51 protein-coding genes, 2 pseudogenes and 1 riboswitch (2 of these 54 only partly in view) are annotated in these 57671 nt (G+C 71.6%); of the genes and pseudogenes, 39 read left to right on the top strand and 14 right to left on the bottom strand.

From position 1 onward, the window contains the following. Both ACWC1K_RS05460 and galE read right to left on the bottom strand, forming a co-directional pair. On the bottom strand, positions 1-203 hold the start of the coding sequence (locus ACWC1K_RS05460; RefSeq protein WP_450828930.1) for a cation diffusion facilitator family transporter. The gene continues 739 nt to the left of window position 1, outside the view; 203 of the gene's 942 nt are visible here — the first part of the coding sequence; its start codon is at positions 201-203; its stop codon lies beyond the left edge, outside the window. Between the two features lie 149 nt (positions 204-352). Then, a complete protein-coding gene (gene galE, locus ACWC1K_RS05455; protein ID WP_450828929.1) occupies positions 353-1318 on the bottom strand; it encodes a UDP-glucose 4-epimerase GalE in 966 nt (321 codons plus the stop codon). Between the two features lie 276 nt (positions 1319-1594). Here galE and ACWC1K_RS05450 point away from each other — a divergent pair, with 276 nt between their 5' ends. The 21 genes from ACWC1K_RS05450 to ACWC1K_RS05350 all read left to right on the top strand — a co-directional run bounded on the left by ACWC1K_RS05450 (position 1595) and on the right by ACWC1K_RS05350 (position 26182). Next, entirely contained in the window at positions 1595-3382 is a 1788-nt protein-coding gene (locus ACWC1K_RS05450) for a DUF5941 domain-containing protein (RefSeq protein WP_450828928.1), read from the top strand. Continuing rightward, a complete protein-coding gene (locus tag ACWC1K_RS05445; protein ID WP_450828927.1) occupies positions 3379-4131 on the top strand; it encodes a phosphocholine cytidylyltransferase family protein in 753 nt (250 codons plus the stop codon). Before ACWC1K_RS05450 ends, ACWC1K_RS05445 begins: the two co-directional genes overlap by 4 nt. Further along, entirely contained in the window at positions 4119-5180 is a 1062-nt protein-coding gene (locus ACWC1K_RS05440; RefSeq protein ID WP_450828926.1) for an iron-containing alcohol dehydrogenase family protein, read from the top strand. The genes ACWC1K_RS05445 and ACWC1K_RS05440 overlap by 13 nt, the downstream gene beginning before the upstream one ends. Further along, a complete protein-coding gene (locus ACWC1K_RS05435) occupies positions 5158-5937 on the top strand; it encodes a CDP-alcohol phosphatidyltransferase family protein (RefSeq protein WP_450828925.1) in 780 nt (259 codons plus the stop codon). The genes ACWC1K_RS05440 and ACWC1K_RS05435 overlap by 23 nt, the downstream gene beginning before the upstream one ends. A 5-nt stretch (positions 5938-5942) precedes the next feature. Next, complete coding sequence (locus tag ACWC1K_RS05430; RefSeq protein WP_450829042.1) at positions 5943-6815, top strand: glycosyltransferase family 2 protein; 873 nt, start codon at positions 5943-5945, stop codon at positions 6813-6815. A gap of 96 nt (positions 6816-6911) precedes the next feature. Further along, positions 6912-7841: an ABC transporter permease gene (locus tag ACWC1K_RS05425; RefSeq protein ID WP_450828924.1), complete on the top strand. Its 930-nt coding sequence runs from the start codon at positions 6912-6914 to the stop codon at positions 7839-7841. Continuing rightward, entirely contained in the window at positions 7834-8622 is a 789-nt protein-coding gene (locus ACWC1K_RS05420) for an ABC transporter ATP-binding protein (protein WP_450828923.1), read from the top strand. The genes ACWC1K_RS05425 and ACWC1K_RS05420 overlap by 8 nt, the downstream gene beginning before the upstream one ends. Positions 8623-9023: 401 nt before the next feature. After that, complete coding sequence (gene hpnC / locus ACWC1K_RS05415) at positions 9024-9911, top strand: squalene synthase HpnC (RefSeq protein WP_450828922.1); 888 nt, start codon at positions 9024-9026, stop codon at positions 9909-9911. Further along, positions 9908-10858 carry a presqualene diphosphate synthase HpnD gene (hpnD, locus tag ACWC1K_RS05410; protein WP_450828921.1) on the top strand — a complete coding sequence of 317 codons (951 nt, stop codon included), beginning with the start codon at positions 9908-9910 and terminating at the stop codon, positions 10856-10858. Before hpnC ends, hpnD begins: the two co-directional genes overlap by 4 nt. Continuing rightward, positions 10858-10995, top strand: coding sequence for a DUF6380 family protein (locus ACWC1K_RS05405; RefSeq protein ID WP_450828920.1), 138 nt, complete (start codon positions 10858-10860; stop codon positions 10993-10995). The genes hpnD and ACWC1K_RS05405 overlap by 1 nt, the downstream gene beginning before the upstream one ends. Further along, on the top strand, positions 10992-12422 hold the full coding sequence (gene hpnE / locus ACWC1K_RS05400) for a hydroxysqualene dehydroxylase HpnE (protein WP_450828919.1): 1431 nt from the start codon (positions 10992-10994) through the stop codon (positions 12420-12422). Before ACWC1K_RS05405 ends, hpnE begins: the two co-directional genes overlap by 4 nt. Positions 12423-12490: 68 nt before the next feature. After that, positions 12491-13555 (top strand): polyprenyl synthetase family protein, encoded by a 1065-nt coding sequence (locus ACWC1K_RS05395; protein WP_450829041.1) that lies wholly within the window; start codon positions 12491-12493, stop codon positions 13553-13555. A gap of 116 nt (positions 13556-13671) precedes the next feature. Beyond that, complete coding sequence (gene shc / locus ACWC1K_RS05390) at positions 13672-15678, top strand: squalene--hopene cyclase (protein WP_450828918.1); 2007 nt, start codon at positions 13672-13674, stop codon at positions 15676-15678. Beyond that, positions 15678-16319 (top strand): phosphorylase family protein, encoded by a 642-nt coding sequence (locus ACWC1K_RS05385; protein ID WP_450828917.1) that lies wholly within the window; start codon positions 15678-15680, stop codon positions 16317-16319. Before shc ends, ACWC1K_RS05385 begins: the two co-directional genes overlap by 1 nt. A gap of 5 nt (positions 16320-16324) precedes the next feature. Beyond that, positions 16325-17347, top strand: a complete 1023-nt coding sequence (gene hpnH / locus ACWC1K_RS05380; protein WP_030936191.1) for an adenosyl-hopene transferase HpnH — start codon at positions 16325-16327, stop codon at positions 17345-17347. A 4-nt stretch (positions 17348-17351) separates the two neighbouring features. Further along, positions 17352-18506, top strand: a complete 1155-nt coding sequence (gene ispG / locus ACWC1K_RS05375) for a flavodoxin-dependent (E)-4-hydroxy-3-methylbut-2-enyl-diphosphate synthase (RefSeq protein ID WP_450828916.1) — start codon at positions 17352-17354, stop codon at positions 18504-18506. Between the two features lie 27 nt (positions 18507-18533). Then, positions 18534-20468: a 1-deoxy-D-xylulose-5-phosphate synthase gene (gene dxs / locus ACWC1K_RS05370; RefSeq protein ID WP_450828915.1), complete on the top strand. Its 1935-nt coding sequence runs from the start codon at positions 18534-18536 to the stop codon at positions 20466-20468. Beyond that, positions 20465-21850 carry an aspartate aminotransferase family protein gene (locus tag ACWC1K_RS05365; protein WP_450828914.1) on the top strand — a complete coding sequence of 462 codons (1386 nt, stop codon included), beginning with the start codon at positions 20465-20467 and terminating at the stop codon, positions 21848-21850. The genes dxs and ACWC1K_RS05365 overlap by 4 nt, the downstream gene beginning before the upstream one ends. Before the next feature lie 87 nt (positions 21851-21937). Further along, complete coding sequence (locus tag ACWC1K_RS05360) at positions 21938-25321, top strand: hypothetical protein (protein WP_450828913.1); 3384 nt, start codon at positions 21938-21940, stop codon at positions 25319-25321. Between the two features lie 97 nt (positions 25322-25418). Beyond that, the gene (locus ACWC1K_RS05355; RefSeq protein WP_450828912.1) at positions 25419-26060 is read left to right on the top strand and encodes a helix-turn-helix domain-containing protein; all 642 of its coding nucleotides are present in this window, start codon (positions 25419-25421) and stop codon (positions 26058-26060) included. Further along, the gene (locus tag ACWC1K_RS05350) at positions 26057-26182 is read left to right on the top strand and encodes a DUF6126 family protein (protein ID WP_356348905.1); all 126 of its coding nucleotides are present in this window, start codon (positions 26057-26059) and stop codon (positions 26180-26182) included. The genes ACWC1K_RS05355 and ACWC1K_RS05350 overlap by 4 nt, the downstream gene beginning before the upstream one ends. A gap of 33 nt (positions 26183-26215) precedes the next feature. On the opposite strand, the gene ACWC1K_RS05345 is transcribed toward ACWC1K_RS05350, so the two are convergent. After that, positions 26216-27013 (bottom strand): tyrosine-protein phosphatase, encoded by a 798-nt coding sequence (locus ACWC1K_RS05345; RefSeq protein WP_450828911.1) that lies wholly within the window; start codon positions 27011-27013, stop codon positions 26216-26218. 170 nt (positions 27014-27183) lie between these two features. Here ACWC1K_RS05345 and ACWC1K_RS05340 point away from each other — a divergent pair, with 170 nt between their 5' ends. From ACWC1K_RS05340 to ACWC1K_RS05330, 3 genes are all read left to right on the top strand, one after another. Further along, positions 27184-29253 (top strand): alpha-galactosidase, encoded by a 2070-nt coding sequence (locus tag ACWC1K_RS05340; protein ID WP_450828910.1) that lies wholly within the window; start codon positions 27184-27186, stop codon positions 29251-29253. A 316-nt stretch (positions 29254-29569) separates the two neighbouring features. Next, positions 29570-29728, top strand: a riboswitch (cyclic di-AMP (ydaO/yuaA leader). A gap of 4 nt (positions 29729-29732) precedes the next feature. Then, entirely contained in the window at positions 29733-30626 is an 894-nt protein-coding gene (locus ACWC1K_RS05335) for a M23 family metallopeptidase (RefSeq protein WP_450828909.1), read from the top strand. 253 nt (positions 30627-30879) lie between these two features. Further along, a complete protein-coding gene (locus ACWC1K_RS05330) occupies positions 30880-31665 on the top strand; it encodes an SGNH/GDSL hydrolase family protein (protein WP_450829040.1) in 786 nt (261 codons plus the stop codon). 122 nt (positions 31666-31787) lie between these two features. Here ACWC1K_RS05330 and ACWC1K_RS05325 read toward each other — a convergent pair whose 3' ends face one another. Both ACWC1K_RS05325 and ACWC1K_RS05320 read right to left on the bottom strand, forming a co-directional pair. Next, a complete protein-coding gene (locus ACWC1K_RS05325) occupies positions 31788-32408 on the bottom strand; it encodes a TetR/AcrR family transcriptional regulator (RefSeq protein ID WP_450828908.1) in 621 nt (206 codons plus the stop codon). Positions 32409-32515: 107 nt separating this feature from the next. Beyond that, positions 32516-33694: a Glu/Leu/Phe/Val dehydrogenase dimerization domain-containing protein gene (locus ACWC1K_RS05320; protein ID WP_450828907.1), complete on the bottom strand. Its 1179-nt coding sequence runs from the start codon at positions 33692-33694 to the stop codon at positions 32516-32518. A 287-nt stretch (positions 33695-33981) separates the two neighbouring features. Here ACWC1K_RS05320 and ACWC1K_RS05315 point away from each other — a divergent pair, with 287 nt between their 5' ends. Together ACWC1K_RS05315 and ACWC1K_RS05310 are read left to right on the top strand one after the other, a co-directional pair. Continuing rightward, positions 33982-35235, top strand: a complete 1254-nt coding sequence (locus ACWC1K_RS05315) for an MBL fold metallo-hydrolase (RefSeq protein WP_450828906.1) — start codon at positions 33982-33984, stop codon at positions 35233-35235. A 49-nt stretch (positions 35236-35284) separates the two neighbouring features. Further along, positions 35285-36073: a DUF429 domain-containing protein gene (locus ACWC1K_RS05310; protein ID WP_450828905.1), complete on the top strand. Its 789-nt coding sequence runs from the start codon at positions 35285-35287 to the stop codon at positions 36071-36073. Between the two features lie 35 nt (positions 36074-36108). Here the strand turns inward: ACWC1K_RS05310 and ACWC1K_RS05305 are convergent, their stop codons facing one another. Next, complete coding sequence (locus tag ACWC1K_RS05305) at positions 36109-36495, bottom strand: cupin domain-containing protein (protein ID WP_450828904.1); 387 nt, start codon at positions 36493-36495, stop codon at positions 36109-36111. Positions 36496-36590: 95 nt separating this feature from the next. Between ACWC1K_RS05305 and ACWC1K_RS05300 the strand changes: the two genes are divergently transcribed. From ACWC1K_RS05300 to ACWC1K_RS05290, 3 genes and pseudogenes are all read left to right on the top strand, one after another. Continuing rightward, the gene (locus ACWC1K_RS05300) at positions 36591-36983 is read left to right on the top strand and encodes a helix-turn-helix domain-containing protein (RefSeq protein ID WP_450828903.1); all 393 of its coding nucleotides are present in this window, start codon (positions 36591-36593) and stop codon (positions 36981-36983) included. 105 nt (positions 36984-37088) lie between these two features. Beyond that, the gene (locus ACWC1K_RS05295) at positions 37089-37499 is read left to right on the top strand and encodes a VOC family protein (RefSeq protein ID WP_450828902.1); all 411 of its coding nucleotides are present in this window, start codon (positions 37089-37091) and stop codon (positions 37497-37499) included. A 122-nt stretch (positions 37500-37621) separates the two neighbouring features. After that, positions 37622-39160 (top strand): annotated as a pseudogene (locus ACWC1K_RS05290) (diguanylate cyclase domain-containing protein); the annotation flags it as partial. Positions 39161-39725: 565 nt separating this feature from the next. Here ACWC1K_RS05290 and ACWC1K_RS05285 read toward each other — a convergent pair. From ACWC1K_RS05285 to ACWC1K_RS05270, 4 genes are read right to left on the bottom strand one after another with little or no spacing between them, the layout of a single operon-like run. Further along, positions 39726-40982: a toll/interleukin-1 receptor domain-containing protein gene (locus ACWC1K_RS05285; protein ID WP_450828901.1), complete on the bottom strand. Its 1257-nt coding sequence runs from the start codon at positions 40980-40982 to the stop codon at positions 39726-39728. A gap of 38 nt (positions 40983-41020) precedes the next feature. Continuing rightward, positions 41021-43522, bottom strand: a complete 2502-nt coding sequence (locus tag ACWC1K_RS05280; protein WP_450828900.1) for a DUF3459 domain-containing protein — start codon at positions 43520-43522, stop codon at positions 41021-41023. 26 nt (positions 43523-43548) lie between these two features. Beyond that, complete coding sequence (locus tag ACWC1K_RS05275) at positions 43549-44664, bottom strand: hypothetical protein (protein WP_450828899.1); 1116 nt, start codon at positions 44662-44664, stop codon at positions 43549-43551. Further along, complete coding sequence (locus ACWC1K_RS05270) at positions 44661-45566, bottom strand: AAA family ATPase (RefSeq protein ID WP_450828898.1); 906 nt, start codon at positions 45564-45566, stop codon at positions 44661-44663. Before ACWC1K_RS05270 ends, ACWC1K_RS05275 begins: the two co-directional genes overlap by 4 nt. A 538-nt stretch (positions 45567-46104) precedes the next feature. Here ACWC1K_RS05270 and ACWC1K_RS05265 point away from each other — a divergent pair. From ACWC1K_RS05265 to ACWC1K_RS05245, 5 genes are all read left to right on the top strand, one after another. Further along, on the top strand, positions 46105-48291 hold the full coding sequence (locus ACWC1K_RS05265) for a sensor histidine kinase (RefSeq protein ID WP_450828897.1): 2187 nt from the start codon (positions 46105-46107) through the stop codon (positions 48289-48291). 62 nt (positions 48292-48353) lie between these two features. Continuing rightward, positions 48354-48788, top strand: a complete 435-nt coding sequence (locus ACWC1K_RS05260; protein WP_030936144.1) for a roadblock/LC7 domain-containing protein — start codon at positions 48354-48356, stop codon at positions 48786-48788. Between the two features lie 2 nt (positions 48789-48790). Further along, entirely contained in the window at positions 48791-49162 is a 372-nt protein-coding gene (locus ACWC1K_RS05255) for a DUF742 domain-containing protein (RefSeq protein WP_351469148.1), read from the top strand. Continuing rightward, positions 49140-49739 (top strand): GTP-binding protein, encoded by a 600-nt coding sequence (locus ACWC1K_RS05250; RefSeq protein ID WP_099932743.1) that lies wholly within the window; start codon positions 49140-49142, stop codon positions 49737-49739. The genes ACWC1K_RS05255 and ACWC1K_RS05250 overlap by 23 nt, the downstream gene beginning before the upstream one ends. Positions 49740-49799: 60 nt before the next feature. Continuing rightward, positions 49800-50381 carry a GAF domain-containing protein gene (locus ACWC1K_RS05245; RefSeq protein ID WP_115910465.1) on the top strand — a complete coding sequence of 194 codons (582 nt, stop codon included), beginning with the start codon at positions 49800-49802 and terminating at the stop codon, positions 50379-50381. A gap of 156 nt (positions 50382-50537) precedes the next feature. Here the strand turns inward: ACWC1K_RS05245 and ACWC1K_RS05240 are convergent, their stop codons facing one another. The 4 genes from ACWC1K_RS05240 to ACWC1K_RS05225 form a co-directional block, all read right to left on the bottom strand. Next, entirely contained in the window at positions 50538-51140 is a 603-nt protein-coding gene (locus ACWC1K_RS05240) for a GOLPH3/VPS74 family protein (RefSeq protein ID WP_450828896.1), read from the bottom strand. A 112-nt stretch (positions 51141-51252) separates the two neighbouring features. Continuing rightward, positions 51253-51762 carry a YbfB/YjiJ family MFS transporter gene (locus tag ACWC1K_RS05235; protein ID WP_450828895.1) on the bottom strand — a complete coding sequence of 170 codons (510 nt, stop codon included), beginning with the start codon at positions 51760-51762 and terminating at the stop codon, positions 51253-51255. Between the two features lie 197 nt (positions 51763-51959). After that, positions 51960-52394 (bottom strand): YbfB/YjiJ family MFS transporter, encoded by a 435-nt coding sequence (locus ACWC1K_RS05230; protein WP_450828894.1) that lies wholly within the window; start codon positions 52392-52394, stop codon positions 51960-51962. Continuing rightward, on the bottom strand, positions 52391-52693 hold the full coding sequence (locus ACWC1K_RS05225; protein ID WP_450828893.1) for a muconolactone Delta-isomerase family protein: 303 nt from the start codon (positions 52691-52693) through the stop codon (positions 52391-52393). Before ACWC1K_RS05225 ends, ACWC1K_RS05230 begins: the two co-directional genes overlap by 4 nt. Before the next feature lie 108 nt (positions 52694-52801). Here ACWC1K_RS05225 and ACWC1K_RS05220 point away from each other — a divergent pair. From ACWC1K_RS05220 to ACWC1K_RS05200, 5 genes and pseudogenes are all read left to right on the top strand, one after another. Further along, positions 52802-53802: pseudogene (locus tag ACWC1K_RS05220) on the top strand (LysR family transcriptional regulator). Beyond that, complete coding sequence (locus ACWC1K_RS05215) at positions 53799-54704, top strand: hypothetical protein (protein ID WP_450828892.1); 906 nt, start codon at positions 53799-53801, stop codon at positions 54702-54704. Before ACWC1K_RS05220 ends, ACWC1K_RS05215 begins: the two are co-directional and overlap by 4 nt. Positions 54705-54915: 211 nt before the next feature. Then, positions 54916-55944 (top strand): L-threonine 3-dehydrogenase, encoded by a 1029-nt coding sequence (gene tdh / locus ACWC1K_RS05210; RefSeq protein ID WP_450828891.1) that lies wholly within the window; start codon positions 54916-54918, stop codon positions 55942-55944. Positions 55945-55981: 37 nt separating this feature from the next. Continuing rightward, positions 55982-57175 carry a glycine C-acetyltransferase gene (locus tag ACWC1K_RS05205; protein ID WP_450828890.1) on the top strand — a complete coding sequence of 398 codons (1194 nt, stop codon included), beginning with the start codon at positions 55982-55984 and terminating at the stop codon, positions 57173-57175. A gap of 36 nt (positions 57176-57211) precedes the next feature. Further along, positions 57212-57671: the 5' portion of a LysR family transcriptional regulator gene (locus ACWC1K_RS05200; protein ID WP_450828889.1), read on the top strand. 443 nt of this gene lie beyond the right edge of the window; only the first 460 of its 903 coding nucleotides appear in the window; its start codon is at positions 57212-57214; the stop codon falls past the right edge of the window.

Genomic DNA, 57671 nt, shown 5'->3' with positions numbered 1-57671 from the left:
AGCCCGAGGGCGTCGGTCGCCATGTGGGTGGCGTCCGCGATCAGCGCGAGCGAGTCCGCGAGCAGACCGCCGACGATCTCGACCACCATGACGGTGAGCGTGATCGACAGCGCGACGCGCAGCCGTCCGCGGTACGCCGCCGCGGCCGTACCGGTGGGCGGGGCATGCGAGTGCCCGTGTCCGTGATCGTGCCCAGCCCCCATGGCAGCCGCCTTCCTGTGTTGCGCCCGGGATGACAGTCAACTACGGGCGGGGGGTATCGGGCAACGCGGCACTGAACACCGTTGTCATGTGCCCTGACCTGCGGAAACGATATGCAGGTCAGGGCAGCCTCAGTTCCCCTGCCGTGGTGTCAGCCGCCGTGGTGCAGCAGCCAGCCCTGCCAGGCCGACTGGACCATCTCGGGCACCCCGCGCCGTGCGGTCCAGCCCAGCTCCGCTGCGGCACGGGCGGCGGAGGCGACCGCGCGCGGCGCGTCCCCGGGGCGGCGGCCCTCGACCAGGGCCGGGCGGTGGTCGCCGGTCACCTCGCCGATGACGGTGATCAGTTCGCGGACGGAGACGCCCTCGCCGCGGCCGATGTTCACCGTGAGGTCACCGCTGCGGTCGGCGAGCCGCCGTGCCGCGGCCAGATGTGCCTCGGCCAGGTCGGCGACGTGGATGTAGTCGCGGATGCAGGTGCCGTCCGGCGTCGGATAGTCGTCGCCGAAGATCCGCGGGGCCTCGTCGCGGGTGAGCCGGTCGAAGACCATGGGGACGATGTTGAAGACGCCCGTGTCCGCCAGCTCGGGTGCGGCGGCGCCCGCCACGTTGAAATACCGCAGGCAGACCGTGGAGATGTCGTGTGCCCGGCCCGCCGCCCGCACCAGCCACTCGCCGGTGAGCTTGGTCTCGCCGTACGGGTTCACCGGCGCGCACGCGGTGTCCTCGGTGATGAGGTCCACATCGGGGTTTCCGTAGACGGCCGCGGACGAGGAGAACAGGAACTTCCCGACCCCGGCCTCGGCGACCGCCTCCAGCAGCGTCGCGAGACCGCCGACGTTCTCCCGGTAGTAGCGGGTGGGCTGTGCCACGGACTCGGCGACCTGCTTGCGCGCGGCGAGGTGGACGACACCGGTCACCCGGTGCTCGGCGAACACCCTCTTCAGCAGGTCGCCGTCGAGCGTCGAGCCCTCGACGAGCGGTACGTCCGCCGGCAGCCGCTCGGGGAACCCGGCCGAGAGGTCGTCCAGTGCGACGACACGCTCCCCGGCGCCGGTCATGGCCCGCACCACATGGGCCCCGATGTATCCCGCTCCGCCTGTGATCAGCCATGTCATGGTCGCCCACCCTATGCCGAGACCACCCGGCGCTCCCCAATGTCCCGGATGCCTGATCTGGGCACCGCGGTTTGTCGGCGGGACCCCGGATCACCGATGATGATCGCGGCAAAGGCCGGTGGAGACGGCGTTGATCGGCCCGTGAACGGGCGGTGAACTCCGCTCTCCCGGCATCCGATAGCCTCTGCCGACATGCCGCCCGCCTGGTGCAGCCAAGGGGCGCCCACCCAGCACATGACCGGCGCCGGCGCGTCGGCACCCAGGGAGTGAGTTCGGTTGTCGACCGCCATCCTCACCGGTCAGCCGGTCCCCGGATCGTCGATCGAGGGCGATCTGCGGTCCCTCGGCTTCGACGTACGGATCGCCGCCGACACCGCCGACGCCGAGACGCTGCTGGCCCAGGTGCCCGGCGACCAGCGGGTCGCCGTGGTCGACGGCCGCTTCGTGGGCCACCTGCACGCACTGCGCCTCGGCCTCACCGACCCCCGCTTCCCGCTCGCCGCGATCCCGGGGGCCGTCACGGCCCAGCCGGCCGGCCGCCCGGCCCTGACCCGTGCGATGGCCCGCGAGAACTCGGCCGGCGGCGGCACGGCACTCGCCGTCGACAGCCTCGCCGACCGCATCGTCACCGCCCTCGACAGCGACGGCGCCGACGTGCACCGCCCGGAACTCGGCAGCCTGGTCGCCGCCGTCCCTGCCGACCCGCAGTCCCGCAACGAGGCACGGCAGGCCGTCGCGAACGTCGACGACGAGGCCGTACGCCTGAAGTCGGCCGTGAAGTCGCGCGACGGCTTCTTCACCACGTTCTTCATCAGCCCGTACTCCCGCTACATCGCCCGCTGGTGCGCCCGCCGCGGCCTGACCCCCAACCAGGTCACCACCGCCTCCCTGCTCACCGCGCTGATCGCCGCGGGCTGCGCGGCCACCGGCACCCGGACGGGCTTCGTCGCGGCGGGCGTCCTGCTGATCGCGTCCTTCGTACTGGACTGCACCGACGGTCAGTTGGCCCGCTACTCCCTCCAGTACTCCACGCTCGGCGCCTGGCTGGACGCCACCTTCGACCGGGCCAAGGAGTACGCCTACTACGCGGGGCTGGCGCTGGGAGCGGCCCGCGGCGGCGACGACGTATGGGCGCTCGCGCTCGGCGCGATGATCCTGCAGACCTGCCGGCATGTGGTCGACTTCTCCTTCAACGAGGCCAACCACGACGCGACCGCCAACACCAGCCCCACGGCGGCCCTCTCCGACAAGCTGGACAGCGTCGGCTGGACGGTGTGGGTGCGCCGCATGATCGTGCTGCCGATCGGCGAGCGCTGGGCGATGATCGCGGTCCTGACGGCGGTCACGACGCCCCGGATCACCTTCTACGTCCTGCTCATCGGCTGCGCCTTCGCCGCGACGTACACCACGGCGGGCCGGGTCCTGCGCTCGCTGACCCGCAAGGCCCGGCGGACGGACCGGGCGGCGCAGGCGCTGGCGGACCTCGCGGACAACGGACCGCTGGCCGGACTCCTGGCACGGTTCGCGCGTGCGCCTCTCGGGGGTCCGCTGCCGGCGGCGCTGGGCGGTACGGCGATCCTGGCCGTCGCCCTCTTCTCCGGCGTGACCTGGGCTCCGGTCGCCGGTGCGTTCGTCTACTCCGTCGCCGCCGGTCAGGCCCTGTACCGCCCCCTCAAGGGCGCCCTCGACTGGCTGGTTCCGCCGCTGTTCCGGTTCGCCGAGTACGGCACCGTCCTGGTCCTCGCGGCCAAAGCGGACGTGAACGGAGCACTGCCCGCGGCTTTCGGGCTGGTGGCGGCCGTCGCCTACCATCACTACGACACGGTGTACCGCATCCGCGGCAACGCCGGAGCGCCCCCGGCCTGGCTGGTGCGCGCCATCGGGGGGCATGAAGGGCGGACGCTGCTGGTCACCGTCCTGGCCGCCGCGCTCACCGCCTCGCAGTTCAAGGTCGCGCTCACGGTCCTCGCCGTGACCGTCGCCCTGGTGGTGCTCGTCGAGAGCATCCGCTTCTGGGTGTCCTCCGGGGCCCCCGCCGTACACGATGAAGGAGAACCCGCATGATCGGCCTCGTGCTGGCGGCCGGCGCCGGACGCCGTCTGCGCCCCTACACCGACAGCCTGCCCAAGGCGCTGGTGCCGGTGGGCCCCGCGGGCATAGAGGGCGAACCCACGGTTCTCGACCTCACTCTCGGCAACTTCGCGGAGATCGGGCTGACCGAGGTCGCGATCATCGTCGGCTACCGCAAGGAGGCCGTGTACGAGCGCAAGGCCGCGCTGGAGGCGAAGTACGGCCTCAAGCTCACCCTCATCGACAACGACAAGGCCGAGGAGTGGAACAACGCCTACTCCCTGTGGTGCGGCCGTGACGCCCTCAAGGACGGTGTGATCCTCGCCAACGGCGACACCGTCCACCCGGTCTCCGTCGAGAAGACGCTGCTCGCCGCGCGCGGCGACGGCAAGAAGATCATCCTCGCCCTGGACACGGTGAAGAACCTGGCCGACGAGGAGATGAAGGTCGTCGTCGACTCCGAGCAGGGCATGACGAAGATCACCAAGCTGATGGACCCCGCCGAGGCGACCGGCGAGTACATCGGCGTGACCCTCATCGAGGGCGACGCCGCCCCCGAGCTGGCCGACGCCCTGAAGGCGGTCTGGGAGACCGACCCGCAGCAGTTCTACGAGCACGGGTACCAGGAACTGGTGAACCGCGGCTTCCGGATCGACGTGGCGCCGATCGGCGACGTCAAGTGGGTCGAGATCGACAACTACGACGATCTCGCCCGCGGACGGGAGATCGCGTGCCACTACTGACCCGGCTCATCCCCTCGCCGCTCGTCGTGGACATCCGCCCGGGTGCCCTCGACGATCTGGCCTGCGTGCTGGCCGACGAACGCATCTCGACCTCGGGCCGGCTCGCCGTCGCCGTCAGCGGCGGCTCCGGCGCCCGGCTGCGCGAGCGGATCGCCCCGACCCTGCCCGGCGCCACCTGGTACGAGGTCGGCGGCGGCACCCTCGACGACGCGGTCCGGCTGGCCGGCGACATAAAGGCCGGCCGCTACGACGCCGTCGTCGGCCTCGGCGGCGGCAAGATCATCGACTGTGCCAAGTTCGCCGCGGCGCGGGTCGGCCTGCCCCTGGTCGCCGTACCGACGAACCTCGCGCACGACGGTCTGTGCTCACCGGTCGCCACCCTCGACAACGACGCGGGCCGCGGCTCGTACGGCGTGCCGAACCCGATCGCGGCCGTCATCGACCTGGACGTCATTCGCCAGGCCCCGGCGCGCTTCGTACGCGCGGGCATCGGCGACGCGATCTCCAACATCAACTCGATCGCGGACTGGGAGCTGTCCAACCGCGTCAACGGGGAGAAGATCGACGGCCTCGCCGCCGCCATGGCCCGCCAGGCGGGCGAGGCGGTGCTCCGCCACCCCGGCGGCATCGGCGACAACGACTTCCTCCAGGTGCTCGCCGAGGCGCTGGTCCTCACCGGCATCGCGATGTCGATCTCCGGCGACTCGCGCCCCGCCTCGGGCTCCTGCCACGAGATCAACCACGCCTTCGACCTGCTCTACCCCAAGCGGGCCGCCAGCCACGGCGAGCAGTGCGGCCTCGGCGCCGCCTTCGCGATGTATCTGCGCGGCGCGCACGAGGAGTCGGCGCACACGGCCGAGGTGCTGCGCCGGCACGGGCTTCCGGTGCTTCCGGAGGAGATCGGCTTCACGGTGGACGAGTTCGTCCGCGCCGTGAAGTTCGCCCCGGAGACCCGGCCAGGCCGCTACACGATCCTCGAACACCTCGACCTCACCACCGACCAGATCAAGGACATCTACGCCGACTATGTCAAGGCCATCGGTAGCTGAACTCCGCCCGGTCGTCCACCCCGCGGGGGTCAAGGACCGGCGCAGCGGTGAGCACTGGATGGGACGCCTCTACATGCGTGAGGTGTCCCTGCGGGTCGACCGCTACCTGGTGAACACCAGGGTCACGCCCAACCAGCTCACGTATCTGATGACCGTCTTCGGCGTGCTCGCGGCCCCGGCCCTGCTGGTGCCGGGGATCACGGGCGCTGTGCTCGGCGTGGTCTGCGTGCAGATGTACCTGCTCCTCGACTGCGTCGACGGCGAGATCGCGCGCTGGAAGAAGCAGTACTCGCTGAGCGGTGTCTACCTGGACCGGGTCGGCGCCTACCTCACCGACGCCGCCGTGCTCGTGGGCTTCGGGCTGCGCGCCGCCGACCTGTGGGGCAGCGGCCGTATCGACTGGCTGTGGGCCTTCCTCGGCACCCTGGCCGCGCTCGGCGCCATCCTGATCAAGGCGGAGACCGACCTGGTGGGCGTGGCCCGGCACCAGACGGGCAAGCCGCCGGTGCAGGAGTCCGCCGCCGAGATGCGCTCCTCCGGGATGGCGCTGGCCCGCCGGGCCGCCGCCGCGTTCAAGTTCCACCGGCTGATCCTCGGCATCGAGGCGTCCCTGCTGATCCTGGTCCTGGCGATCGTCGACCAGGCCCGCGGTGACCTGTTCTTCTCCCGCCTCGGAGTCGCCGTACTCGCCGGCATCGCGCTGCTGCAGACCCTGCTGCACCTGGTGTCCATCCTCGCCTCCAGCAGGCTGAAGTGAGCGGCATGAAGGTCGGCGCGGTGATCATCACCATGGGCAACCGCCCCGACGAGCTCCGCGCCCTGCTCGACTCGGTCGCCAAGCAGGACGGCGACCGGGTCGAGGTGGTCGTCGTCGGCAACGGCTCGCCCGTCCCGGACGTCCCCGAGGGCGTCCGTACGATCGAGCTGCCCGAGAACCTCGGCATCCCCGGCGGCCGCAACGTCGGCATCGAGGCCTTCGGCCCCAGCGGCCGCGAGGTCGACATATTGATGTTCCTCGACGACGACGGGCTCCTCGCCCAGCACGACACCGCCGAGCTGTGCCGGCAGGCCTTCGAGGCCGACCCGGAACTCGGCATCATCAGCTTCCGCATCGCCGACCCCGACACCGGGGTCACCCAGCGCCGCCACGTGCCGCGTCTGCGCGCCGCCGACCCGATGCGCTCCTCCCGGGTCACCACCTTCCTCGGCGGCGCCAACGCCGTCCGCACGAAGGTCTTCGCCGAGGTCGGCGGGCTCCCGGACGAATTCTTCTACGCCCACGAGGAAACCGACCTGGCATGGCGGGCCCTCGACGCGGGCTGGATGATCGACTACCGGTCCGACATGGTGCTGTACCACCCGACGACCGCGCCCTCGCGGCACGCGGTCTACCACCGCATGGTCGCCCGCAACCGGGTCTGGCTGGCCCGCCGCAACCTCCCCGCCCCGCTGGTCCCGGTCTACCTCGGGGTCTGGTTGCTGCTCACCCTCGTCCGCCGCCCCTCGCGGCCCGCACTGAAGGCATGGTTCGGCGGGTTCCGGGAAGGCTGGGCCACTCCGTGCGGGCCACGCAGGCCCATGAAGTGGCGTACGGTGTGGCGGCTGACCCGGCTGGGCCGACCTCCGGTGATCTGACAAGCTCGTTCCTGTGAGCAACCGGCCCCACCCGGGCCCCAGGCTCTTGCCCATGCCCGCACAGGCTGCGCATCCCGAAGACGAAAGTTTCCACCCGTGAGTGAGACAACGCACGACGGCACGGTCGCCCTGGGCGCGGCCGTGCCGCCCGACGAGGGCCTCCCGGCGAGCCGGCTGGCCGCCAAGTACGGGCTGACCGTGAGCGGCGCCCGGCCCTCCCTTGTCGAGTACGTCCGCCAGCTCTGGGACCGGCGTCACTTCATCCTCGCCTTCTCCCGGGCCAAGCTGACCGCCCAGTACAGCCAGGCCAAGCTGGGCCAGCTGTGGCAGGTGGCGACGCCGCTGCTGAACGCGGCCGTGTACTTCTTCATCTTCGGCATGCTCCTCAAGGCCAACCGCGGCCTGCCGCGCGAGATCTACATCCCGTTCCTGGTCACCGGCGTGTTCGTGTTCACCTTCACGCAGAGCTCGGTGATGGCGGGCGTGCGCGCGATCTCCGGCAACCTCGGCCTGGTGCGCGCCCTGCACTTCCCGCGCGCCTCGCTGCCGATCTCCTTCGCGCTCCAGCAGCTCCAGCAGCTGCTGTTCTCGATGATCGTGCTGTTCGCCGTGGCGATCGGCTTCGGCAGTCTCCCGGACCTGTCGTGGCTGCTGATCGTCCCGGTGCTGGCCCTGCAGTTCCTGTTCAACACCGGCCTCGCGCTGATCATGGCCCGTGCGGGCGCCAAGACCCCGGACCTCGCCCAGCTGATGCCGTTCGTGATGCGGACGTGGATGTACGCGTCCGGCGTGATGTTCTCCATCCCGGTCATGCTGGCCGACAAGCCGCAGTGGCTGGCGAACGTCCTGCAGTGGAACCCTGCCGCCATCTACATGGACCTGATGCGCTTCGCGCTCATCGACGGCTACGGCGCGGAGAACCTGCCCGAGCACGTCTGGGTGGTCGCGGGCGGCTGGGCGGCCCTGTTCGCCCTCGGTGGCTTCGTGTATTTCTGGAAGGCGGAGGAGAGGTACGGCCGTGGCTGAGCAGACCGACCGGCAGAGCGGCGAGCGGATCCCCACCGTCATCGCCGACGAGCTCCACATCGTCTACCGCGTGCACGGCGCCAAGACCGGCAAAGGCAGCGCCACCGCCGCCCTCAGCCGCATCATCAAGCGCGGCGAGGAGCGCGGGGTGCGCAAGGTGCACGCGGTCAAGGGCGTCTCCTTCGTCGCCTACCGAGGCGAGGCAGTCGGCCTCATCGGCTCCAACGGCTCCGGCAAGTCGACCCTGCTGCGCGCCATCGCCGGGTTGCTCCCGGCGGAGAAGGGCCGCGTCTACACCAACGGCCAGCCCTCGCTGCTGGGCGTGAACGCGGCCCTGATGAACGACCTGACCGGCGAGCGGAACGTCATATTGGGCGGGCTCGCCATGGGGATGTCCCGCGAGCAGATCAAGGAGCGCTACCAGGAGATCGTCGACTTCTCGGGCATCAACGAGAAGGGCGACTTCATCACCCTGCCGATGCGCACCTACTCCTCCGGTATGGCGGCCCGACTGCGCTTCTCCATCGCCGCCGCCAAGGACCACGACGTCCTGATGATCGACGAGGCGCTGGCGACCGGTGACCGCAAGTTCCAGAAGCGCTCCGAGGAACGCATCCGTGAGCTGCGCAAGGAGGCCGGCACGGTGTTTCTCGTCAGCCACAACAACAAGTCGATCCGCGACACCTGCGACCGGGTCCTGTGGCTGGAACGCGGCGAGCTGCGCATGGACGGACCGACCGAAGAGGTCCTCAAGGAGTACGAGAAGTTCACCGGCAAGTAGTGCATCCCGGCCTGGACGCACAGGCCAGGACGGATAGCGGGGCCCCGCCGCAACCTCTGCGGCGGGGCCCCGCGTCTGCAAAGGAAACGTCAACTCGGTCTCGGCTTAGGAATCTTGACGCCAATCGGTGTGTTGTTGTGATGTGCAGGACACCCCAGGGAACCTCGCTGCGTTGTACAACGTAAGCTGTACCGGTCCCGAAACGCGGCAAGTGGGGCGATAATGCGCGACACCCTCAGCCGGGGCAGCCGCGCGGAGAGCCGGGCGGCGTGTCCGAAATAGTATGCATTGGGTCGGCAGTGTAGAACGGGAGATGTGACGGCAATGGCTACGGAAACTCCCCAGCTGAACGCAGCATGTGCCGTCCCCGCCCCGGGCAGTCACCGGTGACGGGAACCGGCATGTCGCATGCCGTTGATCCGGAGCGCGACACGCTCGACAAGGCCGCGGGCGAGAACTTCCCCGTGGCACCTTTCTTCCTGCCCAGGGCCTGGCGCACCGACCTCATGGCCGTGTACGGATTCGCCCGTCTGGTCGACGACATCGGCGACGGCGACCTGGCCCCCGGCGGCGCCGACGCCCGTCTGCTCGGCGTGTCGCCCGAGGAGGCCGGGGACCGGCTGCTGCTCCTGGACGCCTTCGAGGCCGATCTCCACCGGGTCTTCGACTCGACCCCGCGCCACCCCCTTTTGCGCCGCCTCCAGCACACGGTCCGCCGCTGCTCGCTCACCCCCGAGCCCTTCCTCGGCCTGATCGCCGCCAACCGCCAGGACCAGCTCGTCAGCCGCTACGAGACCTACGACGACCTGCTCGCGTACTGCGAACTGTCGGCCAATCCCGTCGGCCGCCTGGTCCTGTCCGTCACCGGCACCTCGACGCCCGAACGCATCCGCCTCTCGGACGCGATCTGCACGGCCCTCCAGATCGTCGAACACCTGCAGGACGTCGCCGAGGACCTCGGCCGCGACCGCATCTACCTGCCCGCCGAGGACATGAAGCACTTCCATGTCCAGGAGGCGGATCTCGCCACGTCCACCGCGGGCGCATCGTTGCGCGCACTGGTTGCGTACGAAGCACAACGCGCCCGCGATCTCCTGAATGAAGGCGCCCCCCTGGTGGGTAGCGTCCACGGCAGGTTGAAGCTGCTGCTTGCGGGATTCGTGGCGGGGGGAAGGGCGGCGGTCAAGGCGATCGCCGCCGCGGAATACGACGTACTTCCCGGCCCGCCCAAGCCCGGCAAGGTCCAGCTGCTGCGCGAGGTGGGCGTGACTCTGCGAGGAGAGGGGTGATCCGGACCGTGGAGTCGGAACAACACGTGTCCGCACCGGTACTCGCCGCCTACAGCTACTGCGAGGCCGTCACCGGACAGCAGGCCCGTAACTTCGCCTACGGCATCAGGCTGCTGCCGACGCCCAAGCGCCGCGCGATGTCGGCGCTCTACGCGTTCTCCCGGCGCGTCGACGACATCGGCGACGGCGCACTGGCCGGCGAGGTCAAGGCGGAAAGACTCGAGGACACCCGGGCGCTGCTGACCCGGGTGCGGGAGGGGGCGGTCGCCGAGGACGACATCGACCCCGTCGCCGTCGCCCTCGCCCATGCCGCCGAGACCTTCCCGATCCCGCTCGACGGCCTGGACGAGCTGATCGACGGCGTGCTGATGGACGTACGCGGCGAGACCTACGAGACCTGGGACGACCTGAAGGTCTACTGCCGCTGCGTCGCGGGCGCCATCGGACGGCTCTCGCTCGGCGTGTTCGGCACGGAACCCGGGGCACGCGGCGCCGATCGCGCCCCGGAGTACGCCGACACCCTGGGCCTCGCGCTGCAGCTCACCAACATCCTCAGAGACATCCGCGAGGACGCCGAGGGCGGCCGCACCTATCTGCCCTCCGACGACCTCGCGAAATTCGGGTGCTCGGCAGGGTTCAACGGGCCGACACCCCCCGAGGGCTCCGACTTCGCGGGCCTCGTGCACTTCGAAGTGCGACGGGCCCGCGCCCTTTTCGCCGAGGGCTACCGGCTGCTGCCCATGCTGGACCGGCGCAGCGGCGCCTGCGTGGCCGCCATGGCCGGGATCTACCGCCGGCTGCTCGACCGCATCGAGCGCGACCCGGAGGCCGTGCTGCGCGGCCGGGTCTCGCTGCCCGGCCGGGAGAAGGCCTACGTCGCCGTACGCGGACTGTCCGGCCTGGATGCCCGGCATGTGACGCGCAGGACCGTCAGGAGGCGCGCCTGATGGACAAACAGGGCCAAGGTGATGTCGCCGACGAAAAGCGGCACGCAACCCTCCGGGTGGGGACGGCGTCCCTGAGTGCAGCGGTCGGCCGTGCACCGTTCAACCACGGCGGCCGCGCAGGGGAGGGCGCACGATGAGTGACGACGGCACGCGGGCCGGCGAGCCGCTCGCGGATCCGGCGGGGCGTTCCGCAAGGGACGCCGTCGTGGTCGGCGGCGGGCTGGCCGGCATCACCGCCGCACTCGCACTCGCCGACGCGGGAGTCCGCGTCACCCTGGTCGAGGGCAGGCCGAGACTGGGCGGCCTGGCCTTCTCCTTCCAGCGCGGCGAACTGACCGTGGACAACGGACAGCATGTCTACCTGCGCTGCTGCACCGCCTACCGCTGGTTCCTCGACCGCATCGAGGGAACGGCGCTGGCGCCACTGCAGGATCGTCTCGACGTGCCCGTACTCGACGTCGACAAGCCCGAGGGGCGGCGACTGGGCAGACTCCGGCGCGATGCGCTGCCGGTGCCCCTGCATCTGGGGCGCAGCCTCGCCACGTATCCGCATCTCTCACTCGCCGAGCGGGCCAAGGTGGGCCGTGCCGCGCTCGCGCTCAAGGGGCTCGACCTCGCCGATCCGGACCTGGACACACAGGACTTCGGCAGCTGGCTGACCGCGCACGGTCAGTCGGCGCGTGCCGTCGAGGCCCTGTGGGACCTGGTCGGGGTCGCCACCCTCAACGCGGTCGCGGGCGACTCCTCGCTGGGGCTCGCCGCGATGGTGTTCAAGACCGGTCTGCTGTCCGACCCGGGCGCGGCCGACATCGGATGGGCGCACGTCCCGCTGGGCGAACTGCACGACCGGCTCGCCCGCAAGGCGCTCGACTCCGCGGGCGTCCGTACCGAGGTCCGTACACGCGTCACCTCCATCCTCACTGACGAAAACGGGCGCTGGAGCGTTCAGGTTCCCGGCGAGAGCCTCACCGCCGACGCCGTCGTGCTCGCCGTACCCCAGCGCGAGGCCCACGACCTGCTGCCTCAGGGCGCGCTCGACGCCCCCGAAAATCTTCTGGAGATCGGCACCGCGCCGATCCTCAACGTCCATGTCGTCTACGACCGCAAGGTGCTGCACAAGCCGTTCTTCGCGGCCCTGGGCACGCCCGTGCAGTGGGTCTTCGACCGCACCGCGGCCTCCGGGCTGCGCGAGGGCCAGTACCTCGCCCTGTCCCAGTCGGCCGCGCAGGACGAGATCGACGAACCGGTCGCCGTGCTGCGCGAGCGCTATCTGCCCGAGTTGGAGCGGCTGCTTCCGGGTGCGCGCGGTGCGCGGGTGAAGGACTTCTTCGTGACCAGGGAGCGCACGGCGACGTTCGCCCCCGCCCCCGGCGTCGGGCGGCTGCGGCCCGGCGCCCGTACCAAAGCCCCCGGCCTCTACCTGGCCGGAGCGTGGACCGCCACCGGGTGGCCCGCGACCATGGAGAGTGCGGTCCGCAGTGGAGTGAGTGCGGCGGACGCCGCCCTCGCCACCCTGGGCCGGCCCCGCCCCAGTCACCTCTTCGACGTCGAGGAGGCGGCGTGATGCTCGATCAGCACGCGGCAGGCCCCCGCACCCCCGGTACCGCAACAAGAGGAGAGACTGTGCCCACTGTGCCCCCGGCCGAGACGGCCGATCGAGCGACCGCAGTGGACGTGACCGCGCTCCTGGAGCGCGGCCGGACCCTTGCCACACCGGTACTGCGGGCGGCCGTCGACCGCCTGGCCCCTCCCATGGACACCGTTTCCGCCTACCACTTCGGCTGGATCGACGCCGAGGGCAACCCCGCCGAGGGCGACGGCGGCAAGGCCGTGCGCCCCGCCCTCGCGGTCCTGTCCGCCGAGGTCACCGGCGCCGCACCCGAGGTCGGCATCCCCGGCGCCGTGGCCGTCGAACTCGTCCACAACTTCTCGCTGCTGCACGACGACCTGATGGACGGCGACGAGCAGCGCCGCCACCGCGACACCGTCTGGAAGGTGCACGGCCCCGCCCAGGCGATCCTCGTCGGTGACGCCCTGTTCGCCCTCGCCAACGAGATCCTGCTGGAGCTCGGCACCGTCGAGGCCGGTCGCGCCACCCGCCGTCTGACCACCGCCACCCGCGCCCTGATCGACGGCCAGGCGCAGGACATCTCCTACGAGCACCGCGACCGTGTCAGCGTCGAGGAGTGCCTGGAGATGGAGGGCAACAAGACCGGCGCCCTGCTCGCCTGCGCCTCCTCCATCGGTGCGGTGCTCGGCGGCGCGGACGACCGCACCGCCGACACCCTGGAGAAGTACGGCTACCACCTGGGCCTCGCCTTCCAGGCGGTCGACGACCTCCTCGGCATCTGGGGCGACCCGGTCTCCACCGGCAAGCAGACCTGGAGCGACCTGCGCCAGCGTAAGAAGTCCCTGCCGGTCGTGGCCGCGCTCGCTGCGGGCGGCCCCGCCTCCGAGCGGCTCGGCGAGATCCTCGCCGCCGACGCCAAGAGCAGCGACTTCGAGAACTTCTCCGAGGAGGAGTTCGCCTCCCGCGCCGCCCTCATCGAGGAGGCGGGCGGCCGCGAGTGGACCGCTGAAGAGGCGCGCCGCCAGCACAACACCGCCATCCAGGCACTGCACGCCATCGACATGCCCGACCCGGTGCGGGACCGGTTCACGGCGCTCGCCGACTTCGTCGTCGTACGAAAGAGATGATCACTATCGGTCGAATAGCCCTCGCGTAGTCGCCGGCCGGTGTCGCGGGATCACGAGCACCGGCCGACGGCGGACCCACAGCAGCACGATGTGAACGACTGCACGAAGGGGAAGCCATGACAGCGACGACCGACGGAAGCACCGGGGCCCTGCCGCCCCGGGCAGCCTCGGCCAGCGAAACCGACAGCACGAGCCCCGTGGCGGCGGGGGTGCGCGATGCCGCCGTACGCGCCGTCCAGCGCTCCACCGAGTTCCTGCTGTCCCAGCAGGACGCCCAGGGCTGGTGGAAGGGCGACCTGGAGACCAACGTGACCATGGACGCCGAGGACCTGCTCCTTCGGCAGTTCCTGGGCATCCTGGACGAGGACACCGCGCGCGCCGCCGCCCTGTTCATCCGCGGCGAGCAGCGCGAGGACGGAACCTGGGCCACCTTCTACGGCGGACCGGGAGAACTCTCCACCACCATCGAGGCATACGTCGCCCTGCGGCTGGCGGGCGACACGCCGGACGCTCCGCACATGGCGCAGGCCTCCGCCTGGATCCGCGAGCAGGGCGGCATCGCCGCGGCCCGGGTCTTCACCCGGATCTGGCTCGCCCTGTTCGGCTGGTGGAAGTGGGAGGACCTGCCCGAACTTCCGCCGGAACTCATCTACTTCCCCAAGTGGGTACCGCTCAACATCTACGACTTCGGGTGCTGGGCGCGGCAGACGATCGTCCCGCTGACGGTCGTCTCCGCGAAGCGGCCGGTGCGGCCCGCGCCCTTCCCGCTCGACGAGCTGCACACCGACCCGGCCAACCCGAACCCGCCGGGGCCTCTTGCTCCGGCGGTGAGTTGGGACGGCGCCTTCCAGCGCCTGGACAAGGTGCTGCACCAGGCGCGCAAGGTCATCCCGCGCAGACTGCGCAAGGCGGCCATGAACTCCGCGGCCCGCTGGATCATCGAGCGGCAGGAGAACGACGGCTGCTGGGGTGGCATCCAGCCGCCGGCCGTGTACTCGGTGATCGCCCTGTATCTGCTGGGCTACGACCTGGAACATCCCGTGCTGCGCGAGGGCCTGGCGTCGCTGGACCGTTTCGCCGTGTGGCGCGAGGACGGGGCCCGGATGATCGAGGCCTGTCAGTCGCCCGTGTGGGACACCTGCCTGGCCACCATCGCGCTCGTCGACGCGGGGGTGCCCGCCGACCATCCACAGCTCGTCAAGGCCGCCGACTGGATGCTCGGCGAGGAGATCGTCCGGCCCGGCGACTGGGCCGTCAGGAGACCCCAACTGCCGCCCGGCGGCTGGGCGTTCGAGTTCCACAACGACAACTACCCCGACATCGACGACACCGCCGAGGTCGTCCTCGCGCTGCGCCGCGTCAAGCACCACGACCCGGAGCGGGTGGAGAAGGCGATCGGGCGCGGGGTGCGCTGGAACCTCGGGATGCAGTCGAAGAACGGGGCGTGGGGCGCCTTCGACGTCGACAACACCAGCCCGTTCCCGAACCGGCTGCCGTTCTGCGACTTCGGCGAGGTCATCGACCCGCCGTCCGCGGACGTGACCGCCCACGTGGTGGAGATGCTGGCCGTCGAGGGCCTCGCCCACGACCCGCGCACCCGCCGCGGCATCGAGTGGCTGCTCGCCGAGCAGGAGCCGGACGGCTCCTGGTTCGGCCGCTGGGGTGTCAACTACGTCTACGGCACCGGTTCGGTCGTACCCGCCCTCGTCGCGGCGGGCTTCCCCGGCTCGCACCCGGCGATCCGGCGGGCGGTGGCCTGGCTGGAGTCGGTGCAGAACGACGACGGCGGCTGGGGCGAGGACCTGCGCTCCTACAAGTACGTCGAGGAGTGGAGCGGCAGGGGTGCTTCCACCGCCTCGCAGACGGCGTGGGCGCTGATGGCCCTGCTGGCCGCGGGGGAGAAGGACTCCAAGGCCGTCGAGCGCGGCGTCGAATGGCTCGCGGCCACCCAGCGGGAGGACGGTTCCTGGGACGAGCCCTACTTCACCGGCACCGGCTTCCCCTGGGACTTCTCGATCAACTACCACCTCTACCGGCAGGTCTTCCCGCTGACCGCACTCGGCCGCTACGTCCATGGCGAGCACTTCTCCAAGAAGCCTCTCGCCGAGGCCGAGGGGGGCTGATGAGCACCCTGCCCGCCCCGGCCCCGCTGCTGATCGCCTGCGCGCTCGGCATCGAGCACCTCGCCCTGCGCGCCGGCGACCGGGGCGGGGCCGGCGGGCCCGTCACCCTGCTCCGTACGGGCATGGGGCCCAAGGCGGCCGAGCGCTCCGTCACCCGGATGCTCGCGGACCCGGCCTGGAGCGGGGCGGCCGTGCTGGCCACCGGTTTCTGCGCTGGGCTGGCCCCCGGTATGCACCCCGGGGACCTGGTCGTCGCCGAGGAGACCCGGGCCCCGGACGGAACCGTTCCGTGCGTGGGGACCGACCTGCTCGTCAAGGAGCTCGGGCGCGCCGTGCCCGGGCGCACCGTCCACACCGGTCCCGTCACCGGCTCCGATCATGTCGTACGCGGTCACGAACGGTCTGATCTGCTCGCGACCGGCGCAATCGCGGTCGACATGGAGTCCGCGGCCACGCTTCTGAGCGCCGTGCGCACCGGCGCGCGCCCGGTTGCGGCCGTGCGGGTGGTCGTGGACGCTCCTGAACATGAACTTGTTCGAATCGGCACGGTCCGCGGTGGAATATCAGCTTTCCGTGTCCTTCGTGCCGTACTTCCAGCTTTCTTCGAATGGCACCGTTCTTTGCTGCTCCCCAGGAGGTGAGCCAGATGGCCATGCCGCTGCGTCAGTCCATCAAGGTCGCTACGTACTTGGCTGAACAGAAGCTCCGCAAGCGGGACAAGTTTCCGCTGATCGTGGAGCTGGAACCGCTCTTCGCGTGCAATCTGAAGTGCGAGGGCTGCGGCAAGATCCAGCATCCGGCGGGTGTGCTCAAGCAGCGCATGCCGGTCGCGCAGGCCGTCGGGGCGGTGCTCGAATCCGGTGCCCCCATGGTGTCCATCGCGGGCGGCGAGCCCCTGATGCACCCTCAGATCGATGAGATCGTGCGGCAGCTGGTGGCGAGGAAGAAGTACGTCTTCCTCTGCACCAACGCGATGCTGCTGCGCAAGAAGATGGACAAGTTCAAGCCCTCTCCCTATTTCGCCTTCGCCGTGCACATCGACGGGCTGCGCGAGCGGCACGACGAGTCGGTGGCCAAGGAGGGCGTGTTCGACGAGGCCGTGGAGGCGATCAAGGAGGCCAAGCGGCGCGGCTTCCGGGTCACCACCAACTCGACCTTCTTCAACACGGACACCCCGCAGACCATCATCGAGGTGCTCAACTTCCTCAACGACGACCTCAAGGTCGACGAGATGATGATCTCGCCCGCCTACGCCTACGAGAAGGCGCCCGACCAGGAGCACTTCCTGGGCGTGGAGCAGACCCGCGAGCTGTTCAAGAAGGCCTTCGCGGGCGGCAACCGCAGGAAGTGGCGGCTGAACCACTCGCCGCTGTTCCTCGACTTCCTCGAGGGCAAGGTCGACTTCCCGTGCACCGCCTGGGCGATCCCGAACTACTCGCTCTTCGGCTGGCAGCGCCCCTGCTATCTGATGAGCGACGGGTACGTCCCGACGTACCGCGAACTCATCGAGGAGACCGACTGGGACAAGTACGGCCGCGGCAAGGACCCGCGCTGCGCCAACTGCATGGCGCACTGCGGCTACGAGCCCACCGCCGTCCTCGCCACCATGGGCTCCCTGAAGGAGTCCCTGCGCGCGATGCGCGAGACGGTCTCCGGAAACCGGGAGTGACGCGATGACCGCCATCTCCTTGGGCGTCCCCGAGGTACCGGCCCGGCCGATCGCCGAGCGGCGCGTGTCGCGGCAGATCCATGTCGGGCCGGTGGCGGTCGGGGGCGGTGCCCCGGTGTCGGTGCAGTCGATGACGACGACCCGCACCTCGGACATCGGTGCCACCCTGCAGCAGATCGCCGAACTCACCGCGTCCGGCTGCCAGATCGTCCGTGTCGCCTGTCCCACGCAGGACGACGCGGACGCCCTCGCGACCATCGCCCGCAAGTCGCAGATCCCGGTGATCGCGGACATCCACTTCCAGCCGAAGTACGTGTTCGCCGCGATCGAGGCCGGGTGCGCCGCGGTGCGGGTGAACCCCGGCAACATCAAGAAGTTCGACGACCAGGTGAAGGAGATCGCGCGGGCCGCGAAGGACCACGGCACGCCGATCAGGATCGGGGTCAACGCCGGGTCGCTGGACAGGCGCCTGCTCCAGAAGTACGGCAAGGCGACCCCCGAGGCGCTGGTCGAGTCGGCCCTCTGGGAGGCGTCCCTCTTCGAGGAGCACGGCTTCCGGGACATCAAGATCTCGGTCAAGCACAACGACCCGGTCGTGATGATCGAGGCGTACAAGCAGCTCGCCGCGCAGTGCGACTACCCGCTGCACCTCGGGGTCACCGAGGCCGGCCCCGCCTTCCAGGGCACGATCAAGTCGGCGGTCGCCTTCGGGGCGCTGCTCTCGCAGGGCATCGGCGACACCATCAGGGTCTCGCTCAGCGCCCCGCCCGCCGAGGAGGTCAAGGTCGGCCTGCAGATCCTGGAGGCACTGAACCTCAAACAGCGCCGGCTGGAGATCGTCTCCTGCCCGTCCTGCGGCCGCGCCCAGGTCGACGTCTACAAACTGGCCGACGAAGTCACGGCCGGCCTCACGGGCATGGAAGTCCCGTTGCGGGTAGCCGTGATGGGTTGTGTGGTCAACGGCCCGGGTGAGGCGCGGGAGGCGGACCTGGGGGTCGCCTCCGGCAACGGCAAGGGGCAGATCTTCGTCAAGGGCGAGGTCATCAAGACGGTCCCCGAGTCGAAGATCGTGGAGACCCTCATCGAGGAAGCGATGAAGATCGCCGAACAGATGGAACAGGACGGCGCGTCGGGGGAGCCGGCCGTCACCGTGAGCTGAACACCACGGACCGAAGGGGGCCCGAGCGTGACCATTCTGGAGAACATCCGGGGACCACGCGACCTGAAGGCGCTGTCCGAGACGGAGCTTCGCGAACTGTCCGAAGAAATCAGAGAGTTCCTGGTGCACGCGGTGGCCAGGACCGGCGGGCACCTCGGGCCCAACCTGGGGGTGGTGGAGCTCTCCATCGCGCTGCACCGGGTCTTCGAGTCGCCCGTCGACCGCATCGTCTGGGACACCGGCCATCAGAGCTACGTACACAAGATCCTGACGGGCCGTAAGGACTTCTCCAAGCTGCGCGGAAAGGGCGGCCTGTCGGGCTATCCCTCGCGCGAGGAGTCCGAGCACGACATCGTGGAGAACAGCCACGCCTCCACGGCGCTCGGCTGGGCCGACGGCCTCGCCAAGGCCCGCCAGGTGCAGGGCGAGAAGGGACACGTCGTCGCGGTCATCGGCGACGGCGCCCTCACCGGTGGCATGGCCTGGGAGGCGCTGAACAACATCGCGGCCGCCAAGGACCGCCCGCTGATCATCGTCGTCAACGACAACGAGCGCTCGTACGCGCCGACCATCGGGGGGCTCGCCAACCACCTGGCCACCCTGCGCACCACCGACGGCTACGAGAAGGTGCTCGCCTGGGGCAAGGACGTCCTGCTGCGCACACCGGTCGTCGGCAACACCATCTATGAATCGCTGCACGGCGCGAAGAAGGGTTTCAAGGACGCCTTCGCCCCGCAGGGCATGTTCGAGGACCTCGGCCTGAAGTACGTGGGTCCGATCGACGGGCACGACATCGGGGCCGTCGAGTCGGCGCTGCGGCGCGCCAAGCGCTTCCACGGGCCCGTCCTCATCCACTGCCTGACGGAGAAGGGCCGCGGCTACGAGCCCGCCCTCGCCCACGAGGAGGACCACTTCCACACCGTCGGCGTGATGGACCCGCTCACCTGCGAGCCCCTCGCGCCCGCAGGCGGGCCCTCCTGGACCTCGGTCTTCGGCGACGAGATCGTCGCGATCGGCGAGGAGCGGGAGGACGTCGTCGCGATCACGGCGGCCATGCTGCACCCGGTGGGTCTCGGCAAGTTCGCCGCCCGCTTCCCCGACCGGGTGTGGGACGTCGGCATCGCCGAGCAGCACGCGGCCGTGTCCGCGGCGGGCCTTGCGACCGGCGGGCTGCACCCGGTGGTCGCCGTCTACGCCACCTTCCTCAACCGTGCCTTCGACCAGCTGCTGATGGACGTGGCGCTGCACCGCTGCGGGGTGACGTTCGTGCTGGACCGGGCCGGCGTCACGGGGGTCGACGGGCCGTCCCACAACGGCATGTGGGACATGTCGATCCTCCAGGTCGTGCCGGGGCTCAGGATCGCCGCGCCGCGCGACGCCGACCAGCTGCGGGCGCAGCTGCGGGAGGCCGTCGCCGTCGACGACGCCCCGACGCTGGTCCGCTTCCCGAAGGAGTCGGTGGGGCCCGAGATCCCGGCGATCGACCGGGTGGGCGGCCTCGACGTCCTGCACCGCGGCCCGGACACCCCCGAGGTGCTGCTGGTCGCCGTCGGTGTGATGGCGCCCGTGTGCCTCCAGGCCGCCGAGCTGCTGGAGGCGCGCGGCATCTCGTGCACCGTCGTCGACCCGCGCTGGGTCAAGCCCGTCGACCCGGCACTCCCGGGGCTCGCCGCCGAGCACCGGCTGGTGGCGGTGGTCGAGGACAACAGCCGTGCGGCCGGAGTCGGCGCGGCGGTCGCGCTGGCGCTCGGGGACGCCGAAGTCGACGTCCCGGTACGGCGGTTCGGCATCCCGGAGCAGTTCCTCGCGCACGCCAAGCGCGGGGAGGTGCTGGCCGACATCGGCCTCACGCCGGTGGAGGTGGCGGGACGGATCAGCGCGAGCCTCGCCGTCAAGGAGGCCGAGGACACCCTGGCCGTCAAGGAACAGCTGGACGGCACAGTCAAGGAGAGGGCTGAATGACCAAGGAGTTCGACCTCGGCGCACTCCTGGCCGAGCGCGGAGCCGAGCGCTACGAGCTGCACGGGAAGTACCTGAACCCCCAGCTCCCGCGCATGCTGCACACCATCGGCTTCGACAAGGTCTACGAGCGCGCCGAGGGCGCCCACTTCTGGGACGCGGACGGCAACGACTACCTGGACATGCTCGCCGGGTTCGGGGTGATGGGCCTGGGCCGCCACCACCCCGTCGTCCGCAAGGCGCTGCACGACGTCCTCGACGCCTCCCTCGCCGACCTCACCCGCTTCGACTGCCAGCCGCTGCCCGGACTGCTGGCCGAGAAGCTGCTCACGTACAGCCCGCACCTGGACCGCGTGTTCTTCGGCAACAGCGGTACGGAGGCGGTGGAGACCGCGCTGAAGTTCGCCCGGTACGCCACCGGGAAGCCGCGGATCCTGTACTGCGACCACGCCTTCCACGGCCTGACCACCGGGGCGCTCTCGGTCAACGGCGAGGACGGCTTCCGCGACGGCTTCGCCCCGCTGCTGCCCGACACGGCCGTACCGCTCGGCGATCTCGACGCTCTCGCACGGGAGTTGAAGAAGGGCGACGTGGCGGCCCTGATCGTGGAGCCGATCCAGGGCAAGGGAGTGCACGAGGCCCCGCCCGGCTATCTGCGCGCCGCGCAGGAGCTGCTGCACAAGCACAAGGCGCTGCTCATCGCCGACGAGGTGCAGACGGGCCTGGGCAGGACCGGGGACTTCTACGCCCACCAGCACGAGGAGGGCGTCGAGCCGGACCTGGTGTGCGTGGCCAAGGCGCTCTCCGGCGGTTATGTGCCCGTCGGCGCGACCCTCGGCAAGGACTGGATCTTCAAGAAGGTCTACTCGTCGATGGACCGGGTGCTGGTCCACTCGGCCAGCTTCGGGTCCAACGCCCAGGCCATGGCGGCGGGCCTCGCCGTGCTGTCCGTCATGGAGAACGAGCAGATCGTCGCGGGCGCGCGGGTGACCGGAGACCAGCTGAGATCCCGGCTCGCGGCGCTGACCGACAAGTACGAGCTGCTCGCGGACGTCCGGGGCCGCGGCCTGATGATCGGTATCGAGTTCGGGCGGCCCAAGTCACTGAAGCTGCGCAGCCGCTGGACGATGCTGCAAGCCGCGCGCAAGGGCCTGTTCGCGCAGATGGTCGTGGTACCGCTGCTGCAGCGGCACCGGATCCTCACCCAGGTCTCCGGCGACCACCTGGAGGTGATCAAGCTGATCCCGCCGCTGACCATCGGTGAGGAGGACGTCGACCGGTTCGTCGACGCCTTCACCGCCGTGATGGACGACGCGCACAGCGGCGGCGGGCTGATGTGGGACTTCGGCAAGACGCTGGTGAAGCAGGCGGTCGCCCACCGCTAGCGCGCCCCGCGGCCGGGACGGTGCAGCGGGTCCCGGCCGCTCGGATATTCGATCGCGTGAGCGATCATCCTGGGGCACAATCGCCGGATGCCGACCACCGCGGAGCAGTTGCTCTCCGCACTCGAAGGACTGCCTTTCCCGGCCCGTCTCGCCCGCACCGCGAGGACCGCCCGCCGGCTCGCGGAGCAGGGGGAACTCGCTCCACTCCTCGCCGAACTCGACACCCGCGGCCCCTACGGGCGGCGCCTGGCCGCGCTCGCTGCCCTCGTCGGCCGGGACGCCGCCTTCCTCGCCGGGCGGCTCGCCGACCCCGACGCGGTGGTCGCCGGGTACGCCCTGCGCGCAGCCCGGACCCTGCCCGTGCCCGATGCGGCGATCGAGGCGGCGTACGACAACGCGCCGGCCGCGCTGCGGGGCCGGCTGGCCCGACTGCTGGCCTCCGGCGGCCGCACCGCGCTCGCCGAGCGGCTGGTGGTGCGGCTCGGCGTGGAATGGGGCGAGACGGAGGCCGCGCGTCTGCTGCCCGCATGCTCCACGCCGTTCGTCGCACGGGAGTTGCCCCGGCTCGCGCACGCCGTCGACGGCTGGACGCGGCTCGCCCGGCGCCACCCCGGCCCGGTGCTGGAACACGCCGAGCGGGCTCTGGCCGACCGGGCCGACCTCCGGGCCAGGGAGGAGTGGTGGCGCCTGAACGCCACGACGGTCGCGGCGCTCGCCCCGCGCCGGCCCGAGGGGGTCCTCGCCCTCCTCGAACGCCACGGGCCGCCCAGCCTGCCACCCGGTCTCTTCGGCGGGCTCGGCGCGCTGGTCGACGCCGACGCCGAGCGTGTCGTCCGCTGGATCATCTCCCCCGACCGGAACGCACCGCGCCACGAGACCGCACCACCGCCCGGTGTGCTGCGCAGGCTGGTGCGGGCCGAGCCGCCGTCCCTGCCGCTGCTGGGCCGCCACTGGATGCAGCGCCACGGCCACTTCGCCGGACTGCTGAAGGCCATGGCGCCGGGCAGGCGCACGGCCTTCCTCGACGCCACCGCGGACGGGACGAACTGGGACCCGGCCCTGTCCGTGCTCGGTCTGCTGCCGCGCGAGCGTCGCTGGGCCGCAGTGCGCAGGGCCGCCGCCGAGTTCGGCGACCGGGTCGACGACTGGGAGGACCTGGACACGCTCGCCCACGGCCCGTACGACGAGGCGCGCGCCACACTGCTGGCCGCGACCCGGCGGTCCGAGGCGTACGAGCGCGCCGCCGCGTGGCCGCTGTTGGTCGCCTGCGCCGCCCGGGACGGCGGCCGGGCGGCGGTCACCGAGGTGCTCGGTGCGGTGGTCCGGCTGCGCAACGACCAGGACCCTGTGCGCGCGGCCGCGCTGGAGGGGCTCGCCGGGATGCCTCCGCGGCTGTTCGCCCCCGCCGACGCCGACCGGCTCGACCGGATCGCCCTCGACGCCCTCGCGGCCCGGGACTGCTCGGCCGACAGCCTCAAGGCGCTGCGCACCCTCGCCGGGCGCGTCCTGGTCGAGCACGCCACGGACGGCGAAACAGCACTGCGCGCCTGGGCGTTGAGCACCCTGGAGCGGATGGTGGGCCGGGTCGGCGTACCGGACTTCGGGCCGTTGCACCGCGTTCTGCGGCGCGGCCAGGAGCACGAGGTGTTCGAGGCGCTGCGCCCCTGGCTGGAGGCCGCGGCGGGCAGGTCCGACTTCCGGCTGCTGCTCGGCCTGGCCTGCGCGTTCGGTCCGCGGGCCCGGCGGATGCCCGAGTTGCAGGACCTGCTGGCCCTGGCGCTGGAGCGCGGCGACGACATGACGTTCGAGGCGGCTGCGGCACTCTGGCTGGCCGCACCCGCCACCCGCGGGGAACGGGTGGCCCGGATCCTCGGACAGGAGCCGTCGGCGGTCGTCCTCGCGCCGGTACGGCGTGTGCTGTCCCGCGAACGCACGGATCTGCTGGACGCCCTGCTGGCCGACACCCCGCCGTACGGGCGCTTCCTGGTCGCCGGGGCCGCCCGCCCGCTGCCGGACCTCGGCGCCGCCGACCGCTGGCTGCCCCGCCAGCAGCGGGCCGCGGCACGGCTCGCCGAAAAGGTGGCGGAGGACCGCTCCCTGCCGCTGGACGACCGGGCCGCCGCGATCCGCGCCGCCGCCCCGGTGCCGGAGCTGGGCCTGGCCCTGGCCATGCGGCACCAGGACGACGAGGAGGTGGTCGTCGCCGAGGCGGCGCTCGCCGCGCTGCCCTGGAGCGACCGCCCCCAGGAGGCCCTGCCGGTGCTCCTGGAGCAGGCCGGCGGTGACCGGGCCCGGGTCGCGGTGTACGCCGCGAGCCGCGCCGCCCGCTTCACCGCACCCTCCGAACTGGCCACCGCACTGGGCGAGTTGCTGACGGGGGAGCGGCCCGCGAAGGTGACCTCCCGCAAGGAGGCGGTGCGTCTCGCGGCCCGCTTCCTGCCGCCGCGCAGGGCGGTGGCGCTGCTCGCGCACGGCTTCGCCCCCGACTCGCACCCCGACGTGCGGACCGCCGTGATCCGCGCCCTGCCGCCGCTGCTGGGCGTGCCGGAGGCCTGGCAGCTGTTGGACGCCGCCGTGCGGGACGACACCCCGGGTGTGCTCCAGGCCGTCGTGGAGGTGGCCCCCTGGGAGCTGGCCGACGGGCACCGCGGCCGGTACGCCGGTGTGGTCGAGGCGGTCTACGAGCCCGGCCTCGCCTCGTACGACGGCTTCTTCGCCTACGGCTTCCTGCGCGGGCTGGCTCCCTGGGCCCGGTACGCGCCCGGACTGGCCGTGCGGCTCGCCGGCACGGTGGGCGACCTGAGCAGCCGGGAACACTGGCAGCACGCGGGGCGGGTGCTGCGCGACCTGGCCCTCTCCGGCCTTCCGCATCCGGTGGGCGGCGCCGCCGAGGGCAGCGCCTTCCACGGCGCGGTGACCGGACTGCTGGCCGCGATGCACACGCCCGAGGGCGGCGTCGAGGCGTTGGAGGACCGGGACCTGCCCGCGCTGCAACGGCTGCGGTCCCTGGTGCCACCGTCCTACGACGGCGTCGCGCCGCCCGAGGCGCTGGAGGAGATCGCCGCACTGCTGGCGCAGGAACCGCTGCTGGCGGCCGAACACGCCGGTCTGCTGGGCCGATTGGTGGACCGGACCGAGGAACCCGACCGGCTGCTCGGGCGGCTGCTGGACCTGGCCGGAGCGCTGGAAGGCACCGGAACGGCCGTCGCCCTCCAGGTGTCCTCCCAACTGGAGGCGGGCTGGGCGCACCGGACCCGGCCCGAGCACGTCGCGGCCCTGCTGGCGGCGGCGGAGCGACTGGCCGGCGACGGCGGCACCGTCCGCGGTCTGCTCGCGGTGCAGCTGGTGGCCCGCACGGCTGCCGGTATCGGCTGGCCGGAGGAGTGGCGGTCGCTGCTGCGGCGGCTGCGCCGGCACCCCGACCCGGACGTACGGACCCAGGCGTACCAGACGATGACGGCGAGAGAGTGACGCAACCGGCCGGCTTCTGCCTCTGAGGCCCCGAGCTGCTTTTGCCTCTGAGGCAAGAAAATTGCCACACAGGCAATAACAGGGCTGAATGGAGAGCATGAGCTCTCCCGAGACCGGGCCCCTTCCCGAGACCGGGCCCTCGGCCGGGCCGGACGAGGTCCTGCCCGCCGTCGCCCCTCAGCTGCGCGCGCTGCGCCGTCGTGCCTCCCTGACGCTGGAGGCCGCGGCGCGTGCCGCCGGGCTGTCGGCCGCCCATCTCTCCCGGCTGGAGACCGGGCAGCGTCAGCCCTCGCTGCCGGTGCTGCTCGCCCTCGCGCGTATCTACGGTACGACTGTCTCGGAGCTGCTCGGCGAGACGGTCGCCGACCGGGACGCCGTGGTGCGCGCCGCCGACATGGAGCCGACCGTCGCGGGCGGCTGGACCTACTGGCAGGCCGGGGCGTCCGGCCGCGGTATGCAGGCCCTGCGCGTCCACGTGCCGTACGGCTCGCAGGGCGACATCGTGCGGGTGCACCCCGGCGAGGAGTGGCTGTACGTCCTCAAGGGACGGCTGCGGCTGCGTCTCGGGGACACCACGCACCGGCTCGCCCCCGGCGACAGCGCGCACTTCGACTCGCTGACCCCGCACCGGATCGCCGCCCAGGATCCCGACGGCGTGGAGCTCCTGTTCGTCCACACCCTGCTGCAGAGCCCGACGGCCACGCTGTGCCTGGGCCCGATCACCGGAGAGATGCCATGAGCAACAGCAACATGGAGGAGAAGTTCCCCCGCGCCCTGTGGGTGCGTCTGATCATCTACATCGCCGTGGGGCACCTCTTCGCGGCCTTCATCTACCTGCTGTTCGCGTTGGGGGCGAAATAGCCGGCCCGGTTCGGTCGAGACGGGCGGTCCGGCTCAGTCGAGCAGCCGCTCCCGCAGCAGCTCGCGGAGTTCCGGGGTGAGCCCCAGGCCCTGCTCCAGGTAGGTGTCGACGTCGCCCCACGTCCCCTCGATCGTCTCGAAGGCCGCCGTCAGATACTCGGCGCGCGCCTCGAACAGGGGGCTGAGCAACTCCATCACCTCGGGGGAGTAGGCCGCGGCGGAGCGGCTGCTGCGGCGCACCTTGTAGCGGCGGTGCTTGGCGTTCGACTCCAGGTAGTCCGCGACGATCGCCTCGCGCTCGACGCCCAGCGCGAGCAGCGTCACGGCTATGGACAGGCCCGCACGGTCCTTGCCCGCCGCGCAGTGCATCAGGGCGGGCACACTGTCGTCGGCGAGCGAGCGCAGCACGCGCGCGTGCTCGGCGGTGCGCTCCTTGATGATCCTGCGGTAGGAGACGATCATGCGGTTCGCCGCCTTGCCGTCGCCGAGGAGCTCGCGCAGCTGCTCGATCTCGCCCTCCCTGACCATCTTCCAGAACCCGGCGCCGTCCGCCGGGTCCGTCAGGGGGAGGTTCACATTGCGCACGCCCGGCAGCTCGACGTCCGGACCCTCCAGCTCCTGGTCCGCCGCGTTGCGGAAGTCGAAGACCGTGTGCAGCCCCAGGGAGGACAGGAACTCGGCGTCCTCCTCGGTCGCGTGCGCGAGATGGCCGCTGCGGAACAGCACCCCGTGGCGCACCCGCCGTCCGTCCACCGTCGGAAGTCCTCCCACGTCACGGAAGTTGCGGACCCCCGCCAGCTCGGGTTCGGTCGACGGGACCTGCTGCGTCACGTGGGCTCCTCCCAGTCCGCCCGGCCGGCGCGGCTCGTCGTCGGGCACCCTCCCGACGATACGACATGGATTCCTGTGGCAATGAGTTGTCCACAGGCGTTGCGACCAGGCCGCACGTGCCTTGATGATGTTGCGGATTGGTCGCACCTGTTCGGATGTGTGAGGGCTTGATGCTGGAGATCGCAGACAACGGCCGTACGTGGCTCCTCTCGGGGCCGGCCAGCAGTTACGCCGTCCATCTCACCGAGGACGACGAACTGCTGCACCTGCACTGGGGCCCCCGGATCGCGCTCGCCGGCGCCGAGGCACTCGCCGTCCGCCCGCTGCCCGACTACCGGCCCTTCGAGTCCCCGCTCGACGGACGCGAGGAGTACCCGGTGGAGGGCGGCCCCCGCTTCGTGCGGCCCGCCCTGTCCGTGCGCACCGACGAACGGCGCGGCACCGAGTGGCGCTTCGAGACGTACGAGGCGGAGGGCGACCACCTCCGGCTGGGCTTCCGGGACGGTGGGCTGGCGATCACGCTGCACTACCGGATGCGGCACGACGTCGTGGAGCGCTGGGTGAGCCTCGACAACGAGGGGCCCGCCCTGGAGCTGCTGAGGGCCGATTCCGCGACCTGGACACTGCCCGAGCGCGAGGAGTGGCGGCTGTCCCAGCTGCACGGCCGCTGGGCCGCCGAGTCCCGGCTGACCGCCTCACCTCTCACCTATGGTGAGAAGGTCATCGGCAGCCGCCGCGGCCACACCGGCCACCAGCACCTGCCCTGGGTCGCCCTCGACACCGACGCCACCGAGGAGCACGGCGAGGTCTACGGCTGCGCTCTGGGCTGGTCGGGTTCCTGGCGGATCGCGGTGGCGCAACTCCCGGACGCGCGCGTGCAGATCACCGGCGGCGCCGGTTACGACGACTCCGGGCTGCTGCGCCTGGAGCCGGGCGAGTCGTACACCACCCCCGTCTTCGCCGGTCTGTGGAGCGACGGCGGCTTCGGCGGCGCGAGCCGCGCCTGGCACGCCTACCAGCGTGCGTACGTCATCCCGGACGCCGACCAGGACCGGCCGGTGCTGTTCAACTCCTGGGAGGCCACCGAGTTCGACATCTCCGAGGAGCAGCAGGGGGCCCTCGCGCGGCGGGCCGCGGCCATCGGCGTCGAGCTGTTCGTGGTCGACGACGGCTGGTTCGGCAAGCGCACCAGCGACCGCGCGGGACTCGGCGACTGGACGGTCAACCGGGACCGCTTCCCGAAGGGCCTCACGCCTCTCGCGGACTATGTGCACGCCCTCGGCATGCAGTTCGGCATCTGGGTCGAACCCGAGATGGTCAACCCGGACAGCGAGCTCTACCGCGCCCACCCCGACTGGGTGCAGTTCCAACCGGGACGAGAGCGGACGGAATTCCGCAATCAGCTGGTGCTGAACCTGGCCCGCGAGGATGTCCAGGAGTATCTCTGGCAGCAGCTCGACGCGCTCCTGTCCAGTGCCCCCATCGACTATGTGAAGTGGGACTTCAACCGCTGCTTCACCGACGCGGGCTGGCCCGGCGAGTCCTACCCGCAGCGCCTCTGGGTCGATCATGTCCGGGGCCTGTACGCCCTGTTGGACCGGCTGCGGGCGGCCCACCCCGGTGTGGCCTTCGAGTCCTGCTCGGGCGGGGGCGGACGGATCGACCTCGGGATCATGAGCCGTACGGACCAGGTGTGGACCTCCGACAACACCGATCCGCTCGACCGGCTCGCCATCCAGCACGGCTTCAGTCAGATCCACCCGGCGCGGGTGATGGCCGCCTGGGTCACCGACAGCCCGAACACCCAGCTCAACGGCCGGGTCAGCTCACTGCGCTTCCGGTTTGTGAGCTCCATGGCCGGCGTGCTCGGGGTCGGCGGGGACCTCACCCGGTGGACCGAGGAGGAGCTCGCCGAGGCCGGCGAGTGGGTGGCGCTCTACAAGGGGATCCGGCCGCTGGTGCAGCACGGCGACCTCTACCGGCTGCGGCCCCCGCGGGGCGGGCTGAGCGCGGTGCAGTACGTGCGCGGGGACGAGGCGGTCGTCCTCGCCTGGCTTCAGGCGCAGAGCCACGGAGAGCCCGTACCGGCGCTGCGACTGCGGGGGCTCGACCCGACGGCATCGTATGAATGCCCCGAAACGGGCGAAATCCATAGCGGTGCCGTATTGCTGCATCACGGCCTGCGGACCGGATTGCGTGGCGACCTCGACGCGGCAGTTTTCCGTCTGCGGCGCATCTGAGCCTTCTGTCCGGTTTGGCGCTCCTTCTTCCTCTTCATTCCAACTCGCTCCCGCATAGGGGATCCTGGAGCAGGGGCACGTGAGGAGCGTCATATCCGTGACGGTGCGTGGCGCGTCATGTTCACGTAATTCATATGGGCAACAAGGCTGTTTGACGGAGACGATCACCCCGGAATTCACGCAGGGTCACCGCGTTTTCTCTCAAGGGATCAATAAAAACGCATTCACGGGGAACCGGCACTTGTTCCTTTGCGTCGTGGTCGCTTACGTTCGCCACCAATCCGGACGGACGCCCAATCCTGCCGCCGCCCGGTGCCCGCAAAACTCACCCGTGAACGGCAGGAGCGGGGGACCCACAGGTACAACCGCCTGTTCCGGTCTCCGGAACGGCTAGGGGTAAAGCCGCGTCGCATACGCGGCCGGGCATCTCCAGCCCGAACCCGACAGCTCACCTCGCAGGCGCCGGAGAGGAATTCGTCATGCCCGCGAAGGGTAAGCACCGTCGCCCGAAGCCCCAGCGCTTCACTCGTTCCATCGCCGTCGCCGGAACCGGTGGCGCCGCACTCGCTCTCCCGCTCATGGGGGCCACCGGCGCCCATGCCGCCACCACTCAGTCCGCTCCTCGGGCGGTTTCCGAAAAGGCCGCGCAGTCCCTTCCGGCCGCCGAGAAGAAGGCGACCCAGAAGAGTGCCGCCGGCCATGCGGGTGTGCGGACCTATTCGGTGCGGGCCGGCGACTACCTCTCGAAGATCGCCGACGAGCATCATGTCGCCGGCGGCTGGCACAGGCTCTACTCGGACAACCGCAGGGCCGTCGGCGACGACCCGTCGCTGATCCATCCGGGCCTGAAGCTGACGATCGGCCGGAAGGCCGCGAGGGACACCGCCAAGTCGTCGTCCTCGTCCGCCTCGAAGACGTCGTCCTCCAGGGCGACCGCCACCAAGGCCTCCGAGTCCGCACCCACCGGCTTCACCCTCCCGGTGATCGGCGGCACCATCGGCACCGGCTACCACGTGGCCGGCAGCATGTGGTCCAGCGGCTACCACACCGGCGTCGACTTCGTCGTCCCGACCGGCACCTCCATCAAGTCCGTAGGCGCGGGCACGGTCGTCTCCGCGGGCTGGGGCGGTGCCTACGGCAACCAGGTCGTCGTCAGGCTCGCCGACGGCTACTACGCCCAGTACGGCCACATGTCCCAGATCTCCGTCTCGGCCGGCCAGACCGTGACCGAGGGCCAGCAGCTCGGCCTCTCCGGCGCGACCGGCAATGTGACCGGCCCGCACCTGCACTTCGAGATCCGCACCACGCCCGACTACGGCTCCGACGTGGACCCGGTCGCCTACCTCCGCTCGAAGGGCGTCGGCGTCGGCTGACATCCCCCCGCAATCACCTGCCCGACACGCTGCCGAAGGCCGGACCTCGATCCCCGGGTCCGGCCTTCGGTGTGTCCCCGCACCATCGCTGACGCCTCAACAGCCCTGGTAGGAGGGTTATTCCGGGCTTGGTGAACACTTTAGAAGTGGCTTATCTCACCGCGCGTCAACCCTTTCCTACGGTCGCGTAGGTCACATTCGAAGGTGAATCATGGTCGATGTGACAGACGATTCGAAGAGTGACAGCAGATCAGTGATCGGGTCGTACGTTGCGGTGGGGGACAGCTTCACCGAGGGCGTCGGCGACCCCGGCCCCGACGGTGCGTTCGTCGGCTGGGCCGACCGGTTCGCGGTACTTCTCGCGGACCGGCGACCCGAGGGCGACTTCAGTTACGCGAACCTCGCCGTGCGCGGCAAACTGCTCGACCAGATCGTGGAGGACCAGGTACCGCAGGCCGTCGAACTGGCGCCGGACCTGGTCTCCTTCTGTGCGGGCGGCAACGACATCATCCGTCCCGGCACCGACCCCGACGAGGTCGCCGAGCGTTTCGAGCGGGCGGTGGCCAGGCTCACCGAAGTCGCCGGCACCGTCATGGTGACCACCGGCTTCGACACCCGTGGCGTCCCCGTGCTCAAGCACCTGCGCGGCAAGATCGCCACCTACAACGGTCATGTCCGGGCCATCGCCGACCGGTACGGCTGTCCCGTGCTCGACCTGTGGTCCCTGAAGACCGTGCAGGACCGCAGGGCATGGGACGGCGACCGTCTCCACCTCTCACCCGAGGGGCACACGCGCGTGGCGCTGCGCGCCGGGCAGGTCCTCGGTCTCGAGGTGCCGGCCGACCCCGACCAGCCCTGGCCGCCGCTCCCGCCGCGCGGCACCCTCGAGGTGCGACGGGACGACGTGCACTGGGCGCGTGAGTACCTGGTGCCGTGGATCGGCCGACGGCTGCGCGGCGAGTCGTCCGGGGACCATGTCACGGCGAAGGGCGCACTGTCGCCGGACGACATCAAGATGCGGATCGCTTCGGTGGCCTGAGGGCTGCCCGGGGTCGTCCGAATCCGTGCTGGGCGAGGCGCTCCGGATGGCTTGAGAACGGCCCTCGCCGCGACGGGCGGTGAAGCGGCCCGGTGGCACGAGCCCCCGCCGAGTGCGGGGGCTCAGTGCTCCGAAGCCGTCAACATCGCCCGCTCCAGCCCCAGTTCCCGGGCCAGCGCCTCGTCCACCCACTCCTGGGCCCGTGCCCGCGACACCGCACCGGCGTACGAGGTCAGCTGTACGGCGAGCCCGTCCAGCAGGGCGGTCAGCCGCAGAGCCGCGCCGTGCGGGTCCGGGCAGTCGAACTCGCCCGAGGCCACGCCCTCCGCGACGACCTCGGCGATCGCCGCCTTCCACTGTGTGTCGAGGTCGCGCGTGACCTCCCGCAGCGCGGGCTCGCGCAGCGCCGCCGCCCAGCCCTCGATCCACAGCCGCCAGCCCTTGGCCTGGCCCGTCGGCGCGTACCAGCGCACCGCCGACCGCAGCCGCCGCAGCGCCGTCGTACGGCGGCCGAGAAGCCGGCGCAGCTGCGCGAGGTCGTCCTCGGCCGCGAAGGTGAAGGCGGCGGCGACCAGCTTCTCCTTGGTCGAGAAGTGGTACAGCACCAGCGCGTTGCTCACGCCGAGCGCCGAGGCCACGTCGGCGATCCTGACCGCCGCCACACCCCGCGCCTCGATCTGCCCGATGGCGGCCCGCAGCAACTCCTCGCGCCGCTCGGCCACACTCAACCGCACTCTCGCCACGCGGTCACCCTATTCCGTCGCCGCTGACGGCGCCGGGTGAGGTCGTCACTTGGCGGGTTCCGGAGGGTGCGCGCCGCGGCCGTACCCCTGCCCGGCCCGGACCGTCGTCACCGGTACCAGCCGAAGCGTTCCGCGATCACCGGCAGCCGGTCCGCGACGATGGCGTGCGCGGCGGCCCGCGGGGTGGTCCCGTCGGACTCCGCGCGGGCCAGCATCCGCTCGGTCAGGGCGCGCATCGAGCGGCGGGTGTGGGCGAACGCCTCCTCCGCGTCCGCGCCGATGTCGCCGAACAGGGTCCACCACCACCAGGCGTTGGTCCCGGAGTTGACGACCACGTCCGGCAGCACGGTCACCCCGCGCGCGGCCAGCAGCTCCTCCGCCGCGGGCCGTACGGGCATGTTGGCCGCCTCGACGATCCACCGGGCGGTGATCCGCTCCTGGTCGGCGGTGTCGATCGCGTACGAGACCGCCGCGGGCACGAGCACCTCCGCCTCGGCCGACAGCCAGGCGTCGCCGGGCAGTTCACGGTCGCCGGGGCGCAGGACCGCACGGTCCACGGTGCCGTAGGTGTCCCGCGCCGCGAGCAGCGCCTCGACGTCGAGGCCGGCCGGGTTGGCGATGGTGCCCTTGATGTCGGCGACGGCGACGACGGTGAGCCCCGCGCGCGCGAGGAAACGCGCCGTCGCCCCGCCCATCGTGCCCAGCCCCTGCACGGCGACCCGTGTCCCCGTGTACGGCACGCCCGCCCGGTCCAGGGCGGTCAGCGCCGACTCGGCGACCCCGCACCCGCCGACCAGCTCGTCCAGACCGATGCCGTCCACCTCGATCGCGAACGCGTCCGCGAGCCGCCGCCGCGCCGCCGCCTCGTCGTCGAGCAGCGGATACACGGCCTGGACCGACGACACCAGCCCCGCCTCGGCCGCCGCCCGGTCCACCAGGTCCTGGCTGAGACCGAGGTCCTCGCCGGTGGTCCAGAAGCTTTCGACGTACGGCTTCATGGCGCGCAGGTAGCGCACCAGGAGCGCATACGCCCCGGGGTCCCGGGGATCGCAGTCGATGCCGCCCTTGGCACCGCCCAGGGGGACGTAGCGGCCCTCGGGGTTGTAGTGCAGCGCCTCCTTCATGGTCATCCCGCGCGCGAGGCCGGCCACCTCGTCGAGGGTGCAGCCCGCGCGCATGCGCAGTCCGCCGCTGGAGACGCCGCGCACCAGCCGGTCGACGACCAGGAAGCCCTGGCGACCGGTGAGGTGGTCGGTCCAGGCGACCGACATCAGGGGGGCGGTCATGCGGTCTCCTCGCGGATGGTGATCAGGGTGGCGGCGGGCGGTGAAGGCTCCCATTTACTGAATCGGCAGTCAGTATCGGAATCGGGGGCACAGCCTGTCAACGGGCGGATCGATCACCTCGGCGCCGGCAGGGCGACGGGAATGGACGCCGACGGTCCGCGGTTCACCGAGCGGTAGGCAATCCTTGGGCTTTCCTTGGAATGAGCCCGCGGCGCCCCGGACGACCCAGGTGTTGTCGGAGGAGCCGACCATAATGGAATGCCTCGTCGTCTCCACCTGGAGGTACCGTGTCCGGTTTCCGTTCCCTGAGCTCCGGGCTCCGCGCGCTGCAGCCCGCGGGCTTCGGCGCGGACCCGAGCGGTGAGCGCCTGGCGCGCATCCGCAGATCACCGCACTTCAAGGACGGGGTCTTCCAGAATCCCGGAGGCACCGCCCGGACCAGGCCCTCCGGCTCCACGCTGGACTTCGCGAAGGTCTTCTTCGACAAGGACGAGCGACCCCGGCGCGCCCCCAAGGGCACCGTTCCGGTGTACCCCACGACGCTCGCCGACATCGCGAAGCCGCCGGCCACCGGACTGCGGCTGACCTGGATGGGGCACTCCAGCGTGCTCGCCGAGATCGACGGGCGGCGGGTGCTCTTCGACCCCGTGTGGGGCGAGCGCTGCTCCCCGTTCTCCTTCGTCGGCCCCAAGCGGCTGCACCCGGTGCCGCTGCCGATCGCCGCGCTCGGCCCGGTGGACGTCGTCGTCATCTCGCACGACCACTACGACCACCTGGACCTGCCCACCATCAAGGCACTGGCCGGCACGGACACGCTGTTCGCCGTCCCCCTCGGCGTCGGCGCGCACCTCGAACACTGGGGAGTCTCCGCCGACCGGCTGCGCGAGCTGGACTGGCACGAGGCGACCCAGGTCGGCGGCCTCACCCTGACCGCCACCCCGGCCCGCCACTTCTGCGGCCGCGGCCTGCGCAACACCCAGCACACCCTGTGGGCCTCCTGGTGCGTCGCCGGTGACGAGCACCGGATCTTCCACAGCGGCGACACCGGCTACTTCGACGGCTTCAAGGACATCGGCGCCGAGCACGGCCCCTTCGACGCCACGATGATCCAGATCGGCGCCTACTCCGACTTCTGGCCCGACATCCACATGACGCCCGAGGAGGGCATGCGCGCCCACCTCGACCTGCAGGGCGGCGAGCCGCACGGCGTGATGATGCCGATCCACTGGGCCACCTTCAACCTGGCCACACACCCCTGGGCGGAGCCCGGCGAGGGCACGGTCGCGGCCGCCCGCGCCACGGGCTCCCGCGTCGCCCTGCCCCGCCCGGGAGAGCCCTTCGAGCCCACCGCCGAGACCGTTCCCACCGAGCCGTGGTGGCGCGCCGTCGCCCAGGCCCCGGCCGGCGGCCGGCCGACGGCGGACGCGCTGACGAAGGCGGCGATCAAGACGACCGCCGACTCCGGCGTCGAGGCCCAGGCCGAGGCCGACGGCAGGTCCGCGGAGGGCACGGGGGAGCCGGAGACGGTGTCGGCGGGCTGACCTCGGCAGGGGGGTGACCCGCCCCGGCATGCCGGGAGAGGATCCCGGCATGAGCGGTCAGCAGACGGTGACGGTCGGCGTCGACCTCGCGGCGAGTGCACGGCGTACCGCCGTGTGCCGTGTGGTGTGGGCAGCCGACGGTGCCCCGGCGGCGGAGTTCGTCGTGCCGCAGGGGGACGAGGACCTGCTGGCGCTGGTCCGGGCCGCCGACAAGACCGGCCTCGACTGCCCGCTCGGCTGGCCGTCCAGCTTCGTGGACACCGTCCTCGCCCACCACCAGGGCCTACGGCTGCCGCCGGCGGCCCGGTTCGGGGAGCGCACGGACGGCCGTCCGGGCCTGGACGTGCTGCGGTTCCGGCTGACCGACGACCTGACCTGGAAGGCGACGTCGATGCGGCCTCCGCTGTCGGTGTCCACCGATCTGCTGGGCGTCGTGGCGCTGCGTGCGGCCCGCCTCCTGGACGCGCTCGCGGCCACCGGCACCCCGGTGCCCCGGGACGGGTCGGGCCAGGTCGCCGAGGTCTACCCGGCCGCCGCGCTGCGACGGTGGGGCATCCGCCCGGCCCGCAGCTACAAGAGCGCCACGCCCGAGGCGCGCGAGGTCCGCGAGCGCATCCTTCTCACGGTCGAGGAGGGCCTGGGACTGGTCCTGCCCGAGCCCGTGCGCTCCACGTGCGCCGGCAGCCACGACCACCTGGACGCCCTGCTCTGCGCCCTGGTCGCGCGGGCCGTTCTGGTCGGGGACACCCGGTGGCCGGAGACTGCGCAGGAGCGCGCAGCCGCCGGGCAGGAGGGCTGGATCCACCTGCCGGGCAGCGAGCTGGCCGTCCTTCGCTGACGACACCGCCGAGCGAGGAGGCCGGAGCCGGCGTCTCAGCCCTGCGCAGGCCCCTCCACATTGAACGTGGACTGCCCCGCCCCCGCCCTGGTGACGATGATGTCGGCAGGCTCCGCCGACGGATTGCTCTCCCGGTGCACGGCGCCCTTGGGAACGTAGAGGAAGTCGCCGGGACCGGCTTCGACCGTGCGCGAGCCGTCCGGGCCGAACTCCATCCTCAGGGCGCCGGTCAGGACGTAGATCACCGACTCGTGCTCGCCGTGGTGATGCCAGCCGGAGGCCGCCCCGGGTTCGGTGCGGACGAATCCCGACCACATGCCGTCGGTGGCGAACGCCTCCTGCCGGTCCATTCCCGGTGTCGCGGGCCCGGGCCGCCGGTCGCCGGGACGGGCGACGGCAACCTCGTCGTGTGGAGGCTCCATGAGGGCTCCTTCCGTTCGGGCCGTCGAGCAGCGGCCCCTCTCCCCACCAGGCTAGCCAGGGGCCCGGACGAGGCGAACCATGGTGTGATGGCGCCGTGAGCCGCGCCGCAGAAGAATCGAACCGCCGCATGCTGCGGGCCAGGGACGCGATGGACCGCGCCTACGCGCAGCCGCTGGACGTGCCCGCCCTCGCCCGGATCGCCCATGTCTCCCCGGCGCATTTCGCCCGCACCTTCCGCGCCACGTTCGGCGAGACACCGCACCGCTATCTGCAGCGCCGCCGCGTCGAGCGCGCCATGTTCCTGCTCCGGGAGACCGACCGCAGCATCACGGACATCTGCTTCGAGGTCGGCTTCGGCAGCCCGGGCACCTTCAGCCGTACCTTCCGCGACGTCGTCGGCCGCTCGCCCAGGGAGTACCGCAAGCAGGCGGTCGCCCTGGACGTCCCCACCTGCTTCACGATGGCGTGGATGCGGCCCAGCGCCTGACAGACCCCTCGTCGGTCCGAAGGTTCCGTCCCCTCTGCTCGTTCCTCGGCGGACAGAGCAGTTTTGGATAAGTTTTCGCGGGGCCGGGCTCGTAGCGTGATGCTCATGTTCACAGCAATCACGCACTCGCAGATCTACGTCCTCGACCAGGACGAGGCGCTCGACTTCTACGTCGGCAAGCTGGGTCTGGAGGTCAACACCGACGCCGACCTCGGCTTCATGCGCTGGCTCACCATCAACGTCCCCGGCCAGCCCGACCGCGAGGTCCTGCTGGAGCGGCCCGGCCCGCCGCGGCTGTCGGAGGAGACCGCGGAACAGGTGCGCGAGCTGCTCACCAAGGGCGCGACCGGCGGCTTCCTCATCTTCCGGACCGAGGACTGCCGCAAGACGTACGAGACCCTCAAGGCCAAGGGCGTCGAGTTCACCGAGGAGCCCACCAAGCGGCCGTACGGAATCGACTGCGGTCTGAGGGACCCCTTCGGCAACAGCATCCGCTTCACCCAGCCGAAGACGTGAGATCACCTGCACCGCACTCAGCCGGGGCCCCCAACCTCCTATGCTGAACTCTTCGGGGGAGCACGGGAGCAGGGGGCGCCGGTGGGCGAGCCGGCGGCCTGTCGGGCGGGGTGAGCGGACAGGTGGACTACGAGAGCGAGCCCTACGTCCGTCTTGCGTCCTTGCGGCAGTTGCACCAGGTCCTGGCCGACGTGCACACGAGCCGCAGCCTGGCCGACACCCTGCAGACTGTCGCCGACGGCCTGGTCCAGGGCCTCGGATACGGGCTGGGCACCGTCCATCTCGTGCGCCCGGACGGGGATCTCGTCGTCGCCGCCGTGGCGGGGGACCACTCGGGCGACCTGCCGCGAGCGGGCCTGGTCGTGCCCCGGGAGACCTGGGACGGCCGTCTGGACGCGGGTGAGTCACGGGGCGATCTGCGTTTCGTGACGTACGACAAGGGGCGGCTGTTCACCGACGAGGACCTGCCGCAGTACGGCGACGCGCCCCTGCCCCCCTTCCCGGACTCGTGGCACCCCGGTGACCGCCTTTTCGCGCCCATGTACACACCCAACGCGCAGAACGGCTGGGGCGGCGACCTGGTCGGCATACTGTCCGCGGACCGCCCGCTGAACGGACGCCGTCCGGGCTCATGGGGCGACGAGGCGCTGCAGATGTTGGCGTTCCAGGCCGCCATCGCCATCTCCAACACGCGACTGCGCGCCAACATGCAGCGCGCCCAGGTCCGGCTCGAACAGGAACAGCAGGCCCTGCGCGCCAGCGAGGAGAGCTTTCGGCAGGCCTACGAGTACGCGCCCTCCGGCATGGCCATCGCCGAACTGGGGGGCGACCAGCACGGCCGCTTCCTGCGCGCCAACGACGCCTTGTGCCGGATGCTCGGCCGCCCGCTCACCGTGATGCGCCGCTCCTCGTTCACCGACCTCGTACACCCCGAGGACATGGGCACCCTGCTGCGGACGTCCGCCGAGGGCGGACACACGGAGGTACGTCTCAGTCGCCACGACGGCACCTATGTCTGGGTGTCCCTGCGTCACTCGGTGGTCGCGGACACCGTCGACGGCCCCCGCTTCCTGCTCACACACGTCGAGGACATCGAGGAGCGCAGACACCGCGAACTGCAACTCACGCACCGGGCCTCCCACGACCCCCTGACCGGGCTGCCGAACCTGGCCGAACTGCGGACCAGACTGAGGGCACGGCTGTGCGGTGGGACGCCGACGGAGGGCGGCCACCCGCACGTGCTCGCACCGGAGGACGGCGAGGACGACGGGCACCAGGGCCTCGCGGTGCTCTTCTGCGACCTCGACGGGATGGAGGAGGTCAACGAGCGCTTCGGCCACGACACGGGCGACGCGGTCCTCGTCGAGGTCGCCCGACGGCTGGCGCACGCACTGCGCGAGAGCGACACCGTGGCCCGGTACGGGGGCGACGAGTTCGTCGTGCTGGCGGGTGGGCTCAACCCCGCGCAGTGCCGTGCGCTCACGGAGAGCCTCAGATCGGCCGTCACGGCGCCGATGTGGGTCGACGAGCGCATCGTGCGTGTCGGTGCCAGCTTCGGCACTGCCTGGGCGGCCTGCGGGATGTCGGTCGAGGAGATCCTCCGGGCGGCCGACCTGCGGATGTACGAGGACAAGCGGTCGCGGTCGCCGGGGGAGCGCCGCCTGGACGTGCGCGAGATCGTCCCGGTGCGGCGTACCGTTCTCGCGCTCCCCGACCACCCCGTCGACGCCTGGGTCCCGCAGCGTCCGGCCGCGCAGCCGCACATCGTCCGCAGCTGGCCGACGCGAGGAACCGAAACCACCGGACCGGCCAAGGACATCGAGGTCCACTCCGGCGACGAACTCGCCGCGCTCGCGGGCACGGCACACGTCCACCGTCTCGTCTGCCGGGGCGACATCGCCGACCTCGACTTCCTGCGTCACCTGCCCGCGCTGCGCTCCCTGGTGATCGCCGACAACACGGCGATGTCGGTGCTGGACCAGTTGCACGGCTGCGAGAAGCTCCGCTTCCTCACCGTGACCGGCTGCACCTCCCTGACGGACTGGACAGCGGTCGCCGCGACCGGCGTGATGTTCGTCGAGGTCGGCCCGGGCCACGCGATGCACCCGCTGCGGGGACTGGCGCAGGCCCGTCGGCTGCGGGAGCTGACACTGCGCGGGACGCTCGACGAAGACGACCCGGACCTCGTGCGCCTGCGAAGTTCCCTGCCCGAGGTACGGGTGCGGGTCACGGCCTGACCCACTGGCTGAAGAACTGGCGGTAGGTCTGCCCCATCTCCCGCTCCTGATCCGGCGTCAGGGCAGTGAGACGGGTGTGCTCCGCGGTGCCGGACCCGGCCTCGGGCCGGCTGTGCGCGAAGAGGAACAGCAGCTTCGGGAACGCCGCCAGCAGCCGCCGTACCATCTCGGCGTCCGGCTGCACGCCCAGCACGATCGTCACGGGGCCGGACTCCTCCTCCTGCAGGGCCAGCCACGGGTGCAACTCGTCGTCGTCCAGCACATCGAACCGGTCCGCGAGGAAGTCACGGATCTCGGCGATCACGCTGTCCACGAAGTCCATGCCCGGTCGTGGCACGGGGGTGCACATGGGCCAGGGCATGGGCAGTTCGCTGGCGCGCCGCACATACATCTGCGCCGTCGTGGTCCGCCGCGCCGTCAGCAGGGCGACGCGGCCTTCGGCGGCGGTGGCGCACAACTCGCGCAGCTCCTCGGCCGCCGCCGCCGGAACACGGGCGAACGGAACCACCAGGTCGAGGATCTCGCGGCGGTCGTCCTGGTGCCGCAGGGCGGGCAGCAGCCGGTGCAGGGCCTTGCGCATCGCGCAGGCCGCGCCCACCCCCGCCACCGGACGTTCGCTCAACAGGCCTGCGGAGACCACGTAGTTGGTGTGGTCGTGGGCGTAGGCCAGGTGCGCCACGCCCAGTTCGCGGGCGATGGCCGACAGGGTGGCTGCGGAGACGTCCTTGACGCGGTCCGCGACGTGATCGGTCACTCGCGGGTAGGGCAGCGATCCGTACTGTTCCACCAGCGACCGCAGCCGGTCTCCCACTTTCGGGGGCGGGTCGGTGCACTCCGCCCCGGGCCAGTCGACCATGTCGAGCCGGCCGAGGTGAAGGCGCGCCAGCAGGCTCCTGTCGAGATCGGCACGCCGCACGCCGGGCAGCATGACCGGCAGGACGAGGAAGCGTTCGTCCGTCACCTCCCACAGGAACATCGACAGCATCGCCTCTTCGTGGACGTAGGCGGAGGCGAGGGCGTGCGGGGATATCAGGAGCACCGTGCCCTGGCAGCAGCCCAGTTCGCGCATCAGTTTCGTATGCCACTGGTCCCCTGGCCGCAGCACGTCCTGGTCGACGACGGCGTCGCAGCCCAGCTCGTCGAGCAGCGCGACGACCGCGTCCCGGTGGGCCACGCACGCGCAGCCGTGCTCGGCGCACTTGCGCTCACCGGAGCTGTGAGAGACGAAGATTCTCGGACGTGCCATGAACGGGCTCCTGCGGGTGGGGCGTTGACGTTTTGTGCTCAGGTCGCGAGCAGCCGGAACCAGCGCATGCCGTCCGGGTGCAGGGACACGTTCATCCCGTCGAACAGGGCGAAGACGGAACCGCCGACGGCGTTCTGCAGACGAGCGGCCCAGCCCAGGTCGGCCGGCCGGAGCACCGCCTGGGCCGGTGTCGCCGAGACATTGACGAGGCACAGGACCGCGTCGTCCCCGTGACGGCGCACGACGGCCAGCACCGCCGGGGTTCCGACGTCGACCGTCTCGCAGCTGCCCCGGCTCAGCGCGAGGTGGTTGCGGCGCAGTTCCAGAAGGACGGGCAGCCCGTCGGGGCGGTTGGGGTCCTCCTGGCGGAGGACGTTGTCGGGCACGGTCGGACAGCCCGGCAGGGACAGCAGGACCACAGTGGCCAGCCGTCGGAGGGCGGGCGGCACTGTGGGCGGCACCTCGAGACCCCACTGGAACGAGGCCTGGCTCCTGGGGGCGCCCGATGGCGGGAACGTGTCTCTGATCGCACGCCTGAGCAGCGCCATCGCCTCCGTGAGGGCCATGCCACCGGATTCGTTCCGGCTGCGCAGGGCCGAGTCGAGCGTCGCGATCAGCGACGACGCGGGCACCACGTGCGCTCGGCCTGTCCCGCCGGCGGTCGGTGCCTCATTCCACAGGAGCATACGGTCGTCGTAGCCGTCGACCAGGTGGCGAATGTCGTCCAGCAGGGCCGCGGGGGCCTCGGCGGTTCCCGACAACGCCAGTCCGTCCACGTCCTCGTCCAGCCAGCGCCGTACGACGCTCAGGGCGTCGGCGCCGATCGCGGACAGGTCGATACCAAGGACGACGCGGACACCCTGGTCGTGTGCCGCGGCCACATGGATGGCGAACCTCTCGTACTCCCAGGCCAGGGAGCCCTCCAGACGGATGAGCACGCAGTCCACGCCCGGGAGCGCGGTCACGTCGGGCAGCCACCCGACCTGGGACCGGACCAGGACGCAGCCGCGGCCCCAGGCCGGGGTGCTGTCCTCGGGGTCGGCCGCCGGCTCGATGTCCGGGATGACGCGGTAGCCGCGACCGTCCTCCGTGTGGAGTTCCACCGGCCCGCCGTGCCCGACCACGATCCAGCTGCCGTCGATGCAGGCCGAGACCCAGGTGGCACTGAAGCGCAGCCGGGTCTCCCGGGGCCGACGGTCCGGGTCCAGGGGAAATTCCAGCAGCAGGGAATCGTCGCCGACCGCCGCCACCCACTGCTCGTCGTCACTGACCGCCAGACCCGACACCCGCCAGGGGGCGTAGGCGATGACCCGTCGGCTGGGCCCGCCGTCGTCCAGAGTGATCCGGCCATCTTCGAACGCCTGCACGACCCTGTCCGTCCATCTGAGCCGGGCCACCGTGCCGAGCCGATCGCTCAGCCTTCGCGGGACGCCGGAGGCCGATCCGGAGCCGGGCGCCAGCACCTGCTGCTGTTCCTCGCCGTCCTGGACGTACGACACCTGACTGCCGTCCTCGGACAGGGCCACGCTCTCGCGGGCGCCCTCCGGCCCGTCAGCCGGGATGTGTCCGTTCTCCGCGCCGTCCGCGTCGTGCAGCACGATCGTGCCGTCAGGCAGCAGGACGGCGCAGTGCGCCGCGCCCGGGCCCGTGCCGAGGTGGTCGCAGACCGCGACGTCCAGAGCCGTGCCCGGGTGGCTGAGGCTCATCCGCACGTCGCCCTCGGGGCCGATCCGCTGGACCACCGTGAACGGCAGATGGGTGCTCCGGTCGGCCGGGAGGTCCAGACGGACCGGCTCGGACGTGTGGGCCAGTGTGTTGCGTACGTCGACACGGACCTTGTGCCGGGTTCCCCGGGCCCGCACAATCCGGCTGCCGGCGGTCGGCGGCCTGCTCAGGACGACGCCGTCCGACCGGACGGTCACGCCGACGAGAATGCTGTGCTGCACGCGCGCGCGTGCCCGCGCCGTCACCGTGACCGGGCGCCCGACCGGATCGTCGGGCGGTTCGAGGCCGAGGCGCTCGCAGGAAGCGACCTGGATGCCCCATACGTCGTCCCGCCTCAGCAGATGCCCGGGCAGCCGGTGCGCGTAGTGCAGCGCCCAGCGCCCCGCGTCGTCGGCGACCTCGGCGGAGACGTCCTGTCCCGACACGGTCCTCAGAACGTGGTGGGCCCGGCGCGCCACCTGCGTTTCCTCGGCCCCGGCGAGGTCGAGGCCCGACCACAGCAGGTCCTCGTACAGCCGGACGACGAGGGGGGCGTGTGCGTGCTCGGCGGCGGTGAAGGCGTGTATCTCCCTGAGCAACGACGGTGCGGTGCGGGCGAGTTCCGTGCGCAGATGCTCGGCCGCCTCGGGATCCAGCAGCAGGGCCTGTCGGCCGGCCGCCTCCACCAGGGGCGAGAACCACAGCTCGGCCTCGAGGCCGGCCGTCGTCCGTGGCAGGAACCGCAGCCGGGCCCGCCGCAGGAAGCCGCGGTCCACGCTCACGGCCAGCGACAGGCATCCGGCCAGTTCCACGACCTGGGGCTGATGCTTCGTCAACTCTTCGACAATGGTGGGCAGATAGGTCACAGCCGCTCTTCCAGCAGCCGGTGGACCGTCCGTGTCGCCTCCCGCGCGTAGCGCAGCGAGATGCGGCGGTCGAACGGGATCAGGGCCACCCTGCCGCGCAGCGACGGCGGATATACGGCGGCGGGGAACGGCGTCAGGACCACGGGGGGACACCCGCAGCGCAGCACACCGTCGACAAAGGCAGGCCACTCGTCCGGCCGGGCCGCCGCACCGTTCGTGAACGGGGGGCTGATCCTGCCGAGGTCCGACACGAGGACGACGGGAGTCCCCGGCGCGGGCGGCCGGTAGGGCTCCGGCGCGGAGCGCGCGGCACGCACCACCCCTCGCAGCGGGGAGCCGGTGAAGCGCAGCACCTCGACCCGGTCCCGTCCGGCCACGCTCTCCAACAGCGCGCGCAGCCACTGCCGGTCGTCCTGGAAGGGAGCCATGCCCTGGCCGTGGTCCAGCAGGAGCTGGACCCCGCGGCGGGTACTGGGGCGGCGCTGCCACGGCACGCTCCGCAGCACCTGCTGGCGGGACACCTTGCGCAGCAGGGCCCGCTGGTCGAGGCGGCGGCTCGCGACGGGTGCGGACACGGCGGCGACCATCACCCCACGCGCCCACTCGGGGCTCCAGGGCGGCTCGGGGGCCGACAGGTGGTGCGACCCTCGCGTGTCCTCGTCGGGCAGGTCCGCCATGACGTGCTCGTCCGGTGCCGAGTACGCCGCTCGCTCGTCGGCGGACGGCAGCCGAGTGCGGGCCAGAGTGAAGTCCAGGGGGAGTGCGGCCGGCCTCGGGGCGGTATGCGGCAGTCCCGGGAGGGCGGACGGCAGGGCCCGGGGAGCGTCGCGGCGTGCTGTGGCGGTCGGATGCAGGGGTCCGCGGTCGCGGTCAGGCCTGTCGTGGCCGGCGAGCGCAGTCGGGGACGGTGCCGGCCGCGATTCCTCCGCGCCCGGCGCGAGCGGGACGGCGGAGACCGCGCCGGGCGCGGCCGGGAGAACCGGCAGGTCCGTTTCGACCTGTGAGAGGTGCAGCAGCTCGGCCACGGCGGCCTCGGTCGCCGGGTCCCGGGGCCGAAGCAGCACCATCGCCTTCACGAGGTCGCCGAGGAAGACCTCGCCGCGCACACTCATGCCGTACGTCCCGATGTGTGGCGCCACTCCCGCTTCCGCAGCGTGACCGCCTCCAGTACGTCCCACTCGCGCGTCCCCGGCGTCACCTGCAGCCGGTGGCTGGCCTTGAGGGCGTCCAGGTACTCGGCGGTGCTCGGCCCCGCCGAGTCGTCGGCGTCCTGGCCGCGGATGCCGAGCAGGTGGTCGGCGATCAGGTCGGCCAGCCCCTCGTCGTAATGGGCCCCCAAGTGCTGCTCCGCCACGCGTAAGAGGTGCGTCTTGGACGGGGAGGCCAGCTCGAAGACGATGCACCGGCGCAGGAAGGGGCGCGGTAGTTCCCGCTCGTCGTTCGTGGTGATGACAACGAGGGGGGCGTGCTCGTCGGCTACCGTGACCTGCTCGGTGTCGTCCCAGGGGAGGGAGAAGGACAGCGAACCGAGCGGGCCCAGAAGGCTGTTGGGCAGATCGGGGTCGGCCTTGTCGATCTCGTCGATGAGCACCACGCACCGGTGCCCGGCCGAACCCTCTTCGAAGGCCCGCCACAGCGGCCCCGGCTCGTAGTACTCCTTCATCTCGCCCAGGGCGTTCGCCTGGGCGTCGTTGAGGCGCTTCATCGCGTCGAACCGCCACAGGAGATCCTCGGGTTCGGTGCGGGCCGTCACGACGTGGGCGTGGAAGCCCCAGCCGAGCGCACGCGCCACGTTGGGCGCCAGCGAGGACTTGCCCGACCCCGGCGGACCGAACAGCAGCAGCGGACGTCCCGTCTTGAGCGCGACGTTGACCGCGAGCACCAGGTGCTCGTCGTCGAAGACGTACACCTCCCCGTCCGCCGCATAGCCGGACACCGACGTCCCCTCCAGGCGGCGGCCGTCGGCCGCGGAGGCATGGGCGACGGGATCGAACTCCTTCTCGTACTGGAGCACGCTTCCTCCGGGATCGGTACAACTGGGACTGGAACGAGGCGACTTCGGCGGACGGGAGTCGATCACCATTCTGTACCCGTCCGGTCGCGCAGCGGATCGATCGGCCGGAATCGCACCGCGAACCGATGCGCTGAAGCCGGCTTCCCGGTCGCAGACGGTCACGGTCGGTCGTGAGGGGACAGCCGCCGGAGGGTGGTCCGGAGAGTGCCCGACCGGTCGGCGCGGAGCCCGCGAAGCGCGATCCGGTCGTCAGGTCCGGCTGTCGAAGAGCTGGTGCACCCGAGATCGGTCTTTCGATTGAAACCACTATTGACCAGCCCTGATCGTTCCGTTGCTCAACGGGATCACACCACTGCTGGGTTTATCGGTCTGTCGTACGAACCCTCATACCAGAGCGGGACGCTGTGCGTGGGACTTTGTCAACTGCCCACCGCACATGATGCGTTGGCGACTACTGTGAGTGTCCATCGGGCGACGCATGCCCGAACCGCGCAGCACGCGCCCCAGGCACCGACGGATCAGTACGACGAGGACACCGATGTCTCACCTTCGCGCACCGGCCGCACGCGCAGACCGCCGCGAGGGCGGGCGGCACGGACGGCCGGTTGCCCGTCCCGTCCCCTCGCTGCCCGAGACACGCATACGGCCCCAACTACTGCGGCTCGCCGTGCTGCCGCCGATCGCGGTCGCCCTCAGCGCGAGCGCGGCCGTCCTGTTCACCGTCCGTACCACCGGAGCACGGCCCAGCCTCACGCTGTGGGGGGTGCTGGCCGGTGCCGCCGCGGTGGCGCTCGCAGGGATCCTGATCGCCTCCGTCGCCGCCGACCGCACCGCCCGGTCGGTGAGCGACCGCCTCGGCGCCCTGCGCCGCATCAGCGGCCGCGGCGAGGCCGACCTGCGCGCCCTCGTCGACTCGCTGCGCCGCGGCGACACCCCGCCCCCGCGCAAGCCCCGCGGCGCCCCCGCGGACGATGCCGACGACTTCGAGCTGCTCGCCGCCGATCTGACCCGCGCGCACGACGGCGCCGTCACCGCCGTCGTCCAGGCCGCCCAGCTCTCCAGCCAGGCAGGCAGCGAACAGAAGCTCGAGGTCTTCGTGAACCTCGCCCGGCGCCTGCAGTCCCTGGTGCACCGGGAGATCTCCATCCTCGACGAGCTGGAGAACGAGATCGAGGATCCCGACCTGCTCAAGGGCCTCTTCCACGTGGACCACCTCGCCACCCGGATCCGCCGGCACGCCGAGAACCTCGCCGTCCTCGGCGGCGCCGTCTCCCGCCGGCAGTGGAGCAACCCCGTCTCCATGACCGAGGTGCTGCGCTCCGCCATCGCCGAGGTCGAGCAGTACTCCCGGGTCAAGCTGGTGCCGCCGATCGACGGCACCCTGCGCGGCCACGCCGTCGCCGACGTCATCCACCTGCTGGCCGAACTCGTCGAGAACGCCACGGTGTTCTCCGCCCCGCACACCCAGGTCCTGCTGCGCGCCAACCTCGTCACCTCGGGACTCGCCGTCGAGGTGGAGGACCGCGGTCTCGGCATGCCGGTCGGCGAGCAGAAGAAGATGAACGCCCTGCTCGCCGACCCCGACCAGGTCAATGTGGCCAGCCTGCTCGCGGACGGCCGCATCGGACTGTTCGTGGTCTCGCAGCTCGCCCGGCGGCACGGCATCAACGTCCGGCTGCAGACCAACATCTACGGCGGGGTGCAGGCCGTGCTCGTCGTACCGCAGGGGCTGCTGGGCGCGACGCCGGGCGTTCCCGGGGGCGCGGCGCAGCCGCACGGTGTCACGGGTGTGACAGGGATGCCCGAGCCGTCCGCCCCGCCGCGCTCCCAGCCGCAGCCGCAGGCGGCGCCGGGTCCCCGACCCGAGACCGCCGGGCGTCGCGTCACGCCCCCGCCGCCCGCGCAGCCCACGACCGCCGCCCCGAACGGCAATCCGCTGGGCGGCAGCACCGGGGCCGGCGGCGGAGCGGCGCCGCTCCCGGTGCGCGGGGCCCACGAGGAGCGGGCCAATCCCGCGGAGGCCGTGCCCGGCATCCGGCCCGACGACCGACGGCTCGTCGAGGAGAACGCGGCCACTCCGCCCACGCCCCGCGCCGGCACCGTCCGCGGCACCATGGGCAAGCCGCAACTGCCACGCCGCCGCGCCCAGGAGCACATCGCGCCCCAGCTGCGGGACGGCCCGGCGCCGCGCCAGGAGTCGGAGTACCTCGCCGGCCACGACCCGGGCCTGATGGCCGCCTTCCAGCGCGGCATCGGCCTGGCGGAGGCCCAGCAGAGCCTCGAGTCGGAACGCTCCGAGTACGCGGAGCACTCGGAGTACTCATCGGAGTACACAGGCGCCGTACGCACGGCCTCACCGGCGCACCTGGAGCCGGACCACATGTCCTCGCCACACATGGATGCGTCACACATGGATGCGTCACACGTGGAGTCGGCGCACATGGAATCGGCGCGCACTGAGGCTTCCTACCCGGCCGCCGAGCCCATGGAGCAGACGGGGCGCATCGAGTCGCGCCCCGTCACCGACCCGGCTCGCACCGGGGCCGCATCCCTCCTCCCGAGCTCGCCCCTGGACGTCCTCCACACGGACGTCACCGCCACCACCCCGCCGCCGTCCACTGATCCACCGCACATGGACCCGGCCCACATAGCCGAGGCGCGCCCCGCGTCCGCGCGCGGCGCCGACCGTCCCACCCGGCACGACGGGAGCGCACCAGCCGGATGACCACCTCAGTTCCCACCCCCACCGCTCCCGCAGACCTTCGTACCCCAAGGAGTCGATCCACCATGGCGAGCGATGCGCCCACCGGCCATGTATCCGATCTCGACTGGCTGATGAGCGGCCTCGTGCAGCGCGTACCCCACACGACCAGTGCGGTACTCCTCTCCTGCGACGGGCTCGTGAAGTCGGTCCACGGCCTCGATCCGGACAGCGCCGACCACATGGCCGCGCTGGCCTCCGGCCTGTACTCCCTCGGCCGCAGCGCCGGGGTCCGCTTCGGCGACGGCGGAGACGTCCGCCAGGTCGTCGTCGAACTCGACTCGACGCTGCTGTTCGTGACCACCGCCGGCTCCGGCACCTGTCTCGCCGTACTGGCCGGCCGCGAGGCCGACGCGGCGGTGCTCGGCTACGAGATGGCGATGCTGGTCAAGAGCGTCCGCCCCTACCTGGTCACCGCGCCCCGGCAGCACGCCGTCGAACCCACGGCGATGAGGCCTTGAGCGTGGCGGCGGTCGGCGACGGGCCCTGGCTCGACGACGCGGCCGGTCGGCTGGTGCGCCCCTTCACGGTCAGCAACGGCCGCACCCGGCCCACCATCGCGCTCGACCTCCTGTCGCACGTGATGGCCACCGGGGCCACCCCCCTCGGCTACCTCGGCCCCGAACACGCGCAGGCGCTCGACCTGTGCCGCGCGCCCGTCTCGGTCGCCGAGGTCGCCGCCCACCTGAAGCTGCCGGCGGTGGTCACCAAGGTGCTGCTGTCGGACCTCGTCGACTGCGGGGCGCTCACCACCAAGCCACCCGAGTTCCACCACAACCCGACTGACCGGGCCCTTCTGGAGGCAGTGCTCGATGGACTACGACGACAGCTCTGATCCCTTCCCCACCGCACTGAAGATCCTGGTGGCGGGCGGGTTCGGAGTCGGCAAGACGACCTTCGTGGGCGCGGTCAGCGAGATCGCGCCGCTCAGCACGGAGGAGCTGCTCACCACGGTCAGCGCCGCGACCGACTCTCTCGACGGGATCGAGAACAAGGTCGAGACGACGGTGGCCATGGACTTCGGCCGCATAACCCTCGACCCGGAACATGTGCTGTACCTGTTCGGCACGCCCGGGCAGGAGCGGTTCTGGTTCATGTGGGACGAACTCTCCGAGGGCGCGCTCGGCGCGGTGATCCTCGCCGACACCCGCCGTCTGGAGGAGTGCTTCGCGGCCGTGGACTTCTTCGAGCAGCGCGGTCTCGGCTTCATCGTCGCGATCAACGAGTTCGACGGCTCGTACCGCTACGACCCCGAGGAGGTCCGCGCCGCCATCGACCTCGACCCGGCGATCCCCGTCGTGCGCTGCGACGCCCGGATCTCCAGCTCGGGAGTGCAGACCCTGCTGACCCTCGTACGGCACCTCATCGCCCACGCCCCGGCCCATGCGCCGAGCCACGGCGCCCACATGTGATCCCCGCACACCGCCACGGAGCCCGTATATGCCCTGCGTCCACAGTGACGGAGCCCGCTCATGAGGTACGACCCGTCGCGCCCGGCCGGTCGTCTGCTGCTCACCCCCGAGGACAAGGAGGCCCCCGCCCGGGCCCGGCGCCTCGGTCAACTGGGCCTCGCAGAACACCCGGACCCCGCCCTCGACGCCTACGCGGACCACCTCGCCGAGCTCACCGGGACGCCGTACGCCATGGTCAACTTCATCGACGAGAACCGGCAGTTCTTCGCGGGCCTGCACCTCTCGGACGTGGCTCGGCCCGTGGTGAAGGCGGACGGCAGCACGCCCGTCCTGGGCCGCGAACTGGCCCGCGACCACGGCTTCTGCCCCCATGTGGTGGTCCGGCGCAAGGCGCTGGTCCTGGAGGACGTCTGCGACTACCCGCGGTTCGCGGGCAACCCGGTGGTCGACGAGTTCGGCATCCGCTCCTATCTGGGCGCGCCGCTGATCGACAGTACGGGGATGGTGCTCGGCACCGTGTGCGTCGTCGACGTGGAGCCGCGCCCCTGGGGCAGGCCCGGCCTGGAGACCATCAAGTCGACGGCGGCCGACCTGGTCGCCCGGCTGGAGCGACGGGAGGCGGACGGGCTCCCGCTGCTGTGACGGCGGGCACGGCCGGCCACTGGGCGACCGGTTCGGCGGCTCTTCGACGAGACTGTGCCGCGCAGCGGCTTTCCGGGGTGCGGAGAACCGCGCGACCAGCCACGACGAAGCCGCAGACGATCGACGCGCGCCCGGCGCTCCGCCCGCGCGAAGCGCTCAATAGCCGCGCCACACGTTGTCGAACGCGGCGTCCTCGATCGCCTTCCGCTGCCGTACGGCCTCCAACTCCATCACCGCATCGCCGACCGCAGCCAGCACGGTCGTGACCGCCTCACCGGAGAGATCGTGGTGCTCGGCCTGCTCTTCGTGGATCCCGGCGGCGGCGGCAAGGGCGGCGAGGACGGGCTCGCCCGACGCCCAGCGCTCCTCGGCCTGCTGCCGGGCCGGCGAGTCGACCAGTTCGGCCCGCCCGGTCCGCAGCTGAATCCGGCGCCCGCGCGGCCGGGCGGTCAGCCCCAGCCGCTCCAGGTCGTCGACGTAGGCCGAGGACAGCCCGCGGCCCCGGCGCCACAGCCACTCCTCGACCGACTCGTACGGCTCCTGCCGTACGAGGGAGGAGGCGGCCTCGTCCAGCAGGCGGTCGCCGGTGGGTGACGGTGCGCTGGGCAGGATGCGGTCACCGTCCAGGGCGAGCGCCAGGGCCTCGATGAGGTCGAGCACCTCGGCTCCCGCGAGTGCGAGCGACAGTTCGCCCTGCTGGACCTGGCGGCTGGGCGCCGCGTCCAGGGCGACGATCGCGAGGTCCCTTGCGGTGTTCATCGGCGGCTCCACGTCAGTTGTCCGAGTGCGGGGCGAAAGCGCTGGACAGGCCCTGAGCGGGCCGGGCGTCCTCGGTCGATTCTCGCTGCCGCGGCGGCGCTGTGTGTCGTACTTACGACGATGTCGCGCGGGAAGCCGATCCGCAGCACGGCGGCGGCCGCGGCCGCCGCGAGGACCACGAGGGCGGCCGGCAGCAGCACCCGCTGGTAGCCGTGGTGCAGCAGCGGGGCGACGGCGAGCGGGCCAGGATCTGGCCGACGGAGTATCCGGCGGTCAGCAGGGCGACCGAGCGGGGGAAGCGCAGGTGGGCCCCGGTGGCCAGGGCCGGCATGCTGATGCCCGGGAAGGTGCCGCCGAACAGCACCGCCGAGAGGAGTACGGCAGCCACTGAGCCGATCAGGGCGGGCAGGGCGATGCCGATGGCCTGCACCACCAGCGCGGCGAGCAGCAGGGAGGGCTGGGACCAGCGGCGTCCCTGCCGCGCCCACAGCGCCGGGGACGGCACGGCGGCCGGCCCCACGAGCACCCAGGAGCCGTTGCCGACCGGGGGAGCCCGGCCGGTCGCCGCGACCAGGAAGGTTCCGGCAACGATGTAGCCGACACCCTCCAGGGAGTAGCTCACGAGCAGTGCGCCGAACCAGCGGTGTGTGCGGGGCGCCGTACTCCCCAGGTTTCTCACTGCTCGCGGGCGCGGCCGCCTCCGGCCGCAGGTTCCACGCGCCGGCGGTCAGCAGCGCGGTGAGCGCGGCCGAGGCCCGCCAGGTGACCCGCCAGTCCGCGAAGGACCGCAGCGCCAGGAGCAGCAGGCCGGACACCGCGCTACCGGCGCCGACACCGCCGATGGCCCAGCCGGGCAGGTGCGCCGGGTGCCCGCGCAGATGGTGCAGGAGGGATCGCGGCGACGACGAACACCAGGGCGCTCACCGCCCCGGCCAGCAGGCGCAGCACGCCCCACAGCGTGGTGCTGTGGGTGAGGGGCATGGCGACGAGGGTCGCGGTCAGTAGCAGCAGGGAGCCGCGCAGGACAGTACGGGCTCGCACCAGCGAGGGCAGTGGGATGCCTTCGAGTGCCCCGGCGAGACAACCCGCGTGGTTGGCGGTCGCCAGGTGGGCTCCGGCACCGGCGGACAGGCCCGCCTGGGTGTGCATCAGGGGCAGGTTCGGCGTGTGGACGAGGCGCCCGACTCCCCTGCCGGCCGCGAGCGCCGCCGCGGCCTGCGCGACATGGGTCCTGGGGGAGGAGGGGGTGCTCATCGGGTGCCGTCGACCCGGCCCGGGTCGTTGGGGTGGGACTCGAGCGGGGTGACGGCGACGGTCATCCACGGGCGCAGCGGCAGCGTGCCGAGCACCTTCTCGTGCAGCTCCGCCTCGTCGGCGGCCCGCCACACGCCGATGCTGCGCAACTCGCCGACGGGGCGCCACAGCCGGGCCAGATGGCCGGTGGCGGCCAACTCCCGCGCGCGGACGGCCTCGGCGGCCCGCCGCCGGTCGACCTCGTCCTGGCCGGTGCCCTCCGGGACAGTGGTGGTGATCTCGACCAGGAACTCGCGCATGATGTGCTCCCATCGTCGTTGTCAGGCCCATCGTGCGCCCGTGACCAGCGCCGATGCCACGACCGGCGGCCTCACTGCTGAGAGTCTCAGCCTCCCGGCGCGCGTAGCATGACGCGAGTGGAACTGCGCCGGCTGCGCTACTTCGTCGCGGCCGCCGAGGAACTGAACTTCGGCCGGGCCGCCATGGGGGAGGCTGCTCTTCGCAGGCCCCTCGCTCTCCCAGCAGATCAAGGCGCTCGAACGGGACCTGGGCGTCCGCCTGTTCGACCGGGACCGCCGCTCGGTCTCCCTCACCCCCGCCGGAGCGACCTGCTCCCGCAGATCCGTGCCCTGCTGGAACGGGCCGACGACCTCAAGCGCCGGGCCGGCCGGCTGTCGGGCTCCCGGTCGGTACGCCTCGGTTACGTCAACTGGCTTCCCCCGGACCTGATTTCGCGTACGGCAGCGGTGGCCCGGGTGGCCGACGGCAACCTGGACCTGGCCGTGTGCCGGTGCGCAGAGCGGACCTCGGGCGGCTCCGGCTGCGGGCCCGGCTGATCGGCGCCGGCCGGCTGTAGGCCGTGGCCAAGGGCGGCGACACCCACGACGTACCGGATGTGGCGGCCCACGACACCGACGTCCTCGTCGACGACGACATCACCGCTTGGGCCTCCTGGAACGTGTACGCCGAGGAGCTCGCCCAGGCCACCGGGGCCCGCACGGTGGGCATCTCCGACGGGGCCGTCACCGGCCCCGCCTTCTTCGACCACGTCCGCCGCTGCCGCCGCCAGGTCCTCAACTCGCCCGGGGGACAGACCACTCCGCTCCCGGCCGACCTGGCCCGCCGAGAGGTCGTCGCCCCGAAGGTCTACTGGACCTGGTCCCTCGTCCGGCGGGGGGCCGAGGACCGCGCCGGGGTCCTCGTCGCCGTCGACGCCCTGTGCGAGGGCGTCGGCGACCTCGGCCTCCACACCCCGGACGCCTGGCTGCCCGCCGACGATCCGCACGGACTCCCGGGCTGCCCCGGTCTGCTCTCGCTCCACTATCGGCACATACGCGTGCAAAGTACTCTCGGAGTGTGTGCGCGAACGTCTCGACCGGTCGCCTGTCCCGTCGGTCGTGAAGCATGAAGGCGTCGAGAACCGCTGCCGTACTCGGCCTCACCGTCGGCCTCGGTCTCGCCGGCTGTACCCAGCACGCCGGTACGTCTCCGGACTCGCCCCCGACCGCATCGACCGCGACCGGGACACCACGCCCGCCGCCGCCCAGCACCCCGGCGACCCCGGCGACCCCTTCGGCGCCGGAGACGCCGACGGCAGCCCCCAGCAGCAGCCCGGCGGATCCTGCCTCCGTCGTCGAGAGCTTCTACGCCGCGATCAACGCCCACGACTACCGCCGGGCGTGGGATCTGGGCGGAAGCCACCTCGGCAGGCCCTACGCCGACTTCGCGGGCGGTTTCGCCGACACCGCCGCCGACGTGATCAGCATCGACGACGTGAACGGGAACACGGTCGACGTCCACCTCCACGCCCTGCACACCGATGGAAGCACCGCCGACTACGCCGGTTCGTACATCGTCGAGAACGGGACGATCACCTACGGCTCGCTGCACCTCATGGCGACGAGTTCCCCGACTCGGACACCGGTGCCCAGCGCACCCAGCGGGCAGCTGGGGGCCCTCAATCCGGCCGTGACCCAGGCCACGATCCACTCGACCATCTGCGTGCCGGGCTGGACGGCGTCGATACGCCCGCCGGTCCATGTGACCGAGCAGCTGAAGAGGGAGCAACTCGCCGCGTCCGGCGCGGCGGACCAGGACCCCTCGCACTACGAGGAAGACCACATCATCCCCCTGGAACTGGGCGGGGCTCCGGCGGACCCGGCGAATCTGCGCCCCGTGCCGCTCTCCCGGGCCAGTACGGACGACCAGCTGGAGAACTCCCTGCACCGTGCGGTGTGCGACGGCGCCATGACGCTCACGGCCGCGCAGTCCGAGATCGAGCGGGCGAAGGCCTCCGAATCGCAACCATGATCGAGTCGGCCCTTGTCGGCCGCGTCCGCCACAAGGACAGGGGTGAGGCGGGCGGGCCGGGTGTGAAGCGGAGCTGCGGCGCGGGTTAAGAAAACCTCGATGGACCGGGGGTGGCGTCGTGCGGCAGATTGCTTTGCGATTCCACCCCTCTCCCCGGACACGGGCGCCTTCGGCATGCCCGGCCCCGGGGTCGCACCCACAGGAGCCGTACGTGAAGGCGCTGGTCAAGGAGAAGGCTGAGCCCGGGCTGTGGCTCGCGGACGTGCCGGAGCCGGCCGTCGGACCCGGTGACGTACTGATCAAGGTGTTGCGGACCGGCATCTGCGGGACCGATCTGCACATCCGGGCCTGGGACGGCTGGGCACAAAGAGCCATCCGTACGCCGCTGGTGGCAGGGCACGAGTTCGTCGGCGAGGTCGTGGAGACCGGCCGTGATGTCACGGACATCGCCGTAGGCGACCGGGTGAGCGGCGAGGGGCACCTGGTCTGCGGGAAGTGCCGCAACTGCCTGGCCGGGCGGCGGCATCTGTGCCGGGCCACGGTCGGGCTCGGCGTCGGACGTGACGGGGCCTTCGCGGAGTACGTCGCCCTGCCCGCCGCCAATGTGTGGGTGCACCGGGTGCCCGTGGACCTCGACGTCGCCGCGATCTTCGACCCGTTCGGCAACGCCGTCCACACGGCGCTCTCCTTTCCGCTGGTCGGCGAGGACGTGCTCATCACGGGAGCCGGCCCCATCGGCCTGATGGCCGCCGCGGTGGCACGGCACGCGGGCGCCCGCAACGTCGTGATCACCGACGTCAGCGAGGAGCGGCTGGAGCTGGCCCGCAAGATCGGCGTGAGCCTCGCGCTGAATGTGGCGGAGTCGGAAATCGTCGACGGACAGCGGGAGTTGGGGCTGCGTGAGGGCTTCGACATCGGCCTGGAGATGTCCGGCCGCCCCGAGGCCATGCGCGACATGATCGCCAACATGACGCACGGCGGTCGTATCGCCATGCTCGGTCTGCCCGCCCAGGAGTTCCCGGTCGACTGGGCCCGCATCGTCACCTCGATGATCACCATCAAGGGCATCTACGGCCGGGAGATGTTCGAGACCTGGTACGCGATGTCCGTGCTGCTGGAAGCGGGCCTCGACCTGTCACCCGTGATCACCGGCCGGTACGGCTACGGCGACTTCGAGGCGGCGTTCGCCGACGCGGCGAGCGGCCGCGGCGGCAAGGTCATCCTCGACTGGACCGTGTAACTCCCTTCACCCGTCAGCACTTTTCAGGAGCTTCCCCATGTTCGACTCCGTGCGCGACGACCTGCGCGCCACCCTCGACGAGATCCGCGCCGCCGGCCTGCACAAGCCCGAGCGCGTCATCGGCACCCCGCAGTCCGCCACCGTGAACGTCACCGCCGGCGGCCGCCCCGGCGAGGTCCTCAACTTCTGCGCCAACAACTACCTCGGCCTCGCCGACCACCCCGAGGTCGTCGCCGCCGCGCACCAGGCCCTGGACCGCTGGGGCTACGGCATGGCGTCGGTCCGCTTCATCTGCGGCACCCAGGAGGTGCACAAGGAGCTGGAAGCGCGCCTTTCCGCCTTCCTCGGCCAGGAGGACACCATCCTGTACTCCTCCTGCTTCGACGCCAACGGCGGTGTCTTCGAGACCCTGCTCGGCCCGGAGGACGCCGTCATCTCCGACGCCCTCAACCACGCGTCGATCATCGACGGCATCCGCCTCTCCAAGGCCCGCCGCTTCCGTTACGCCAACCGTGATCTGGCCGATCTGGAACGGCAGTTGAAGGACGCGTCCGACGCCCGGCGCCGCCTGATCGTCACCGACGGCGTCTTCTCCATGGACGGCTATGTGGCACCCCTGCGCGAGATCTGCGACCTCGCCGACCGCTACGACGCCATGGTCATGGTCGACGACTCCCATGCCGTCGGCTTCGTCGGCCCCGGCGGCCGCGGCACCCCCGAGCTGCACGACGTCATGGACCGCGTCGACATCATCACGGGCACCCTGGGCAAGGCGCTCGGCGGAGCGTCCGGCGGCTATGTCGCCGCCCGCGCCGAGATCGTCGCGCTTCTGCGTCAGCGCTCGCGGCCGTACCTCTTCTCCAACACCCTCGCCCCCGTGATCGCCGCCGCCTCCCTGAAGGTCCTCGACCTCCTCGAGTCGGCGGACGACCTGCGCATCCGCCTCGCCGAGAACACCGCCCTGTTCCGCCGCCGGATGACCGAGGAGGGCTTCGAGATCCTCCCCGGCGACCACGCCATCGCACCCGTCATGATCGGCGATGCGACGAAGGCGGGCCGTCTCGCCGAGCTGCTCCTTGAGCGGGGCGTCTACGTGATCGGCTTCTCGTATCCCGTGGTGCCGCAGGGCCAGGCCCGCATCCGTGTGCAGCTGTCCGCCGCCCACTCGACCGACGACGTCAACCGGGCCGTGGACGCTTTCGTGGCCGCGCGGGCGGAACTGGAGGCCTGATCCGGCCGTCCCGGACATATTGAGATAATCGATCCCATGATCGAAGCGCGGCGGCTGCACATCCTCCGTGCGGTGGCCGACCACCGCACGGTGACGGCGGCTGCCGCCGCGCTGTATCTCACGCCCTCCGCCGTCTCCCAGCAGCTGACAGCCCTGGAACAGGAGACGGGCCACCGCCTGGTCGAGCGCAGTGCCAAGGGCGTACGGCTGACCCCGGCCGGCGAGATCCTGCTCAGCCACACCAACGCGGTCCTCGCCCAGCTGGAGCGGGCGGAGGCCGAGCTCGCCGCCTACGGCTCGGGCGCCGCCGGCACGGTCACCGTCGCCTCCTTCGCGACCGGCATCGCCCTGGTCGTGGCGCCGGCCGTGGCCCGCCTCGCCTCCTCCGCGCCCGGCATCCGCATCCGCGTCCAGGACGCCGAGGGCGACGCCAGCCTGCCGATGGTCCTGGACCGCCAGGTCGACGTCGCGGTCGCGGTCGAGTACCGCGGGGCGC

It is taken from the genome of Streptomyces sp. NPDC001492, from assembly GCF_053597275.1.
This window is presented reverse-complemented; position numbering and strand designations above follow the sequence as displayed.

Bases quoted from the DNA above. Each gene is read 5' to 3' on its own strand.
- ACWC1K_RS05285 (WP_450828901.1), bottom strand. From the start codon at position 40,982: ATGGCACGTCCGAGAATCTTCGTCTCTCACAGCTCCGGTGAGCGCAAG.
- ACWC1K_RS05405 (WP_450828920.1), top strand. From the start codon at position 10,858: ATGGACAAACAGGGCCAAGGTGATGTCGCCGACGAAAAGCGGCACGCA.
- hpnE (WP_450828919.1), top strand. From the start codon at position 10,992: ATGAGTGACGACGGCACGCGGGCCGGCGAGCCGCTCGCGGATCCGGCG.
- ACWC1K_RS05230 (WP_450828894.1), bottom strand. From the start codon at position 52,394: ATGAGCACCCCCTCCTCCCCCAGGACCCATGTCGCGCAGGCCGCGGCG.
- ACWC1K_RS05320 (WP_450828907.1), bottom strand. From the start codon at position 33,694: ATGACCGCCCCCCTGATGTCGGTCGCCTGGACCGACCACCTCACCGGT.
- ACWC1K_RS05265 (WP_450828897.1), top strand. From the start codon at position 46,105: ATGTCTCACCTTCGCGCACCGGCCGCACGCGCAGACCGCCGCGAGGGC.
- ACWC1K_RS05215 (WP_450828892.1), top strand. From the start codon at position 53,799: ATGAAGGCGTCGAGAACCGCTGCCGTACTCGGCCTCACCGTCGGCCTC.
- ACWC1K_RS05310 (WP_450828905.1), top strand. From the start codon at position 35,285: ATGAGCGGTCAGCAGACGGTGACGGTCGGCGTCGACCTCGCGGCGAGT.
- ACWC1K_RS05205 (WP_450828890.1), top strand. From the start codon at position 55,982: ATGTTCGACTCCGTGCGCGACGACCTGCGCGCCACCCTCGACGAGATC.
- ACWC1K_RS05340 (WP_450828910.1), top strand. From the start codon at position 27,184: ATGCTGGAGATCGCAGACAACGGCCGTACGTGGCTCCTCTCGGGGCCG.
- ACWC1K_RS05430 (WP_450829042.1), top strand. From the start codon at position 5,943: ATGAAGGTCGGCGCGGTGATCATCACCATGGGCAACCGCCCCGACGAG.
- ACWC1K_RS05245 (WP_115910465.1), top strand. From the start codon at position 49,800: ATGAGGTACGACCCGTCGCGCCCGGCCGGTCGTCTGCTGCTCACCCCC.
- ACWC1K_RS05360 (WP_450828913.1), top strand. From the start codon at position 21,938: ATGCCGACCACCGCGGAGCAGTTGCTCTCCGCACTCGAAGGACTGCCT.
- ACWC1K_RS05365 (WP_450828914.1), top strand. From the start codon at position 20,465: ATGACCAAGGAGTTCGACCTCGGCGCACTCCTGGCCGAGCGCGGAGCC.
- ACWC1K_RS05385 (WP_450828917.1), top strand. From the start codon at position 15,678: ATGAGCACCCTGCCCGCCCCGGCCCCGCTGCTGATCGCCTGCGCGCTC.
- ACWC1K_RS05305 (WP_450828904.1), bottom strand. From the start codon at position 36,495: ATGGAGCCTCCACACGACGAGGTTGCCGTCGCCCGTCCCGGCGACCGG.
- ACWC1K_RS05435 (WP_450828925.1), top strand. From the start codon at position 5,158: ATGTCAAGGCCATCGGTAGCTGAACTCCGCCCGGTCGTCCACCCCGCG.
- ACWC1K_RS05250 (WP_099932743.1), top strand. From the start codon at position 49,140: ATGGACTACGACGACAGCTCTGATCCCTTCCCCACCGCACTGAAGATC.
- hpnC (WP_450828922.1), top strand. From the start codon at position 9,024: ATGTCGCATGCCGTTGATCCGGAGCGCGACACGCTCGACAAGGCCGCG.
- ACWC1K_RS05240 (WP_450828896.1), bottom strand. From the start codon at position 51,140: ATGAACACCGCAAGGGACCTCGCGATCGTCGCCCTGGACGCGGCGCCC.
- ACWC1K_RS05225 (WP_450828893.1), bottom strand. From the start codon at position 52,693: ATGCGCGAGTTCCTGGTCGAGATCACCACCACTGTCCCGGAGGGCACC.
- ACWC1K_RS05295 (WP_450828902.1), top strand. From the start codon at position 37,089: ATGTTCACAGCAATCACGCACTCGCAGATCTACGTCCTCGACCAGGAC.
- shc (WP_450828918.1), top strand. From the start codon at position 13,672: ATGACAGCGACGACCGACGGAAGCACCGGGGCCCTGCCGCCCCGGGCA.
- ACWC1K_RS05335 (WP_450828909.1), top strand. From the start codon at position 29,733: ATGCCCGCGAAGGGTAAGCACCGTCGCCCGAAGCCCCAGCGCTTCACT.
- ACWC1K_RS05355 (WP_450828912.1), top strand. From the start codon at position 25,419: ATGAGCTCTCCCGAGACCGGGCCCCTTCCCGAGACCGGGCCCTCGGCC.
- hpnH (WP_030936191.1), top strand. From the start codon at position 16,325: ATGGCCATGCCGCTGCGTCAGTCCATCAAGGTCGCTACGTACTTGGCT.
- galE (WP_450828929.1), bottom strand. From the start codon at position 1,318: ATGACATGGCTGATCACAGGCGGAGCGGGATACATCGGGGCCCATGTG.
- ACWC1K_RS05260 (WP_030936144.1), top strand. From the start codon at position 48,354: ATGGCGAGCGATGCGCCCACCGGCCATGTATCCGATCTCGACTGGCTG.
- ACWC1K_RS05275 (WP_450828899.1), bottom strand. From the start codon at position 44,664: ATGAGTGTGCGCGGCGAGGTCTTCCTCGGCGACCTCGTGAAGGCGATG.
- ispG (WP_450828916.1), top strand. From the start codon at position 17,352: ATGACCGCCATCTCCTTGGGCGTCCCCGAGGTACCGGCCCGGCCGATC.
- ACWC1K_RS05445 (WP_450828927.1), top strand. From the start codon at position 3,379: ATGATCGGCCTCGTGCTGGCGGCCGGCGCCGGACGCCGTCTGCGCCCC.
- ACWC1K_RS05350 (WP_356348905.1), top strand. From the start codon at position 26,057: ATGAGCAACAGCAACATGGAGGAGAAGTTCCCCCGCGCCCTGTGGGTG.